Genomic DNA, 57,671 nt, shown 5'->3' with positions numbered 1-57,671 from the left:
GCATGCTATATAAGGTGTAAAGTAAAGCCGCAGCAATGTCATAGGAGCCTCGGCCTACAGACTTTAATTGCTCTATAAACTTAATCAGCGTATTAATACCAACAAAGACCAGTAATGCAAAACTGGTTGTTTGTAAGATACTACGGCCTAAATACCAATCTAACGTTTTCATCATGCTGTTTGTGCTCGCTTAGCAAATAATGAACGCAACCAGACGCCAAATGGACGACCTTTCGCTATTAAATAAGCACCGATAAACAGTGCACTAATATGAATCCACCAAAGCCCTACCGCAGTAGGTACTTTTCCTTCTGCAACTAAAAACTTACCCGCATTGAGAAGAATAAAATAACCTAGGTATAAACCAATAGCAGGTACCAACTTTGCAAACTTACCTTGCCTTGGGTTTACGACACTCAAAGGAACAGCCATAAGCGTGAGTAAAATAATAGAGATAGGTGTCGAAAGACGAAGTTGAAATTGTGCAATGGCTTCAGGTGTGCCCAGTTCAAGTAACTGCATTGACGGAATAGCTTCTAGCTTGCGACGCTGATGCTCTATTTCTTGCTCTTGGATCTGTACTTGATAAGTGCCAAACTCGGTTTTACTCAAAGCTTGGCTCTGACCGTCAGTTTCAAAACGAAAGCCATTATCAAGTTGTAATTGCTGCTCGCCAGTTTCTTGTTCAATAACACGCCCTGTTTGAGCATATACTAAGCGCGCGGCTTGTGAAGATTCTTTATCAGGTAACTGAGCAACAAATACTTTGTTTAATTCTCTACCTTGCTGGTTAATATCATGGATAAACACCACGGCTTTTTCATTGCCAGTTTGTTGAAAGCGCCCGGCCCTTAAACTAGATAATCCCGCATCTGCTTCAGCTTGTTCTTTTAGCTGGTATTCTTTTTCATTCGCCCAAGGTGCCACATACATACTTAAGGCACCCGCTAATAAAGCAAAAACCACACTTGATACCAGCGTTACACGCACTACATACCATTCACTCACACCGCACGCTTTAAGCACGGTCATCTCGCTGTCGGCATAAATACGGCTGTAGGCCAATATAATCCCTAAAAACAAACTTAAAGGGAGTATATAAACCGCCAATTGAGGTAATTTGAGTGCCAGATATGAAAGAATTAAATCGCTGGGAGTGCCACCATCACTTGCATCACTTAATATTCTGACAAACTTTTGTGAGACAAAAATAGTCATTAAAGTGAGAAAGACAGCAATTTGCGACTTCAAGACTTCAGCTGTTAGGTAGCGAAAAATTAGCAAAATATGCCCCTATAAAACATCGTGTTTCACTGGAATAGTAGGAAAAATTGAGTAAACTGATTATTTTAGTCAGTTTATTATATGTCATCAAAACCAAATATCATACTAAGCATATTAGATAATCATGCATTTATGATATGGATAAGCGAAGACAGATAAAGTTCAAAAAGACATAATTTAGACTCAGGAGTCACAATGGAATTCAGCGTAAAAAGTGGTAGCCCCGAAAAACAGCGCAGTGCCTGTATTGTAGTTGGCGTTTATGAACCGCGCCGTTTGTCTCCAATCGGTGAGCAGCTGGATAAGATCAGTGAAGGTTACATTTCTAATTTACTACGTCGTGGTGACTTAGAAGGTAAGCCAGGTCAAGTATTACTACTTCATCATGTTCCAAACATCTTAAGTGAGCGCGTACTACTTGTTGGTTGCGGTAAAGAACGTGAACTAGATGACAAACAATATAAACAAATCATCTCTAAAACGATCAACACATTAAATGAAACAGGTTCGATGGAAGCGGTGTGCTTCTTAACTGAGCAACATGTTAAAGGCCGTGATACATACTGGAAAGTACGTCAAGCAGTAGAAACAACACAAGACTGCTTGTATACATTCAATCAGTTAAAAAGCAAAAAAACAGATCCACGCCGCCCGCTTCGTAAAATCGTATTCAACGTACCAACACGTCGCGAGTTAACCATTGGCGAAAACGCCATTGAACATGGTCTTGCCGTTGCTGCAGGTGCAAAACTGTGTAAAGACGTCGCCAATATGCCACCAAACATCTGTAACCCTCGTTATTTAGGTGAGCAAGCTCAAGAATTAGAATCTTTTGACAACATTTCTGTAAATCTAGTCGGTGAAAAAGAAATGGAAGAATTAGGTATGCACTCATACCTAGCAGTTGGCCGTGGCAGTGATAACGAATCGGTTATGTCAGTGATCCACTACAATGGTGCGCCTGAAGAGCAAGCACCAGTTGTTTTTGTTGGTAAAGGTCTGACGTTCGATTCAGGTGGTATTTCAATCAAACCTGGCGAAGCCATGGACGAAATGAAATATGACATGGGTGGTGCTGCAGGCGTACTAGGTTTAATGCGCACAGTTGCAGAGCTTCAATTACCAATAAATGTTATTGGTGTGCTAGCTGGCTGTGAAAACATGCCAAGCTCAAACGCCTACCGCCCGGGCGACATCCTAACTACTATGTCAGGTCAAACAGTCGAAGTATTAAACACAGATGCGGAAGGTCGCCTAGTATTATGTGACGCACTGACTTATGTTGAAGCATTCGAGCCTGAAATTGTGGTAGATGTAGCAACTCTGACGGGTGCCTGTATTGTAGCTCTCGGTGCACACGCAACGGGTTTACTGTCAAATCACAACCCACTTGCTCATGACTTATTAAAAGCATCTGAGCAAAGTGGCGACCGTGCGTGGCAACTACCACTGTGGGATGACTATCACGAGCAACTAGATAGCCCATTCGCTGACTTCACAAATCTAGGCGGTCGTGCAGCAGGGACTATCACTGCAGCATGCTTCTTATCTAAGTTCACCAAAAAGTACAATTGGGCACACTTAGACATTGCGGGTACGGCTTGGAAAAGCGGTAAAAACAAAGGTGCGACAGGTCGACCTGTACCTATGTTGACACAATACCTATTAAATCGTGTTGGACCAACTGAAACCCAAGCAGATTAACCGCTGTGAGTGATTGATGGTCAGTTCGTTCTGTGTCAAAATGCGGGTTTATTTTGAACGCTTATTTTAACTCTGCAAAACCGTTAAAATATGTAATTTGAAGCGAATTTATGACCATCAACGCACGATTTTATGTGTTAAAACAAAATAATGAGCCGGAAGTATCTATCCCGGCTCATTTTGATCTTGCCGCTCGCGCTGCTGCTAAGCAGTTTAGAGCTGGCCATCGTGTGTTTATCTACGTCGATTCGATTGATGACGCCCATCTGATTGATGAGCAATTATGGTGTTTCGAACCCGACAGTTTTGTGCCCCACAACCTGCAAGGCGAAGGCCCAAAAGGCGGAGCCCCTGTTGAGATTGGCCAAACACCTCCCGTTGGTAGACGCAATGTGCTAATTAATTTAGCCACCACCCTACCCGACTTTATAAGACGCTTCAGTCAGGTATATGATTTTGTACCGACGGAGCAAAACGCCAAGCAAGCCGCGCGTCAGCGCTTTGTGCACTTACGTCAGCTCGGCGCCAATATTTCAACTCAAGAAATTGAAAATTAAGCACTAATTAAGGTTCTGTGAAATGGATAAAACCTATAATCCACAAGATATAGAACAGTCTTTATATAAAGACTGGGAAGACAATGGTTACTTTAAGCCATCAGGTAAAGGCGAAGCATACTCAATTATGATCCCGCCACCCAATGTCACAGGTAGCCTACATATGGGCCACGCTTTCCAAGACACCATCATGGACACGCTGACTCGCTATAAGCGCATGCAAGGTAACAACACGCTTTGGCAAGTAGGTACAGACCACGCAGGTATCGCAACACAAATGCTTGTTGAGCGTAAGTTAGCTGCTGAAGAAGGTAAAACACGTCACGACCTAGGCCGCGATGCATTTATCGATAAAATTTGGGAGTGGAAAAACCACTCTGGCGGCACTATCACTAAACAATTACGTCGTTTAGGCGCTTCTGTAGATTGGGACCGTGAGCGTTTCACTATGGACGAAGGCCTTTCTGAAGCGGTTAAAGAAGTATTCGTACGCCTTCACAAAGAAGATTTAATCTACCGTGGTAAGCGTCTAGTTAACTGGGACCCTAAGCTACACACTGCGATTTCTGATCTTGAAGTTGAAAACAAAGACAAACAAGGTCATATGTGGAACTTACGTTACCCACTTGCTGACGGCGTAAAAACTAAAGACGGTAAAGACTACATCATTGTTGCGACAACACGTCCTGAAACTATGCTAGGTGATACAGGTGTTGCTGTTAACCCTGATGATGAGCGCTACCAAGACCTAATCGGTAAAGAAATTTTACTGCCTATCGTAAACCGTCGTATTGCAATTGTTGCCGATGAACATGCCGACATGGAAAAAGGCACAGGTTGTGTGAAAATCACGCCTGCCCACGACTTTAACGATAACGAAGTAGGTAAACGTCACCAACTACCAATGATCAACATCTTCAACAAAGATGCAGCGGTATTAAGCGAAGGCGAAAGCTACACATTCGACGGTAAAGAGCTTGAATTAGACGCGCCAATTCCTGAACGCTTACACGGCCTTGACCGCTTTGATGCACGTAAAGCGATTGTGAGCGAATTTGAAGAACTTGGTCTATTAGAAAAAATTGAAGATCACAGCCTAACTGTTCCTTACGGTGACCGTTCTGGCGTAGTGATTGAGCCACTTCTTACTGATCAGTGGTACGTGCGCGTAGCACCACTTGCAGAGCCAGCAAAAGAAGCCGTTAAAAATGGCGACATTCAATTTGTACCTCAACAATACGAGAACATGTACTTCTCGTGGATGAACGACGTACAAGACTGGTGTATTTCACGTCAGCTTTGGTGGGGTCACCGCATCCCAGCTTGGTACGACAACGAAGGCAACGTATACGTTGGTCGTGACGAAGCTGAAGTACGTCGCGATAACAACCTTGCTGATGATGTTGCACTTAAGCAAGACGAAGACGTTTTAGATACCTGGTTCTCATCTGCGCTTTGGACTTTCTCAACGCAAGGCTGGCCTGCAAACACTGATGATTTAAAAACTTTCCACCCGTCTGACGTATTGGTAACAGGTTTCGACATCATTTTCTTCTGGGTTGCGCGTATGATCATGATGACCATGCACTTCATCAAAGATGAAGACGGCAAGCCACAAGTACCATTTAAAACCGTTTACGTAACTGGTCTTATCCGCGATGAAAACAGCGATAAGATGTCTAAATCGAAAGGTAACGTACTTGATCCTATCGACATGATTGACGGTATCGATCTTGAAAGCCTAGTTGAAAAGCGCACTGGTAACATGATGCAGCCACAACTAGCGAAGAAGATTGAGAAGAACACCCGTAAAACATTCGAAAACGGTATCGAAGCACACGGTACAGACGCACTGCGTTTCACCCTTGCAGCAATGGCTTCAACAGGTCGTGATATCAACTGGGATATGAACCGTCTTGAAGGTTACCGTAACTTCTGTAACAAACTATGGAACGCAAGTCGTTACGTATTGATGAACACAGAAGAGCAAGACTGTGGTTTCGCTACAGATGCTGAAAAACAATACTCACTCGCTGATCGTTGGGTTTTAGGCCAGTTTGAAGCAACTGTTAAAACTTACACTGAGCATCTAGACAACTACCGTTTCGACCTAGCTGCAAACACCATTTATGAGTTCACTTGGAACCAATTCTGTGACTGGTACCTAGAACTTACTAAACCAGTATTGTTTAAAGGTAACGAAGCACAGCAACGTGGCACTCGTCATACCTTAATCACGGTATTAGAAAGCCTACTTCGCTTAATGCACCCGTTAATGCCTTACATCACAGAAACGATTTGGCAACGCGTGGCACCACTTGCAGGTATCGAAACTGCAGGCACTAGCATCATGGTTCAAGGTTTCCCTGTATACAATGAAGCTAATGTTGATAGCCAAGCGATGGACGACCTAGAATGGGTTAAACAATTCATTCTTGCTATTCGTAACATCCGTGGTGAAATGGATATCAGCCCAAGCAAACCATTATCGGTATTGCTTGCTAATGCCTCTGACGAAGACAAGCGTCGCTTAACGGAAAACGAAGCTTTCTTAGCGTCTCTTGCTAAGCTTGAAGCGTTCACGTTACTTGATAACAAAGACGATGCACCAGCATGTGCAACATCGTATGTTGGTAACCTTGAGATCATGATCCCAATGGCTGGCCTAATCGATGTTGAAGCTGAACTAGCTCGTATCGCGAAGCAGCTTGAAAAAGCAGAGAAAGGCTTAGCTCAAGTTAATAACAAATTAGCTAACGAGAAGTTCGTAAATAACGCGCCAGAAGCAGTACTGGCTAAAGAAAAAGATAAGCTAGCCGAATACTCTGATGCTAAAGCGAAATTACTTGAACAAAAAGCGAAGATTGAAAGTTTGTAATACCGCTTTTCATCATTGCTAAACCTTATAAAAACGCGAGCTTAAGCTCGCGTTTTTGTTTCCAAAATAAAAACATATTGATACACTCATCGACAATAAAAATAATAAACGGATTTACCATGCTTAAACAACTTTTACTCGCATCAACATTGTCTATCGTCAGCCTTTCAATTCATGCAAATGATAATTCATCTTGGTCTTTTGGTGCAGGCCACTTTGAACATGGTGGGGTTCTTGGCGCAAAATACATATATGAAATAAATGAGAAGCATAGCGCATTTGCCTCAATAGGTATTATTGGCTATGCATTTGGCTATGAATATCAATTAAATGATCATGTCGATTTAGGACTTACCTTTGGACAACAAGCTGCCTATGCAAGTGACGGATTCCTAGTCGCAAAAGCGAGTTATTACTTCAGTAACCAAGGTAAAGAAGGCTTCTATATAGGCGCGAGTTTTGGCGTAAAAGAAGAAGATGGTGAGTGTTTCATTTTCTGCGAACAAGCTGACACTGAAAAGGTGAAATCTATTGGTGGCATTCATATTGGCTACCGTTTCTAGAATTAAATAATATTAATTCTCATTTAGATTGACAATCTTTCGGCTCCTTTTTAAACTAAGCCTTATCTTTTAAAGGAACATAAAACGGAGCCTTCATCATGTTCGTCATGCTTATTCTAGTCTCTTTGATGTTTGCAGGGTTAAGTGTTTATTGCTTTTGTAAAGCCAACTACTGTGCCTGTAATAAGGCAGGACAATGTGATAATCCTATCAACCTTTTCTGGTTAGGCACAATTTTAGCGGCACTCATTTCTTTGGCCTTTAGCTGCTTTGCACTCCATACTGAGCAAGGCACTATTTTATGGCTGATTATGATGACAAGCTGTCAACTCGGTGCGGTATTGTCTGCAAAATGGCAAGCTCTAACACGCTCCGAATCACCTAAACTAAAAGATGAGACCTTAACAGGCGGGATAAATTGAGCTCGTAATCACTAGGTCTAACACTGGCAACGACTTTAATTTCATCTTCAACTGCATGTAAATCAAGATCTTTTCCTGTGATATGATGCTTGTGCTTAGTGTTATAGAATACTTTCACCTTAGGTTTCATAGGCGATTGTTTATTCCCTTCAAGCACAAGTGCCAACCTATCATTAGTTAAACGTACAATGGTCCCAACAGGATGGACCCCTAAGCACTTTATAAACTTTTGCACTAACTGTGCATCAAATTGATGCTTGTTAGCCAGTAAGTAGCGCAGAGCATGAATGGGCTCTTCACCATTTTGATGAGGGCGCTCTGACGTCATTGCATCATAAACATCTACAATGGCCATCATTCTGGCTGGTTTGCTGATCTTAGGGCCCGATAAGCCTCTTGGGTAGCCTGAGCCGTCCACTCTTTCATGATGGTTTAAAATCATATCCATCACCAGCGGGCTGATCCCTGACTCCCCTTTTACCAACCCCAACGATTGCACCACGTGCTTCTTTAGCGCTTTAAACTCTAACTCGTTGAGGTTTTCAGTTTTATTGATGATCCCCTGAGGTAATTTTGTATGGCCTACATCATGTAACATCGCGCCAAGTGCTAACTGCTGAATTTGCTCATTTTTAATACCTAAGTACTTAGCAAACACACTCATTAAAATGGTGCAATTGATCATGTGACGCCAGTTGTAGCCATCTTTGTCTTTTAAGCGGCTCAAAATAGCCATCGCATTACTGTTACGTAAAACTGAGTCGACTATTTCATTGCTAACCTGGTTAAGCAGGGAAACATCGAGCTTTGCACCTATGGTTAGGTCGTTATATAAATTTTTTAATTGTTGAGAATGTTGATCAAATTGCTGACTTGCCTTGGCAAATTCTTGGTCTAAAGATTTTTCTGCGACAGAAGATTTGACCGCTTTTTTTATTTCAGAATGAGAGACTTTTTCAGATGTTTTGCTTTCTTCTTTTTTTGGGGCTGGTCGATACTTTTCTGGAACTTCAATATCACTTTGAGCAAAGTCTATTTTTAATTCCGTCACGCCTTTGGAAAGCAACTGGGCAATAATCGCCTGATCCCGCACCATACCACGGGACTTTATTTTTATTTTGGCATCGCTGCGCTGTTTGCATACACTATCTACAAACATCCCAGGTTGTAATTCAGAGATTGGCAAAGAAACCAGCATAAGCACATAAATTTAACAAATTAAATACAAGAATGGTTTGTATCATTTTTCAACGCAACCCGTCTATCTTTTAAACGAAATTTAATACATTCGCCCTAGAAAAATATTATAAAAAGTGCATTAAAAAAGGAGCTTTAGCTCCTTTTCATAACTTCTGGTGAGTTCATCCTACTCTTGGAAGTAAGTGCCCCAACCGTCATATTCGACTCTGCATTCAACTGCAAGCGCAGCTAACTTATCAACGTCTTCCATAATAACGTCAACATCTAATTCAGCTTCAACAACAACATCAAAACCCCAGATCTTACTGCCATCTTCAAGCTCTAGTTCTGCAGGGTCTTCTACGTCATAGCCAAGTTTAAATGCAGCTAGTGCCGCTTCTTCTAATTGCTTAAAATCTTCACTTACAAAGTGGTGTTCAACTTCGTAAAGTTTTTCAGCTGAAGAGCCGTCTTCAATTAAAGACTCGACGATTTCTTCACTAATTTCGCGCCAGTTTTCCATTATCTTCTTTTACCTTGTCATCAAGTTGTGCAATACGTTCAGCCATTAGCTTATGAGTTGCACTAGCATGGTCTCTGGCACTGATTTCTTTATCAAGGGTGATCGGTGCCAATACATCAATATAGATTGTACCATTGTCCCAACGATTTAGCTTAATAGTATCATGGGTTGAATTCATACAAACTGGTACGACAGGCACCTCTGCATTCATTGCGGTATGAAATGCACCGGTTTTAAACGGTAACAAGCCTCGTCCATAGCTTCGAGTCCCTTCTGGAAACATCCAAACAGATAAACCATTTTCTTTAATTTTTGCTACCGATTTGCCCAAAGTGCCCATTGCTTTAGAACGGTTGCCTCGGTTAATAAGAATATTACCTGAAAGCCAATATAGCTGACCAAAAAATGGGATCCACTTTAAGCTGTGTTTACCCATACTCACGGTATTTTCAGGAACTGCCGCAGGTAGGGTGAATAGGTCATAGTTGTTTTGGTGGTTTGCTACATAAATGGCAGGGCCAACTTTTTTAGCACTTGGTTCGACATTAATTTCTAACTTAACCCCTACCACTGTCGACATTTTGCCAAACCAGCTAGCAATAATATGCACATTGTTTCTATGAAAAGGTCTAATGATTGAGAGCAATAAACCAAAAACACAACTCAACACAATAAATAGCGCCATAGCTATTACACGTAAAACAGCTAACAAAACCCATACTCCTATTTAAATCAGCACGGCATTATAATCAATTAGCGAACACTTGTAAGCTCAATTGTAATTTTATTGCGGGCATAAAAAATGCCGCTAAATTTAGCGGCATTTTGTGAAATTTTTTGTAGTTTAGTGCATTGCTGACTGCAGCTTCTTCATTGCTGATTTTTCAAGCTGTCTTACTCGTTCAGCTGACACATTATATTTAGCAGCTAAATCCTGTAAGGTAGCCTTTTCATCAGCTAACCAACGTGAGCTAATGATATCTTGAGAGCGCTCATCCAAGGTTTTTAATGCTGCAAATAAGCGATTTTGAGATTGCTCTTGCCATTGCTCTTCTTCAACAACATCAGCCAAATCACCACTTTGATCTGTTAAATACTGTACAGGAGAGAAGCTACTTGCTGGCGCATCATCATTATCATCAGATGTTAAGTCGAAGCCCATATCTTGGCCACTCATACGAGATTCCATCTCACGTACTTCTTTTTCACTAACACCTAACTCGTTAGCAACAGTCGCCACTTCGTCTTGGTTAAACCAACCTAGACGCTTCTTATTCTTACGTAGGTTGAAGAATAATTTACGTTGCGCTTTAGTCGTCGCAACTTTTACGATACGCCAGTTTTTCAATACATATTCATGGATCTCAGCCTTAATCCAATGAACAGCAAATGAAACTAAGCGAACACCTACTTCAGGGTTAAAGCGCTTTACTGCTTTCATTAAACCGATGTTTCCTTCCTGGATTAAATCTGCTTGCGGCAGACCATAACCCGCATAGCTTTTAGCGATGTGCGCTACAAAGCGAAGGTGAGAAACAATAAGTTGCTTAGCAGCTTCTAAATCACCATCTTGATGTAAGCGAGTCGCTAGTGCTTTCTCTTGCTCAGCATCAAGCATAGGAATTTGGCCTACAGTTTGTAAGTAGCCATCTAAACTTGCGCTTTGTTGTCCTGTTGTCAGGGCCATTGCGTAAATATCGTTACTCATTTTTCACCTCAGTGATAAACATTTTAGCTGATTTTAGCACTCTCACCTCAAGAGTGCTAACACCTATATAATACTTTTCTGTTCTTAATTGCAAGGAGTTTTATTCAATTTTGGAATTAAAAAAATAAACCAATGATAAATATAGAAAAAGTGATTATTGAAATAAATTTAAAAGTGTTTCAAGTTATGAATCTAACGCAATGATATGACAGATAAATGACAATTAAGCTCATAAAAGTTGCTGAGAGCGCTAATTTTAGCACTCTCTATTTATCTTAAATTAAACTTTGTCTGGCTCTATGTCTTTAATATATTTTCTAACAGAAATATAAGAACCACTAAAGCCAAGACCAACTGCTAGTGAGAGTAAAATTAATAACTCGTTGCCATTTAAGCCGGTCAATACAAAATTACTTTGATAAACACCTGCTACCATAGCCACTGCTGACTCTAGCCACCATAGCATCATGACCACACTCATGAATGCGACAAATCCACCTATTACGCCATACCATATACCAGTCCAGATAAATGGCGTATGAATAAAAGCATTTGTTGCACCAACCAGTTTTAAAACTTGGATCTCTTCTTTCTTATCCATGATAGATAAGCGAATGGTATTACCTATAATAAGTATCACTGCACTGAGTAGTAATAAGCCCACTGTAAATACACTTTCTTTTAAAAGACTTAAAAGTGCGTTCAAGCGCTCTAACCAGGCAATATCTAGTTTACCGAATTCGACCTCTCTTTCAGCTTCAAGTTTAGCCAGGAGTTGCTGAGCAGCTTGCGGCTTTCTATAGCGCACGGTCGGCGTCACTAGCACCACATTCGGCAATGGGTTTTCATCTAGGTAATCTAACGCCTGCCCAAAGCCTGATACTTGTTTAAATTCTTTTAGAGCTTGAGACTTCGAAATATAACTGACGCTCTCAATCTCTGGATAGAGTGCTAAACGTTTTACCAATGTCTGCGTTTGCGCATCATTGAGCTCTTCTTTTACGAATAATGATATCTCAGCAGCATCACTAAACCCACTACTCACTTGTTGTACGTTTTTCACTACCACATATAAAGTCGCTGGTAAGGTTAAGCTCAACCCTAATACCAAAATCGTCATTAAAGAGGCGATTGGCGTTCGCCACATCTCACCTAAACTATTTACACCTTGGCGAATAAAGTTCAGTAGCGAAAAATACAGTGCGCTAATGCCATTACGGTTATTGCTACCACCTTGGGAGTTACGACTTTTAAAAAGTAAACTCATAACACCCCCTGCGCTAATGGATCTGTGATTAAGCGACCATGATCCAAAGTGAGACTTTTATACTTCATTCTAGCGATTAGCCCCAAATCATGGGTGGCGATTAACACAGCGGTGCCATGCCGATTGAAATCTTCGAACAGCTTGAGAATTTCCATTGATAATTCTGGGTCTAAGTTACCCGTTGGTTCATCTGCAAGTAATAAAGGTGGAGAATTTACGATAGCACGCGCAATCCCGACACGTTGTTGCTCACCGCCAGATAAAGTACTGGGCTGACATTTTACTTTATTTAAAAGTCCCACTTTATCTAACGCAGCATGAACACGTTTGGTGATATTTTTGTGGTGCATCCCTTCAATCACTAATGGCAGCGCCACATTATCAAACACGTTATACCTATCTAACAGTCGGTGGTTTTGGAAAATAATCCCAATATCACGGCGTACGTAGGGGATTTGTCGATTTTTGACAACGTTTAAGTTAACGCCATTAATGTATACATGACCCGCTGACGGCCTTTCCATGACGCTAATAAGCTTTAACAGCGTACTTTTACCAGCTCCACTGTGGCCAGTTAAAAACGCTAGCTCACCATCAGCTAATTCAAAACTGACTTTTTCTAACGCTCTATGGCCGCCAGGGTAAGTCTTACTTACATTTTCAAATCGGATCATGTCAGGCCTTCACTATCTTTTATTATTTTGAGACCAAAAAGGGAGCAAACACTCCCTTTTATTTCTTTGGTTAATCGTCTTGGCTAAATAGCGCTTCGATAAAATCATCACTCTTGAAAGTTCTCAAGTCATCAATGCCTTCACCGACACCAATATAACGAATAGGGATCTGAAACTTATCGGCAACAGCAAAGATAACACCACCTTTCGCGGTGCCATCTAGCTTAGTTAAAGTAATACCTGTTAAACCCACCGCTTTATTAAATAGATTAACTTGGCTGATGGCATTTTGACCAGTACCCGCATCTATGGTTAGCATGACTTCATGCGGCGCATCAGGGTCTAACTTCTTCATAACGCGCGCAATTTTTTCAAGCTCTTGCATTAAGTTGTCTTTATTCTGAAGACGACCCGCAGTATCGGCAATTAGCACATCAACATTACGTGCTTTCGCAGCTTGGAAAGCATCAAATACCACTGATGCACTATCAGCACCTGTATGCTGAGCAACGACTGGAATATCGTTACGCTCACCCCAAACCTGTAGCTGCTCTACTGCTGCCGCACGGAAAGTATCACCTGCAGCCAACATCACTGACTTACCTTCTTGTTGGAACTGCTTGGCAAGCTTACCAATTGTCGTTGTTTTACCAACACCGTTTACGCCCACCATTAAAATCACAAATGGTTTTTTATCCGCATTAATTTCTAATGGCTTTTCTGCAACTTTTAGCATTTCTGCCATTTCTTGCTTCATTAAGTCGTAAAGCGCTTCACCATCTTTGAGTTGCTTCCTGTCAGCAGCATCTGTCAGGTTGTCGATGAGTTTCATGGTTGTATCGACACCTAAATCAGCGGTAAGCAGTTGCGTTTCTAGATCCTCAAAAAGCTCATCATCAATTTTCTTTCCTTTAAAGATAGAGGCGAAACCAGAGCCAATATTTGCTTTTGTCTTTAAAAGACCTTTTTTAAGGCGAGAAAAGAAACCTTCTTTTTTAGGCTTTTCCGCTTTGGCTTTTTCTTGAGCTAGTTTTTCTGATTCTAAACGTGCTTGTTCAGCCGCTTCTGCTTCACGTGCTAAACGTTCTGCTTCTTCACGTTCGGCTTGTGCTTTAGCAATACGTTCTTGTTCTAGCCTTTCAGCTTCTAAACGCGCTTGCTCAGCCGCTTCTGCTTCACGAGCTAAACGCTCTGCTTCTTCACGTTCAGCTTGTTCTTTAGCAATACGTTCTTGCTCTAGCCTTTCAGCTTCTAAACGTGCTTGTTCTGCCGCCTCTGCTTCACGCGCTAAACGCTCTGCTTCTTCACGTTCAGCTTGTTCTTTAGTAATACGTTCTTGCTCTAGCCTTTCAACTTCTAAACGCGCTTGCTCAGCCGCGTCTGCTTCACGTGCTAAACGCTCTGCCTCTTCACGTTCGGCTTGTTCTTTAGTAATACGTTCTTGTTCTAGTCTTTCAGCTTCTAAACGTGCTTGCTCAGCCGCGTCTGCTTCACGTGCTAAACGCTCTGCCTCTTCACGTTCGGCTTGTTCTTTAGCAATGCGTTCTTGTTCTAGCTTTTCAGCTTCCAAACGCGCTTGCTCAGCCGCGTCTGCTTCACGTGCTAAACGCTCTGCCTCTTCACGTTCGGCTTGTTCTTTAGCAATGCGTTCTTGTTCTAGTCTTTCAGCTTCTAATCGAGCCTGCTCGGCCGCCTCAGCCTCACGAGCTAACCGTTCAGCTTCTTCACGCTCCGCTTGCTCCTTTGCAATGCGCTCTTTCTCGGCTTTTTCTTGTGTTAACTTCTCAGCTTCTAATCGAGCCTGCTCAGCCGCTTCAGCCTCACGAGCTAAACGTTCCGCTTCTTCACGCTCCGCTTGCTCTTTTGCAATGCGCTCTTTCTCGGCTTTTTCTTGTGCTAACTTCTCAGCTTCTAATCGAGCCTGCTCAGCAGCTTCGGCCTCACGAGCTAAACGTTCCGCTTCTTCGCGCTCGGCTTGCTCTTTTACAATGCGCTCTTGTTCAGCTTTTTCTTGTGCTAATTTCTCAGCTTCTAATCGAGCCTGCTCAGCTACCTCAGCCTCATGAGCTAAACGTTCTGCTTCTTCACGCTCCGCTTGCTCTTTTGCAATACGTTCTTGCTCGGCTTTTTCTTGCGCCAACTTCTCAGCTTCTAATCGCGCCTGCTCTTCTGCTTGTTGAGTCTTTTGTTGCTCTTCGTCTTTTTTGCCAAAACCTAACCAAGACAGAAATTTATTCTTTTTTCCCATACCCGCTAAATACCATATAGATAAAGTCTGATAAACTAACTCACTCTGGTAGAACAAAGCTTTTCGTTAGCTAATAAGAGTTGTACTGAAAACTTTGCCCAGTGTATCACGTAACACTAGGTAGTAAAAATGCTGCCTAGGTTAATTTAAGCACCAAATAACAATCAGTTTGATGTCAAAAGCATGAGAAAAAAATCAGCACCTCAACGAACCAACAATAATGGCTTTATTAGGATCATTAGTGGCCAATTCCGCGGCAGAAAGTTACCTGTTAGTGATTTAGAAGGACTGCGCCCAACGACTGATAGAATCAAAGAAACGGTGTTTAACTGGTTAATGCAAGATACCAGAGGTGCCAATGTACTTGATTGCTTTGCAGGGTCTGGCGGCTTAGGGTTTGAATGTTTATCACGATTTGCAGCACATGCAACCTTTATCGAACTAAATAAAAAGGCAGCTGAACAATTAAAAAACAATGCCAATACCTTAAAACTAGATAATACAAACATAATAAACACGAGTGCCATTGAGCACTTAACTATTGAAAATCAAGGTGCTAAGTTTAATTTGGTTTTTGTTGACCCACCTTTTAGAAAAGGGCTTGCCGAACCAAGTTGCCACTTACTCGAGCAGAATAAATGGCTTGCTGATGAGGCATTAATCTATGTTGAAGTCGAAAAAGAATGTACTTTTGATGCCCCTGAGAATTGGCAAGTATTAAAAGAAAAACAAGCAGGACAAGTACTTTGCAGGCTTTATCAGCGAAATTAAGAAAATGCTAAGTAATTTGCTAAAATTTAGTCTTTACACGCGGTAATGCTTCGGCTTACAATACCGCACCATTTTTGAACCACGTGGTCATTATTTGATCAGATGAGCTTAGCTCATAAATTAGGTAGGTGAATTTTTAATGCCAGTAATTAAAGTAAGAGAGAACGAACCGTTTGACGTAGCACTTCGTCGTTTCAAGCGTTCATGTGAAAAAGCAGGTATCCTTTCAGAAGTTCGTCGTCGCGAGCACTATGAAAAGCCAACAGCAGAGCGTAAGCGTAAAAAAGCTGCTGCAGTAAAGCGTCACATGAAGAAGCTTTCTCGCGAAAACGCACGTCGCGTTAAATTATACTAATCTGTTTTTGGTCTTGTATAAATGAGCCTTTTAATACAGCTAAAAGAAGCACAAAAAGAATCTATGAAAGCAAAAGACAAGGTTCGCCTTGGTGCTATTCGTATGGTTCTTGCTGAAATCAAGCAGCGTGAAATTGACAATAAAACGACACTAGATGATGCAGGTATTACCTCTGTTTTAGTTAAGTTAGTTAAACAGCGCCGTGATTCATACACCCAGTATAAAGATGCGGGTCGTGATGATTTAGCCGAAATTGAAGCCAATGAAATTGAAGCGCTTGAAGCTTTCTTACCTCAGCCTTTGACTGAAGAAGAAATTTTAGCTTTGATTGATGCTGCAATCGCCGAATCAGGCGCAGCAGGTATGCAAGACATGGGTAAAGTTATGGGTCTAATCAAAGCAAAAGCAGAAGGTAAAGCCGATTTAGGTAAAGTTTCTGGTTTAATTAAGCAAAGATTAAGCGCATAATCCCTCATACTGATAGTATGTTTAAGTAAACCGAGCCATGCGCTCGGTTTCTTCGTATAAGCTCTAGAGTATTTATGGCAGGAAAAATTCCCAGACAATTTATCGACGAACTGCTCGATAGAACCGATATTGTTGACCTGATTGATAATCGGATTGGCCTAAAAAAAGCAGGCAAAGATTACCAAGCATGCTGCCCTTTTCATAACGAGAAAACGCCCTCATTTACTGTCTCTAGAGATAAACAGTTTTACCACTGCTTTGGTTGTGGCGCTAACGGTAACGCCATTTCATTTATGATGGACTACGACAAACTTGAGTTTGTTGATGCCATTGAAGAACTCGCTGCACTTTTAAACCTCGAAGTACCACGTGAGCAAGGTTCAGGTAAACCTGAACGCAGCATGCAAGAGAAAAAGTCTGATTATGACTTAATGTTGCAAACTGCAAAATTCTTTCAACACCAGTTGAAACATCATAAAAATGCCACGCAAGTCATCGACTATGTCAAAGGTCGGGGTTTATCTGGTGAGACGGTTCAAAAATATCTCATTGGTTATGCCCCGGACGAATGGAATGCATTAGGTGATCAACTTGCTCGCAATCCTGCACAAAAGCAACAACTACTCGAGTTAAAACTCGCATCAGAAAAAACACCTGGCAAACAATTCGATTTTTTCCGCAATAGGTTGATGTTCCCTATTCGTGATAAGCGTGGCCGTGTCGTTGCTTTTGGTGGACGAGTTATGGGCGATGATCAAGGCCCTAAGTATTTGAACTCGCCTGAAACACGTATTTTCCACAAAAGTCTTGAGTTGTATGGCTTATACGAAGCAAAGCAAGCAAATAGTAAGCTTGAAAAAATGCTCATTGTTGAAGGCTATATGGACGTTGTGGCATTAGCCGAACAAGGCATAAGTTACGCAGTAGCAGCACTAGGCACAGCCACAACACCTGAGCATATGCAGACCCTATTCAGAACAACCGATTTAGTCATTTGTTGTTATGACGGTGATAGAGCCGGTCGCGATGCTGCTTGGCGGGCACTAGAGAACGCTTTGAGCAATTTGAAAGACGGCAAGTCTTTGCGCTTTGTATTTTTGCCCGATGGTGAAGATCCAGATTCACTGGTGCAAAAAGAAGGCAAAGACGCATTTGAATCTCGCCTTGATCAAGCTGAAGATTTTTCCAAAGTACTGTTTCGCAAATTACTAGAAAATTGCGATGTCACGTCCGATTCAGGTAAAGCCAAGTTAATGAGCGATGCATTACCGCTTATTTCTAAAGTGCCCAGCGAGTTCTATCAAGAAAACCTGCTAGAAACATTGGCAAAGCTGATCGGCCGAACCAAAGAGCAGCTCGCTAAAAAAGTCGATAACCCAAATGAGCAACTTTCAATAGAAAGAAAGTTCAAAGTGACCCCTATGCGTGGTGCTATTGGTTTATTGCTACAGCACCCTAAGCTTGCTAGTAGTGTTGAGTATATGCCTGAGCTTGCCGAAATGGCCATTCCCGGCATTCAACTGCTGCTCAACATACAACACTTGTGTTTGCAAAATAATGACATAACGACGGCACAGCTGCTCGAGCAATACCGAGATACACCTGAGTTTGACGCCTTAAAAAAACTGGCTGTTTGGCAACATGGTGTAGCCGATGAAAAGTTGGAAGATTATTTTAAAGATTCTTTTCAGTTTATTGAAAACCAGTGTTTAAATTACCGACACGAGACCTTATTAATAAAAGACAAAACCGACGGTTTAAGTAGAGATGAAAAACTCGAGCTTGCGTTATTAACTCAGGCACTTAAACGTTAGAATGACTAGCGAACATTAATCATTGCTGTTATAATGTTCTATTCACGTGCGTCTAGCTTAAATGCTGTAGTGCTAGCGCCTGTTGTATCAACTTATCAGAGTGGAAGCATAATTCTCTATGGATCAATCTCCTCAGTCACAACTCAAACTTCTGATTCAGAAAGGTAAAGAACAAGGTTACTTAACGTTTGCAGAAGTTAACGATCACCTTCCACAGGACATCATAGATTCAGATCAAGTAGAAGACATCATTAGTATGATCAATGACATGGGTATCAAGGTTGCTGAAAATGCACCAGATGCCGATGAACTAATGATGCAAGAAACTACGACAGACGAAGATGCTGCTGAAGCAGCCGCTGCCGCACTTGCAACTGTGGAAAAAGAAATCGGTCGTACTACCGACCCGGTACGCATGTACATGCGTGAAATGGGTACTGTTGAACTACTTACACGTGAAGGCGAAATCGAAATCGCTAAGCGTATTGAAGAAGGCATCAACCAAGTACAAATCTCAGTTGCTGAGTACCCTGAAGCAATCACTTACCTGCTTGAGCAATGGGATAAATTTGAAGCTGAAGAAATTCGTCTGAGCGATATTATTTCTGGTTTCTTTGACCCAGATGCTGAAGAGACTCAAATCTCGGCTACACACATCGGTTCAGAATTAAGCGAAGAAGAGCTTGATGATGAAGACGATGACTCAGACGATGAAGACGAAGAAGAAGCAGATACAGGTCCAGATCCTGAAGAAGCACGCGAAAACTTCGAAAAGCTTCGCGAACTTTATAGTGCTGCACGCGTTATCTTTGAAACAAAAGGTCGTGCTCACCCTGATGCACAAGTTGCAATCACTGAAATTGGTGACCACTTCCGTACTTTTAAACTAGTACCTAAGCAATTCGACCGCATGGTTAATAACATGCGTGAAATGATGGACAAAGTACGTGTTCAAGAACGTATTGTCATGAAGCAAGTGGTACAAATCGCTAAGGTACCGAAGAAGACTTTTGTTAAGCACTTTGCTAACAACGAAACTGACATGGCTTGGGTTGACGCAGAAATTGCTGCTAACGAAAAGTACTCAGTAAAATTACAAAACGTTAAACCTGAAGTAGAGCGCTGTATCAACAAGCTTAAAGCTATTGAAGAGAGTACAGGTTTAACAATTGAGCGTATCAAAGACATCAACCGCCGTATGAGTATTGGTGAAGCTAAAGCTCGCCGTGCGAAAAAAGAAATGGTTGAAGCGAACTTACGTCTTGTAATTTCAATTGCGAAAAAATACACCAACCGTGGCCTACAATTCTTGGACCTTATCCAAGAAGGTAACATTGGTCTAATGAAAGCAGTTGATAAGTTCGAATACCGCCGTGGTTATAAGTTCTCAACTTATGCGACTTGGTGGATCCGTCAGGCAATTACACGTTCTATCGCTGACCAAGCACGAACAATCCGTATCCCTGTACATATGATTGAAACGATTAATAAACTAAATCGTATTTCACGTCAGATGCTACAAGAAATGGGTCGTGAGCCAAGCCCTGAAGAGTTGGCAGAACGCATGATGATGCCTGAAGACAAGATCCGTAAAGTATTAAAGATTGCAAAAGAACCAATCTCAATGGAAACACCAATTGGTGATGATGAAGATTCACACTTAGGTGATTTCATCGAAGACACGACAATTGAGTCTCCGATTGATTCAGCAACGATGGAAAGTCTTCGTGGCGCAACAAACGAAGTGTTAGCAGGCTTAACAGCTCGTGAAGCAAAAGTACTTCGTATGCGTTTCGGTATCGATATGAATACTGACCACACATTAGAAGAGGTAGGTAAACAGTTTGACGTAACACGTGAGCGTATTCGTCAGATTGAAGCTAAAGCGCTTCGCAAGCTTCGCCACCCTTCACGCTCTGACTTATTAAAGAGCTTCTTAGACGTTAAAGGCTAAGAATAAAAAACTTATTTTGAAGGCCGCTATAAGCGGCCTTTTTATTAACTCATTATTTAGGAATACCCATGGCTTGGATCCAAATTCGCATTCACGCTAACAAAGAAAGCGCTGACCAAATCAGTGATTTACTTTTAGACGTAGGCTGTCCATCAGTCACTTTTATGGACGGCAGTAACACTCCGGTATATGAACCAAAGCCGGGCGAAGTCATCTTATGGCCAGAAACCATGGTGATTGGTCTGTTCGATGCTGCACACGATATGGACGTGGTTGTCGCTTATCTAAAGGCCAATGTTGCTGATACGCTCACTTACAAAATAGAACAGCTCGAAGACAAAGACTGGGAACGCGAATGGATGGATAACTTCCACCCAATCAAGTTTGGTGAGCGACTTTGGATCTGTCCTAGCTGGCGTGATATTCCAGAACCAGATGCCGTAAACGTATTGCTAGATCCTGGCCTTGCATTTGGTACTGGTACACATGCAACAACCGCCCTTTGTTTAAAATGGCTAGAAAGCCAAAATTTGACGGGTAAAACAGTTGTCGATTTTGGTTGTGGCTCGGGTATTCTTGGCATTGCTGCAATCAAACTTGGTGCTGAGCGAGTTATTGGTATTGATATTGACCCGCAAGCATTAATTGCGTCTAAAGATAATGCAGAGCGTAACGGCGTGGCCGACCAACTTGAAGTATATCTGCCTGAAAACCAACCTGAGTTTCATGCTGATATTGTAGTAGCAAATATTCTTGCTCAGCCACTTCGTGAATTACATGAAATCATTCTTGGCTTCTTAAAGCCAACAGGTGCGATTGCCATGTCAGGTATTTTAGAAGAGCAAGCACAATCTGTTGCTGATGTTTATGCACCATTTATTGACCTTGAAGCCATTGCGCAAGAAGGGGAATGGACGCGCGTAAGTGGTCAAATGAAAGCAAGTTAAACAAAATGCTCTGTCTGTAGAGTTAGTAACTTGTAACAGCTAAAGCCTGTGTTTAACAGGCTTTACGAATTTTTCACTTTCATGACCTAAATTAATTTTCTTCACACACGCTGTTTTTGCTCAAAAATCCCCCAATAAGAAAGCCCCTTCAAACTGTTATCAAAAGTCAAGATATAAAGTTCAAAAAAAAAGCAATAATGTTCAATTATTAGCCTTTGATTTTTTCAAAAAAAACCGTAAACTTAGCGCCCCTTGAAACGAGGCAAATTTGGATAGCAGTGCGTATAGGTCCATACCAACTTGAAAACAACTTGATTGTAGCCCCGATGGCTGGGATCACTGATAGACCATTCAGACAATTATGTCGTCGAATGGGTGCCGGTCTTGCGGTGTCAGAAATGATGTCTTCAAATCCAAAAGTATGGAAAACAGATAAATCGATGAACCGTATGGATCATTCTGGTGAGTCTGGTATTCGCTCTGTACAAATTGCAGGTGCCGATCCTGAGTTGATGGCACAGGCAGCCCAGTTCAATGTAGATAACGGTGCGCAGATCATAGATATCAATATGGGCTGCCCCGCGAAGAAAGTGAATAAGAAATTAGCAGGCTCTGCATTATTGCAGTATCCACAACTGGTTGAAGAAATTGTTCAAGCAGTTGTCGCAGCTGTTGATGTACCGGTGACATTAAAGATCCGTACTGGCTGGGATACCGATAACCGCAATGGTGTTGAGATTGCAAAGATAGCTGAACGTAATGGAATTGCTTCTTTGGCTGTGCATGGTCGCACGCGTGCTTGCATGTACAAAGGAGAAGCTGAATATGCCACGATTCGGGATATTAAACGTTCAATATCAATTCCTGTGGTTGCCAATGGAGACATTACCTCTCCAGAGAAAGCGAAACAGGTACTGGAATATACGGGCGCAGATGCCATTATGATTGGTCGAGCCGCCCAAGGTCGTCCTTGGATTTTCCGAGAGATAGATCATTATTTGCGAACCGGAGAGCATATGCTTGCACCAGAATTATCTGAAGTGCAAAGTATATTGATGGAGCACTTAGTAAACCTTCATCAATTCTATGGGGAGCCGATGGGGGCGCGCATCGCACGCAAACATGTATCTTGGTATTTGCAGGCCCATGACCAAGAAGGTCAATTTAGGCGAGTATTTAATGCCCTTGAAACGCCAAATGAGCAAATCGAGGCATTAGAGCAATACTTTAAAACACTAGCAGCTAACTAAGAAAGAGACATAAAGATGTTCGAACAAAATGTGACTTCTCCATTTATTACTAACGCTCACGTTCAGTCACAAGAGAAACCGCAACCTTTGCGCGATGCAGTAAAAAAAGCTGTACACCACTATTTAAAACAGCTTAACGGTCAAGACGTACAAGACGTTTACGATCTTGTTCTTTCTGAGCTTGAAGCACCACTTTTAGAAGAAGTAATGACTTATACTCGTGGTAATCAAACTCGTGCTGCGATCTTACTAGGTATCAACCGCGGTACTCTTCGTAAGAAGCTTAAAAAGTACGGCATGAACTAATTTCAGTTTCTGCTTAATGCTTAATATAAAAAAGCGCCATAGGGTGCTTTTTTATTGCCTAAATTTTAACAATTTAGCGTTTCAATGTACTAACTCTTAAATTTCAAACATACACTCTTTGTGCAAAATACCAACAGTATAAATTCAGTTTTTCTCACCCTCTTCTCTGCCTTTTTAATCGTTTTCTCATTCATTTTAGGCTAAAATAGCGCACTTCTAAGCTAGCCCTTAAGTAATCATTGAGGAAACCCAAACCATCATGGATATACATCGTCCAATTCGTCGCGCGCTACTAAGCGTGTCAGATAAAACCGGTATTGTTGAATTTGCCCGCGCACTAAGTGCACAAGGCGTAGAAGTACTTTCAACTGGCGGTACGTTTAAACTACTAACAGAGAACGGCATTGCTGCCACGGAAGTATCTGACTACACAGGTCATCCAGAAATTATGGATGGTCGAGTAAAAACCCTTCACCCGAAAGTACATGGCGGGATCTTAGGTCGTCGCGGCCAAGACGAAGGCGTGATGGAAGAAAACAACATTTCAGCTATCGATATGGTTGTTGTTAACCTTTACCCATTTGCACAAACTGTTGCAAAAGAAGATTGTACTTTAGAAGATGCGATTGAAAACATCGACATCGGTGGTCCAACTATGGTTCGTGCTGCAGCGAAAAACCACAAAGACGTGACTATCGTTGTAAACGCATCAGATTACGATCGCGTTATTGCAGACATGCAAGCAAACGAAGGTTCTACGACGTACCAAACACGTTTTGACCTTGCAATTGCAGCATACGAGCACACAGCACAATACGACGGTATGATTGCCAACTACTTCGGTAAAATGGTCCCTGATTACACTGAAGAAGCCGCTGTTGAGACTAAATTCCCTCGTACTATCAACATGCAGTTCACTAAGAAGCAAGATATGCGTTACGGTGAAAACTCTCACCAAGATGCTGCTTTCTATGTTGAAAATAACCTTGAAGAAGCATCTGTTGCAACTGCAAAGCAACTACAAGGTAAAGCACTTTCTTACAACAACATCGCTGATACTGACGCAGCGCTTGAGTGTGTAAAAGAGTTCGACAAGCCAGCTTGTGTTATCGTTAAACACGCAAACCCATGTGGCGTAGCGGTAGACGAAGACATTCTTGCGGCATATGACCGTGCTTTCAAAACAGACCCTACGTCTGCATTCGGTGGCATCATCGCATTCAACCGTGAACTAGATGCAAACACGGCAGAAGCGATTGTGTCACGTCAATTCGTTGAAGTGATCATCGCACCAAGCATCTCTGCTGAAGCGACGCAAATCGTTGCTGCTAAGAAGAACGTTCGTCTTCTTGAGTGTGGCGAATGGTCAAGCAAAACGACGCAAGCTGACATCAAACGTGTTAACGGCGGTATCTTAGTACAAGACCGTGACCAAGGCATGGTTGAAATGGGCGACCTTAAAGTAGTTTCTAAGCGTCAACCTACAGAGCAAGAACTAAAAGATCTAATGTTCTGCTGGAAAGTCGCGAAATTCGTAAAATCTAACGCAATTGTATACGCAAAAGACGGTATGACAATTGGTGTAGGCGCGGGTCAAATGAGCCGCGTTTACTCTGCGAAGATTGCTGGTATTAAAGCGGCTGATGAGAACTTAGAAGTTAAAGGTTCTGTTATGGCTTCTGACGCATTCTTCCCATTCCGTGATGGTATTGATGCCGCTGCTGAAGCGGGCATCACTGCGGTTATTCAACCAGGTGGTTCAATGCGTGACGAAGAAGTTATCGCGGCAGCTGATGAAGCTGGCATGGCGATGGTATTTACTGGCATGCGCCACTTCCGTCACTAATCGAGAGGCGCGAAACATTCATCGTTTCGCGCTTTTTCTTTCTCCCAATTTCAAGTAGTCTGCTTAAAACACACTCAAAGTGAAGGACATAAAAAATGAAATTCGGTTTAAAAACACTTCTCGCTGCTAGCATTGTTACTGCCATTGCTGGTTGTTCTGCAACAGGTTCATCAGCATCATCTAGCTCTGCTGAGTTAACCTCTGCTGTGGCTGATAATGCTCGCTCTGATAAGAATCGTGCCCGTGACCAATACCGTCGCCCAGCACAAACCCTTGAATTTTTTGGCCTTAAGCCAAATATGACAGTGGTTGAAATTGCGCCAGGTGGTGGTTGGTACTCGGAGATCTTAGCACCTGCTGTTAAGGGCCAGGGTACTTTCTATGCAGCGCACTTCCCTGCTGATTCAAAAGTAGGTTATTACCAGCGCTCACTGGCTGGTTTTAAACAAAAAGTTGCTGAAGATGCACGCTTTAGCGAAGTAAAAATTACCGAGTTTGCCCCTGTCACTCACTCAGACATTGCTCCTGCGGGCTCTGCTGACATGGTTTTAACCTTCCGTAATGTACACAACTGGTACATGCGCGGTGGCGAAGACAGCACTTTAAGTGCATTTAAAGCATTTAATAAAGCGCTTAAAACGGGTGGTATCTTAGGTGTTGTTGAACACCGTTTACCTGAACACCGTGCCGACGAAGACCAAAAGTCATCAGGGTATATGAAGCAAAGCTATGTTATAGAAGTTGCTAAAAAAGCAGGTTTTGAATTGGTAGAAGCAAGCGAAATTAACGCTAACCCACTTGATAGCGCTAATCACCCGAAAGGTGTTTGGACATTGCCACCACGTTTAGCTTTAGGTGAAGAAAAAGCTGAGCAATATAAGGCAATTGGGGAAAGCGATCGCATGACCCTAAAATTCAAAAAGTTATAATAGGATAAATACGCCATGAATGTACTAGTCATTGGCAGTGGCGGCCGTGAACACGCACTTGCGTTTAAAGCCGCTCAAAACCCTTCTGTAAGAACCGTTTTTGTTGCACCTGGTAATGCAGGTACGGCACTAGAGCCTAAATTAGAAAACGTGGCGATTGGTGTTGAAGACCTAGATGCACTCGTTGCATTTGCAAAAGACAACAATGTCGAGCTAACTATTGTTGGTCCTGAAGCACCGTTAGTTATTGGTGTGGTTGACCGCTTCCGTGAAGAAGGTCTAGCTATCTTCGGCCCAACAGCGGCAGCAGCACAACTAGAAGGCTCTAAGTCATTCACAAAAGACTTCTTAGCGCGCCATGACATTCCAACTGCGGAATATCAAACGTTTGAACAAATCGAACCTGCACTTGCTTATCTAAAAGAAAAAGGTGCACCGATTGTAGTTAAGGCTGATGGCCTTGCAGCAGGTAAAGGTGTAATCGTTGCAATGACAGAAGCAGAAGCGGAAGAAGCCATTCGCGATATGCTTGCTGGAAATGCATTCGGTGAAGCGGGTAGCCGTGTAGTTATCGAAGAGTTCCTTGAAGGTGAAGAAGCCTCTTTCATCGTCATGGTTGATGGTAAAAACGTGCTACCATTCGCTACAAGCCAAGACCACAAACGTGCATACAACGGCGACCAAGGTCCTAATACAGGTGGTATGGGTGCCTACTCTCCTGCGCCAGTTGTAACCTCTGACATTCATGATCGCATCATGAACGAAGTGATCAATCCAACAGTTGAAGGTATGGCAAGTGAAGGCGCTCCTTACACTGGTTTCCTTTACGCAGGCCTGATGATCACAGCTGACGGTACTCCTAAGGTAATCGAGTATAACTGTCGTTTTGGTGACCCTGAAACTCAACCTATCATGCTACGTTTACAGTCTGACTTAGTAGAGTTAATTCAAGCGGCAAACCGTGAAGAGCTAGATCAAACTGAAATTAAGTTCGATTCACGTGCAGCGGTGGGCGTAGTGCTTGCAGCGAAAGGCTACCCGGGTAGCTATCCAAAAGGTGATGCTATCTCTGGTCTTCGTGTTGATTATGCTGAAGGCGAGAAAGTATTCCATGCAGGTACTAAACAAGACGGCGAAAACGTTGTAACAGCAGGTGGTCGTGTACTTTGTGCAACTGCACTTGGTCACACTGTAACTGAAGCGCAAAAACGCGCGTATGCACTGGTAAACGAAATCAACTGGGACGGCGTTGAGTTCCGTACTGATATCGCTTATCGCGCCATCGCTCGCGAACAGTAATCTCACATCTATTTAGATGATTAAAGGCCCTTTCGAGGGCCTTTCTTTTAACTAGCCACCAGCTTTGCTAGACTGCGCACTTAAATTTTCACATCTTTAGGGGCGTAAAGATGCAAGGTACACTGCGTAAACTAAAAGCAGATCACACTCAACCTATTCAATATCATCTTCCACTAGGCGATGAATTGGTTAATCTAAACCAATATTTTGGTAAAGCAATTAAGCTAACTTTCACGGGTAATATTTTCTGTTGTAGCTGTGGTAAAAAAACCAAAAAAAGTTACTCACAAGGTCATTGCTTTGTGTGTATGAAAAAGCTGGCAAGCTGTGACATGTGTATTATGAAGCCTGAAACCTGTCATTTTGATCAAGGTACCTGTCGCGAGCCTGAATGGGGTGAAGCGAATTGCATGATCCCGCACTATGTTTACCTTGCAAATACATCTGGGTTAAAAGTCGGTATTACTCGCCACACACAAATTCCTACGCGCTGGATTGACCAAGGTGCGACGCAAGCCCTGCCAATTTTTAAAGTGCAAACACGCTTACAGTCAGGTCTCGTAGAAGTCGCTTTAGCCGAGTTCATTGCCGATAAAACCAATTGGCGCAATATGCTCAAAGGCGTCAGTGTAGATGTTGATTTAAAAGCCGCTGCTGCTGAACTTATTCCACAAATTCAAGCTAAATTAGATGAATTGGCAGAGTTGTTTGGTGCCACCGCCATTGAACAGTTAGACGAAGAAGTCGTTGATTTAGATTTCCCTGTCACAGAATACCCGACCAAGATCAGCTCGTTTAACTTCGACAAAGATCCTGAAGTGTCTGGCGTACTTGAAGGCATTAAAGGTCAGTATTTAATCTTTGACAAAGGCGTTATAAACATTCGTAAATTCACTTCTTACGAAGTGGCTTTCGAAGCGTTATAAGGTAGTAAATCTCTTAATCAAAGTCCTGGTAAAGTTACCCAAATACAAAACGCCGATGCATTTAATGCATCGGTGCTTCTAAATTTAAACATATATGCTCTTGGTAAAACCTCAACAAATGTGATTCGCTTAAAGGTCGACAGAACAAATAACCTTGTAAATAATGGCAATCAAGCTGCTTTAGAAACTCTTTTTGAACTTGCTTCTCTACCCCTTCAGCCACTACTTTCAACTTTAAGGCCTTTGCCATCGCCACAATGGCAGTCACAATCTCACTATTGCCATATTCATCAGGGACTTTCGCGGTAAAGCTGGCATCGATTTTTAATACATCAATAGGTAACTTAGTTAAGTAGCTTAGGGCTGAGTAACCTGTGCCAAAGTCATCTAGCGCAATCGATACCCCTAACGCTTTTAACTTTTTCAGCTCACTCTTTGCTTCATGTAAATTACTGATAAAGCTGCTTTCGGTTAATTCTATTTCTAAGCAGCTTCCTGGAAGTTGGTGTCGCTCTAAGGCATTTGCCACGGTTAAAGCCAGTTCACCTTGGTGTAAATGCTGTGCCGACACATTGATTGCAATGCGCTGAAGTTGAATACCCTGATGGCGCCAAAGTGCCATTTTCTCACAGGCCCGGTTGATCACCCACTGGTCCAATTTAGTGATTAAGCCAAGCTCTTCAGCAAGCGGAATAAACTGAGCTGGTGAGATCATACCCAAATTTGGATCTTGCCATCTAAGTAAACACTCAACGCTCGAGATCTGCTCTTCGTTTAAGCATTGTACTGGCTGGTAGTGAAGCTCAAACTCATTACATTCTAAAGCGCTTTGAAAACGGCTTAACATAGACAGACGCTCTAACGAGCGCGCATTCATAGAGGCTTTGTAGAGCTGAAAAGAGTTACGCCCTACCTCTTTAGAGCGGTACATAGCAACATCAGCGTGCTTGAGTAAAGATTCACTGTCTAGACCATCTTCGGGATACACAGCCGCGCCTATAGATGCAGTAGCCCCGACACTCATACCGCTAATTTCAAATGGCTGCCCAAGTAAATCAAGAATATTATTGGCAAACGACACCACATCGGCCAAATCTTTTACCTCGGTCAGTAACACCACAAATTCATCACCACCGAGCCTTGCTAATGTGTCGCCTTCTCGGAGCTGCCCTTTAATACGTTCACTCACTTTTACAAGTAATTCATCGCCAGCACTGTGACCAAGGGTATCGTTGACCTCTTTGAAGCGGTCTAAATCAATAAACATGACTGATAGCTTTTGTTTATCTCTGTGCGCTGATGCAAGCGCCATCGAAAGTCGGTCGTTAAACAAACGACGATTTGGTAGTCCTGTTAATTCGTCAAAATAGGCAAGGCGAACAATTTTTTCTTCAGCATTTTTACGTTCTGTAATGTCACTAAAAATAGCGGCGTATAGCACATCATCACTATAAGGCTCGTTGATTTCAATGATAGTCAGCCACTCTACATAAATGTCGCCACTTTTCTTACGATTACAAATCTCGCCCTGCCACACCCCTTTTTCATCTAATTCAGCCCACATTTGCTTGTAGTATTCTGGAGGGTGAATCCCTGAGCTCAATAAGTTTGGGGTTTTACCTAAGACTTCGTAATCTTTGTAGCCTGTCAGGGCACTAAAAGCAGGATTTATCTGAATGATTTCACCTGAACTTCTGGTGATCATAATGCCATCTAGAGACGCATCTATAATACGATTCGCAAGGTAGAGGTTCTTCTCTGACTTTTGCAGCGCAAGGTCGCGTTGAGCGAGCACTTTTTCGAGCTCACTACAGTATGCGGTTTCGATTTCGGTTAAGACATTTTTTAATGCCAGCAAGCCAATTACCTGCTCTGTGTTTGGCTCTTTAACCACTAAATGACGAATTGAGTTAGCTGTCATTAATCGGTAAGCATCAAACAAGCTGTCTTTAGGAACCACTGACTGCATTGGGTAACTGGCTAATTCCCAGCACGGCATACGCCAATCAGGGTTAAGCACCATATAAGCAATGTCTCTTTGCGTAATAATGCCATATTCACCAAGAGACTTATTATTAATGAGCACCGCTGTGACTTGTTTAATTCGCATCACATCAATGACTTTAGAGATGCAATCATTGCTATCTAAAATGGTCACCTTCTTTTCGTAGTGATCTTCTATTGGCCTAAAATGTAGGTAATGATCTAACCCTTGATTACGCACAATATCTGACAGTGACACTACACCAACTGGCTCAAAGTGCTCATCTTTTACCAGTAGATGGCGAATGCCTAATTGATGAAATTTGATGGTGGCTTCACTGAGGCTTTTATCAATTTGCACACTTTGTACTGGCGTAGCCATCAATTCCCCAATAGGGGTTTGCTGAAAGCCTTGCTGTGAAAAGTTGAGCTTAACGCAATCTGATTCGGTCCAGATACCTACGATTTTGTCTTCTTCCGTGACAAAAATAGAGCTAACCTTGTGCGCTCGCATTTTTGTTACCGCACTAAATAATGAGGTGCTGATATCACACGATAGCAGCTGGTTGGTAAAGATATCTTTGACCTTTAGTTGACGACTTTCAGATGTCATTAAGCACTCCTCGCATTGAGTCAATCTTTGCCAGTATAATATTGGCTAAGAAACAAACTTTGATTGAGGACAAATTTTGACTATTCAAGCATTCCCTTTATTGCTCATAACAGAACAAAGCATTGAGTATATAGAAAGTGAGTCATCACTGTCTGATGCACTTTTCTACTTCTCAGAGGAACAGAAAAGGGGATCAATGTATATTCAAAATAGTGGTGAGGCATTTAATCTGGCGTCAAACCAGCGCATTGATATGAACCTTGATAAGTTAACAACAAAGCTGCAGCAGCAATTAGCGCAAGACGGTCATTGCTGTATTGCGAAACTAAGCTTCGCTTCTTTGCAAGATCTGTATAGTTTTGCCTGTGAGATATACAGGCAAGCATAATAGCCTGAGTTCTGAATAATAAGCCTTAAGCTTCAACCAAGGCTTTTATATGTGTTACCGCACTTCTGCCAAGCGCAGAGAGAGCATAGCCACCTTCAAGGTAAGAGACAATCCCTTTACAGTCTGTTTGCTTAACAAGTTCAGCAACCTGCTCCGTTAGCCATTGATAATCCGCCTCAGTGAATTTAAGGCTGCCCATATCATCTTCTAGGTGAGCATCAAAGCCTGCACTAATAAAGATTAGTTCTGGGTTAAACGCCCTTAACGTAGGCTCCCATTGCTGTGAATATAACGCCTTCAAATCAACCCCATCACTGGCTATCGCCAATGGTGAGTTAATAACAGTGTCAGTATTTTCAATGGCGGTATTAGGGTAAAACGGATACTGAAACAATGAGCAAAACAGTACACTTTCATCGTCTCTAAAAATATCTTGGGTACCATTACCATGGTGTACGTCAATATCTAGAATCGCGATACGTTTCACTCCCTGCTGTTTTGCATAAGCGGCAGCAATGGCAACATTGTTAAAGATGCAAAATCCAGAAGACGTTGACTGATTAGCATGGTGGCCTGGCGGTCTGACATTGCAAAATGCTGCATCAATGCTATCGGCTAGAATTTCATCCACCGCTAATATACCGGCTCCAACCGCCCGCTCAACAGCCTTCATCGAATCTGGGCATAACCAAGTATCACCATCGAGCTCTCTCAATCCTTCTTGCGGAATTGAAGTCAGCACTTTATCGATTAACGCCCTGTCATGCACCAATGCTATATGCTCTAACTCTGCTTTAGGGGCACTTTTTTGAGCCACCGCAATATCCAGTCCAGATGCCAATAATCGGTCAGATACCGCATCAAGGCGCTCTGGGCACTCGGGGTGCTCTTCGATCATTTTATGTTTACGACAATGTGGGTGACTGATAACTGCGGTACGCATAACGATTCCTTGCCAAGAAAATTCACATTCAGTTTAACAAAACTATCTTATAACGCCTTTGCGACTTTGGTGCTAGTTAGAAGGTTAAACTTATATCAATGCTAATACAAAAAAGCCCGGCTAAGTTAACTTAGTCGGGCCCAAAACTACTAAAAGCTAAACGCTACTCTGCGCGTTTGGCTTTTAAATCCAAGTTATGGAAATCAAAACTAAAATCAGTAATGTGCGGGTTCACATATTCCATACTCGCTGACTTTACTCGCTGTGCGTTATCCATTTCAAAATGAATGTATGCATCTGCCTCTAATAGTGCGTCATCCCAACGCACAATAAAAGTATTACCAGTGTGGTGCTCTAGTTTACCTTTAAGCATTTTAGTATGGGTAAAATCAATACGCAGTTCATCTGCCACATACTCGACAATCACATCACCATACCAATCGCTGGTTAACGTGCCTGTATAATTTTTTACCGGTAACGCAGGTTGAACTTGCTCAAGCTTCACCGCTCCAGCTTTGGCATAAGCTTCTTTTTTACCTTTGTGGAAGCGCTCAGCCGCTTTTGTAACATAATCTTGATCTTCAAGACCTAACGCATCTTCAAACACTTCATTGATGATAGCCGTTAATGCGGGATAAGCTTGCTGGTTAGATAAAACTACTACACCTAGCTTTTTCTCTGGGATCATCGCAACCTGCGACACCATACCCAAAATACCACCACCGTGACCGACCTTTTTGAAGCCGTTATAATCTTCAATCGACCAACCTAAACCATACCCTCTAAATTGCTGGCGATACGCTTCAAAGGCATTTTTAGACGCCACACGCATAATATGCGGGTGCCACATTTGTACTTGCTGTTCAGCGCTAAACAATTGCTTGCCATTTGGCATTTTGCCGCCATCAAGCTGTGTTAATAACCACTGACTCATTTCATTAACGTTAGACGCAATGGCGCCTGCACCACGAAAATCTTCTAGATAATTCACAAAGAAAGGGGTTAATTTACCTTCCATTGGAATATGACCTGTAGCCCAGTTTTGATTTGCTTTATCAATACGAGAAAAGCCAGCGCGAGATGTGGTCATTTCAAGCGGCTTCATCATTTTTTGCTCGACAAACTCTTGCCAACTTAAACCGCTTACACGGGCAACCACTTCACCGGCCATCACGAACATCAAGTTGTTATAAGCGTATTGACTACGAAAGCTCGAAACCGGTTTTAAATGGCTGATACCCTCAATAAGCTCAGGTACTGATTTATTGGTATCTGGCCAGATCATCAAATCACCGGCGCCTAACCCTAAACCACTGCGATGACTTAATAAATCACGAATGGTCATTTCTCGCGTGGCATATGAATCATGTAATTTAAACTCAGGAATATGCTTGATGACTTTATCATCCCAAGAGATTTTTCCCTCATCAACCAGCATAGCCAACGCTGCAGCGGTAAACGCTTTAGAGTTAGAGGCAATACCAAATAACGTATTCGCATTAACTGGCGCTTTTGACTCGAGGTGACGTACTCCAAAGCCTTTTGCTAACACAACTTTGTCATTCTCTACCACTGCAATAGCAATACCCGGTATGTTAAATTGCGACATAGCGTCGTTGACAGCTTGCTCCACGTCTTGTGGCTCAACTTGTTGTGCAAATGCATTGAAGCCGCTTGTCGCTGCCACTAAACACATGGCTGAAAATAATGCCTTGAGTTTCATAATGTCCCTTATTGTTGTTCTTTTATAATTTGTGGATGGCCCATTCTCTAGCAGCGCGTTCAAGATTACTATCGCTTTGCGATGCTTGTGCTGAGATTTGAGTTATATAATCAGATTTAAATTGATGCTCTTGCGCGCCTTTTAGAACGTGCTCGACATACCAATCAAAAGGTAAATGTGTATCTATAAAAGTATTCGCAATGTAACTCTGAGCGATGAGTATTTCTCCGCAAGGACGGACAATCTCGACCGCTTCACGGTCGTATCGCGCACCTTCAATTTCATCTAGTTTCGCAAGTTCTTTGTCATCTAATGCATAAAGCACACCGTGCACAAACACCTCGCGCTGATTTGCTGGCACAATATTGCACTTTGCTGAACCGTCGGTTGAAAGCATATCAAACGTTAATTGATAAGCATGTAGAGTGCCTACACCGAGTAATTCAGCATTGGGTAAACGCGCAAATAGCCTAGAGGTAGACATATTCGAGCCATAGGCAAAATTAATGTGATTCTTTGTCATTGCTACACCACCACTCGAATTGCTAAGGCAATCAGCACAACACCTATGCCTCTATCAAACCAATGCCCTGCTCGATGAAAAAAGGCACGCACAGATTGCCGACTCAAAACCATACTTAAAAAAGAGAACCATGCCCAAGTAGCCAACGCCATATAAAGACCGTATATCGCTTGTACTGAAGTAGGCGTTGTTGGCGCAATAACAAGCGTGAATAATGACATAAAGAATAAAGTCGCTTTAGGGTTCAGTGCATTGACTAAAAAACCACGTTTGAATGCTATAAACGCTGATTCAGCCTGAACACGCTCGACGTTATCTATATTGTCATCACCAGATGCCGGTTTTGCTCTGAGCGCTTGCACACCCATATAAGCCAAGTATGCGCCCGCAACATATTTTAAAATAGTAAATAACTCAGGAGAATTTGCTAGCACTAAAGCCACTCCTAATAAACAATATGCGACGTGAACGAATATCCCTAACCCAACACCTGCGCTAGTCCATAAAGCGTTATTACGCCCTTGTTGAATACTCTGTTTGAGTACAATGGCAAAATCAGGCCCTGGACTTGCCACCGCAAAAAAATGCGCAATAGCGATTAACAAAAATTCATCAAGATAACTGAGCATGGCGCTTCTCTTCTAACGCTAACAAATACGGGTTGGCTGATTCATTTAATAACGCTTTTATTTGCTTTTGCGCCTGTTTATACATACTACGCAAATGAGATTTTAGATGCTTCTTACCATCAACTTGCGGCTTAAAATGACAGATCAGTGCATGCATAAACACCGTCTGAGGTTCAGTAAGCGCCGCTTGCCTGTTGGCATAAGGGTTATAACAAGAGCCACAACCACCTTTAAACTGATAGACGGTATTGCTCATCATCACGCCAAATCCTAAATAACACGCCAATGCATCACTGGCTGCAGGAATCTGCTCTTTCCCACCCGGCGGCATAACGCCTTTTTGATAAACCATCATCAAAGCTAAACTTCCTGCCAAGCTCGCAACAAGGTCTTGCGGCTGGTTAATCTGGTTTGGGTTATAAGACAAACTCATTGGGATACTGGGCGGGTTAACGATCTGCGCATCCGCTCCACGATTAGAGGCGACAAATTGAAACGGCGCAATCTGCTGAGGCATCATTTGATTCGGGTTTACCAGTTGCACAGGCCATACTTGTAAGCCTGCGTAATCACGTACGCGCTTAAACACGGTTTGTGCCATCTGCTCAACACTTGAAACCTGATCAGGGAAAAACTGCCCTGTTGGCTCAATCACTTGTGTATGCTCTAAGAAGTATTGGCCATCAAAGTTATCACATGCCCAAATAAAGGCATCGATTAACCAACTTTCTTCTTCTTTTGATACAAGGGGTTTTGTTTTAAATAACGACAACATATTTATTTTTCTTTGTTAGTCCAATTCCAAGCCTGAGTGTTATATAAAGGTACGCTCGATAAAGCATGATGGTGGCTTCCACTGGTTTCTTTAGTTGAATAAGACAAATACAGCAAGGTTTGCGTATCGGCATCGTAAATACGACGCACTTTTAATGATTTAAACAAAATACTTTTAGAGGCTTTAAAAACCACTTCACCATCTTTTGATAAATCTATTTGCTGTAACTGCTCGGCAGTAATCGGGCCCGTTTGTCGACAGGCAATTGACATATCAGAAGGATCAGAAAAATCTAAATCCGCTTCTATATGACTTATATGACAAGTCACGCCTGTTACAATAGGGTCTTGCTTCGCTTTAACCACCACATCTTTGGTGGTAAATAAACCTAAACTGACTTTAGCGGCGTCATCACTACAACCCATTAAGCCTGCAGTGATCACAATAGCGCCGAGCGTACGTTTTAAAAACATCTGACAATACATCTATATTCACATAACATTGCGTTATTTACGCATAATTAACGAGCGAAGTCATCTATGCCGCACTTTATCATTGAGCACTCAGACAACTTACATATACAGACCGAAGAACTGGTCGCAACCATTCATCAAGCAGCAATTGGCACAGCACTATTTGATTTAACGACAGTAAAGACCCGAGCGAATAGTTTTCAACATTTTCAGCTTGGTAATGGCAAAGCAGGATTTGTCCATGTTCAAGCCCATATCATGGCGGGACGTGAAGTTGAGAAAAAGCAGTTCCTCAGTGAAACCTTACTGTTTGCTTTAGAAGATTTACTGGGCTGTGACTATCAACTCAGTGTCCATGTTTACGATTTATTGCCTGAAGTATACAGAAAGAACTGATTTAAAATATCGGCTTTCGTATAATGCCATTACAATGCATTACAAAAGTGATTTAACATGAAATTTCCTTGCCGATTAGATAAGTTCGTTAGCCATATAAAAGAGTTACCCCGCACCAAAGTCAAAGCGGGTATAAAAAAACGTAATGCTGTAGTGAATGGAGAGCAGATCACTAAGTTTGATCATCCAATCTCACAAGATGACCATGTTGAATGGCAAGGCGAACATATAGCTTATCTAGGCTTGCGCTACTATATGCTAAACAAACCACAAGATTATATCTGTGCCAATAATGACGAAATGCACGCCACCGTGTTCGATTTACTTGATGAGCCCAACTTAAAAAACTTTCATGTTGCGGGTCGTTTGGACATAGATACCACAGGTTTAGTTCTCATCACCAATGATGGCGATTGGTCGCATAAAGCTACCTCACCTAAGCAACAGAAATTTAAAACTTATTTGGTAGAAACCCTAGAGCCTATCAGTGATGAAATGCTGTCTCAATTAGAGGAAGGTGTAATGCTACATGGTGAAAAAGATGCAACTTTACCTGCAAAAGCAGAGCGCTTAGCGACTTACAGCTTAAGGCTCTCTATTTGCGAAGGTAAATACCACCAAGTAAAACGTATGCTCGCAGCAGTTGGAAATAAAGTTGTTGAATTACATAGAGAAAATATTGGTGGTATCGAGTTAGATGAAACGCTTGCACCAGGTGAATACCGCGCTTTAAATGAACAGGAAGTTCAACTCATTCGCTAATAACCATATAAACATGCAGGGTTTATGAAAAAATATCACATCATTAATCCTGCATTTTTACAATCCTCGCTTAACATCTACCCTATAATCATGATAGACATGAAAGACTAAACTAAGTTAGGAGTCCGTCGTGCTGTCAGGTATCACCTTAAGAATAAAAATAATTTTATTTACTGCGGCAATTTTCATCTCGCTTTTAGTGGTCGCAGTGTTTGGTTTGCAAGCGCTTCGCCACGCAAGTGAAACAGATAACATTGCACGCATAAATCAACTCATGAAAAGCACGGTCAACATTGTTGAACAGTTTGAACATTATGTTGCCACAGGCGAACTAGATGAAGCGCAAGCTAAGAAGTTAGCCACCGAAATGCTTCGGGAAAATAAATATCACGATTCTGAATATGTGTATGTGGTGAACGAGAAACTCGACTTTATTGCAACCCCACATGACCCTGAATTACAGGGTACCAGCTTTAACGATTTTAAAGATGTCAGCGGTCAAAGCATAGGCCAGAAAGTAAAAAGGTTAGTCGGTAACAAAACCAATCGTATTATCACCTACCACTGGGACTCTGTTCGTGAGGGAGAGGTTGTCGACCTTACGTCTGTTGTACAAAAAACATCTCGCTTCGGCTGGTATATTGGTACCGGTATTAGTATGAAAGAAGTCAGTGAACGCTATTGGAATACTGCTCAGTGGCTTTTAGCTATATCTCTTATCATTGCAACTGCTTTAGCTTTTGCTTTGGCTAGGTTTGGCTTAGGTCTATCTAATAAACTGGGCGCAGAACTCGATACTGTGCTTTCAATTGTGAAACGTGTATCTCGCGGTAATCTAAGTACAGACATTAACACCAACAATGCCAATGAAGAGAGTATCATTGCCGCCATGCAATATATGCAGCAAGGCTTAAAAGGCGTTGTCGATGGTATCCAACATGTGAGTACTGAACTGCAATCACAAAGCCATGATGGTGAAGCTCGTTCCGAAGAATTAGAGCAACTTACCCGCAGCTTAAGTGAAGAGACCCAAATGGTTGCTTCGGCCATTACTGAACTGACAGCCTCGGCGCAAACCGTTGTTGAACATGCCGAGCAGGCAGCCTACTCCGTACAAGAAGCCGAGCAGCAAGGTCAAAATGCTGATAAGCAAACGTCTGAAGCGGCACAAGCAATCGCGCTATTAGAACAGCAAATCGACAGTGCAGGTAATAATATTCGCATTCTAGATGACGAAGTTAAGAATATTGCGAATGTACTTAGTGTTATTCAAAGCATTGCAGAGCAAACTAATTTACTTGCGTTAAATGCGGCCATCGAAGCAGCCAGAGCGGGGGAGCAAGGCCGAGGGTTCGCTGTAGTAGCTGATGAAGTTCGCCAATTAGCACAAAGAACCCAATCAAGCACTGAAGAAATTCATACCATGATTGGTAATCTTCAATCTGCGACACAAGAGGCTAAAAACTCAGTGAGCTTAAGCGTAGAAACGTCTGAAAAAACCGTGAAGATGTCTAAAGATGCCAGTGATGCTTTACAGATGGTTGCCAACTCACTAGGCGCTATCTCGCAGATGAGCCACCAAATCGCCCATGCAGCCAAAGAGCAGCTTGCAGCTGGTGAAGATACCGCTCAGCGAGTGGTCACCATTTCTGATACTGCGGCACAAACAGCGAATGTATCTCACCATGCTCATAGCGCAACAGACAGCATTAAAGGATTAACAAAAGACCTTGAGCATGAGATGGCTAAGTTTAGTTAACTCTCTTCAAGGTAATTAGCTAACTCCATAAAAAAGGGTCACTAAAATGTGACCCTTTTTAGTTTAAACTTTTAACGCGTTATTTGATTTCAACACGTGTTGAACGCATAACCACTTCATCATTTAGCTCAATACCGATACCTGGCGCTTCTGAGACTTTGAATACACCATTCTTAGGCTGTGGATCTTGAATACATAACTCACGGTTCCATTTCTTGATCGCATAAGTATGGTGCTCATGAATTAAGAAGTTAGGAATAGCTGTTTCTAAATGAAGTGACGCAGCCGTTGCAACAGGGCCACCACATACGTGTGCTTGAATACGAACATCGAAGATATCTGCATAATCACACACCTTCTTCGTTTCAGTGAAGCCACCGCACAAGCCAATGTCTGGCTGTAATACATCAATGCTTTGATCTTCTAAATATGGGCGCACCCCCCAGCGGTTATATAAACGCTCACCACCTGCAATTGGCACTGCTACTTTATCGGCAACTTTCGCGTGTAACGAGTGGTTTAAGTAATTCACTGGCTCTTCGTAGTACATACAGTCGAACTCTTCTGCAATTTCACCAATTTGAATGGCTGATGTAGCACCTGGCAAACTATGACACTCAAAAATAATGTCCACTTCGTCCCCTACCGCTTCACGAATAGCCGCCATACGCGCACGGTATAACTTCATTTCAGCACGTGAGATCAGTTTAGTACGGTCATAATACGTATTACCGTCTTTATCATACTGAATCGGGTCAACTTTAACCGCGTCGTATCCTTCAGCAATCGCTTTGTGTGCTGCTTCTGCATATTCATGAGGTTGCACAAGGGCTTTGAATTCATCATCCCAGTCAAACTGTAATTGTGACGCATAGGTGCGAAGCTCTGGGTTTACTTTACCACCAAGAAGTTGATAAACAGGCAGATTTAATGCTTTGCCTTTAATGTCCCACAGTGCAGTATCAATAGCACTCATCGCAGCATAAACTACAGGACCACCACCTAATCCCCAGAAACTTTCACGTAACATACGTGACCAAAGCATTTCTGTTTGGAATGGGTCATGACCGATAAGAAAGGCTTCTGCCATTTCTTTGATCATACTCGCTGCCGCACTGTGACCTAAGTCATAAGCAAGACCGGCTTCACCTACCCCGCTGATACCTTCATCAGTATGAATACGAACAAAAACTGGAGTCCAAGCTGGTCTGTCTGGACAATGGATATCAAAAACTTCGACGCGAGTTACTTTCATGTTAGCTCCTATTCAGCAAAACTAGGATCAAGGCGGTACGCTTTTCTCAGCATTGCAGGCCAGGCTAACTGACCACCTGTGCTACCGCTATGAACGACATTTGCTTGATTATAAATATTGTCAATGATTGGTTGAGGCACAGGCACGGCTTTTTGGCCCGTCGCTTGAATCGCGACTTGAATTTCACAAGCGCGCTGTAAATCATAAAAACGCATAAAGGCATCACCCACAGTTGGACCCACTGTCAAACCACCGTGATTAACTAACAACATATGATTGGTAGTACCTAAATCATTCTGCAAGCGCGCTTTTTCGTCTTCATTCACCGCTAAGCCTTCATAATCGTGATAAGACAGAGAGGGTAATGAGAACATAGAATGTTGGCTCAATGGCAATAGGCCACACTCAAGGCTGGCAACAGCAATGGTTTCTTTTGTATGCAAGTGGATCACGCAGTGTGCGTCTTCTCTTACTTCATGAATAGCGCTGTGAATGGTGAACCCAGCAGGATTTATTTCGAATGGCGTGTCATCCAAAATATTACCTTGTAAGTCGACCTTCACTAAATTAGATGCTGTCACTTCATCAAAACTCAAACCAAATGCATTCACCAAGTAATGATCTGTACCCGGTAAACGCGCAGACATATGCGTGTAAATTAAATCACCCCAACGCATATGCTCAACTAGACGGTAACACGCAGCCAAATCAACACGAAGTTGCCATTCTTGTTCGCTGACTTTGTCTTTTAAGTTGAGTTTTGGTAGTTCAAACATAATTTGCCTTAAAATATTAACTTGGCTCAACCAGCCAATTTAGAAGTTTAGAAGTCTAAATGACTCTTGTTCGATGTTCAATAAAATAAAAACCACCGACATGCGGTGGTTTTTTCATAATCCAATGTGGATTACTTAACTTTTGATAGATAATCAGCAATCGCTTCTAGCTCAGCGTCAGATACATTTGCAACCATCGCTTTCATTGCCATAGACATACCGTTAGCGCGCGCGCCAGATTTAATGTCTTTCATTTGGTTAAGTAGATATGTTTTGTTTTGACCATTGATTTTAGGGTATGCGTCCATGATAGGCGCTTTACCTTCAGCACCATGGCATGTTTGGCACATTTTTGCCGTGTATAACGCTTTACCATCTGCAGCTTCTGCATTGTTTGCAAATGCAGTGAACGCAATGCCTGCACCTAAAACCAGATATTTTACTTTACTCATAATTTTCTCTTCTTGTGTGACTATATGAATTCTTTACTTGCCCCAATAACGACTTTACCAAGTTAGATCGTCTGGTATCTCATAACCCGCATATGGGTCGTCTTCATCGCTTTCTGATGTGTCGTCAGCAACATGGAAAACAATGTATTTTTCGTCAACTTCAGCGATCTTACGTGCTGGCTCGTCTTGAAGTACATAAAACTTATCTTCGAGAACACAAATTGCTAAACGGCCTTTTGATAGGGCTTGTTTAGTTTGCTCGTTCACATCCAACTCTTTTACTTTATTGTCGTAAGTAAAGTTGAATGTAACTTCACCACGAATTTCGTCTTGGTTGTGGTGCTCTAAAATTTGCTTAACACGCGCAACTTGCTCGCGCTCTTTTAACTCTGCTTGCTTAGCTTGATTTAGCTCTTCGGCTTTTCGCTGCTGTTCAAGTTTTGTTTGTTCAATATGCTTTTGTAAGTCAGATTGATCACTTGTCGCGCCTTTTTTCTTTTTCTTCTTTTGTGCTTTACGTTTTTCGGTTTTAGCAACTTTGGCTTTATGCTCAGTCGTCAAACCTGCTTTTAGTAATTGGTCTTGTAGAGAACCCATGCTGCAACTCCATGAAAATACAATTCCCAATATATTAACTCAGATGCACGACACGACAAAGAGAGGTGCAACTGCAATCTAACTAAAGTAAAGCAAATAAAGTGTGATTTAGCGCAAAAAATTACCAACTAATTGATAAAGCTTTAAACTTAACGCGTTTCGTGCATTAACATGCTCTGCAATTTAACTTTATTTTTAATTAGCCTATTAAGGTTTAGCACATTAATTTCTTATTTGCGCTGTTTTGGGTATCAGACACCATGTCATTATTTAAATTACTGCTTTGCTCTGTCTGTACATTTTTAGTCTTATACGCCCCTCAGCCTCTGTTACCTATTTTTTCTGAGCTATATGATGTTTCAATTGCAAACAGTGGCGCATTAATGACAGTGACTATGATCCCACTCGCCATCGCACCACTTTGCTACGGTGTTATGCTGAGCCAGTTCAACCCATTGTCAATTTTGCGTATCGCCTTATTAATCCTTGCTGCAAGTAACTTACTTTTTGCCTATTCAGATTACTTCTCAGGACTATTAATTTGCAGACTTATTCAAGGACTCACGTTACCCGCAGCCCTTATAGGCATGACAAGTTATATCGGCACAACTTTTCAAGGTGATGCATTACAGAAAAATATGACCCTGTATATTGGTAGTTCAATTATTGGGGGTTACTTGGGTAGGATGCTTGCTGCAAACTTTGCCGCATTTTGGCAGTGGCAGAACTTTTTCTACTTAGTTAGTGTGAGCTTAGTTGTCCTTGCGATAATCATTCCTAAACAACTCAAAAAAGAAGAAAATACTAAACAAAAAATAAAGCCCTGGCTGCATTTGGTGCATTTAAAAGATACTGCCCTATTACGCCTATTCGTTGCGGTATTTTTTATGTTTTTTTGCTTTGCAGCATTGCTAAACTTTTTACCCTTTATTGTACAAAGCCAATACGGCATTTCTGATAATAAAGAAATTGGTTTTATTTACACGGGCTATTTGGTCGGAGCAATTTTGTCTGTATGCACACCATGGCTTAATAAAAAAGTTAAAAACGCTTGGGCACTACTGAGCCTGATGTTCATTTTATATTGTCTAAGCCACATCATGCTTACAAGTCATATATTGAGCTTATTTATTATCAGCTTTACTCTTTTCTGTGGTTGTATGTTCGTTATACATGCAACCGCAGCGCCGTTAGCAAACAAAATTAGTACCGCACCCGCTTCGGTGACTAACGGTGCATATGTATCTTTTTATTATAGCGGTGGCGCACTCGGGTCATTCCTACCTGGGTTCATCTTTGAAGAATATGGCTATATCGCGTTTTTGACTTGTTTATTAGTTTGCTGCTCACTTGGGCTTATTGCATGCCTTGCTAACTACAAACAAGGCACGTCTATGACTTGAGGCGCATGACCTGTGTACTCAAAAAAACGCTCTAAATCCGCTTTGTTTAACACCCAAGTCTGATCATTGAAAAACGGGTGACACTGAAATTGCTCAGCCTGCCATAGACTTGATTCTACCCATATAGTAACAACTTGTTCAGTATCGTTGAAAACCGCTAATGCCGAAACGCAGCCCGGTTTAACACCTAGATATTTAACTAACCGTTGAGATGATGCAAACCCCAATCGCGATAACTGTTGCTGTTTAGACAACGCTTTTAAATCTACCTGATAATCAGCAGGTACCAACAATAGGAAATGTCGCTTACCGTAATTATCTCGTAAAAATAGGTTTTTTATTCTTTCACCAGCCCGATTGAGATTAAGTTCATCTGCATCTTGGCACGTGTTTAAAGGCGGGTGTTGGTATTTTATTGCATTGAGATTCAATTGTTTAAATAAGCTCTCTAACTCAGTTAACTTATTAACTTCAGTCACGACACTGACCTCTTAGCTGAACCTTGCGCTCTTTCCAATACACCTCTTCAATATCATAACCTTGCTGACAATAATCCTGCTCGTCTAGAGCCGTTTTTAGAAGCTGTACCGCACGCTCTTCCAAGGCTAACTTTAATGCAGGAGAGTCTTCGATATGCTCTTCATTTAAAAACATCTTAAACTCAGTACGTGAGATCTCTTTTCGAGTATCTAACTTCACCCGAGCTTGTTTCTCAACGGTCACAATGAAGGCAAATAATTTTGAGCCGTTATCAGCCAGGCGTGTGTGTAATGTTTGATCTGCAACCTTAAAAGGCTCATCAGGCTTTGTTACACATCCAGACAAAAAAATCGTCATAAGTACGAACAGAAAAGGGAGTTTCAACATAGTAAACTGACTAACATGCTTATTATTTTGACTGTCAGTGTAACAAAGCGTACAAAAACTTTGTGATTTTTTTACCGCCAGTATTGACGGAGAAATAAAAAAAATATAAATTTCTCAGCGTATCCAAACTGGAATGTGGGGCTATAGCTCAGCTGGGAGAGCGCCTGCCTTGCACGCAGGAGGTCAGCAGTTCGATCCTGCTTAGCTCCACCACTTTCCACCTTCATTATTTCTTCATTTTAAGTACATATTCTCCTAATCAGGTCTATGTTTAACTAAATGGCTTTATAGCTTTGTGCTGGTTAGCACAGAGTGTCTTTAGCCAAAAAAATTAACTGACAATTACTTTGTAAATCGTTATATATTTGTTTTATAACGCTCCTTTTAATAAGTTTTTTATTTTTGGAGTGGTATTACAGTAACTAGATAGTCATATTCACGTATGGCTACATGATAGGAGAGTGCATGTCAGCTATTTATATTGCTGGAATTGCCGTTTTTTCAGTCTTTGCACAATGGTTAGCTTGGATCTTTAAAGTTCCTGCTATTCTCTTTCTTTTATTAGTTGGCCTATTACTTGGTCCTGTTACCGGCCAGCTCGACCCTGACCTTTTACTGGGTGATTTACTCTTCCCTGTCGTGTCTTTATCCGTTGCGATTATTCTTTTTGAAGGCGCACTGACCTTACATTTTCGAGAATTAAAAGGCATAGGTAAAATTGTTCGTAACCTCTGCTCAATAGGTATGCTCGCGACCTTTATCATTATTGCTTTAGCTGGTTATTATGTTTTACAACTAGATTGGCGCGTCGCGGCTATTTTAGGTGCTGTACTGGTTGTAACAGGCCCAACCGTCATTGCGCCTATGCTTAATGCCATGCGACCGAATCAAGACATAGACCGTGTATTGAGGTGGGAAGGCATTGTGATCGATCCTATCGGCGCATTATTCGCGGTACTCGTCTTTGAAGCTGTCAGTCTGGTTGGCAGTGGCGAGGTATTAGGCCACACCATGTGGGCCCTATTCTCAACTCTCGGCGTTGGACTTGGCATTGGTATCATAAGTGGCTGGCTCACTACCCTATTGATAAGAAAAGAGTGGTTGCCTTATGAACTACATAAGTTTGGTATTTTAGCACTCGTTTTATTCAGTTTTACGCTTTCAAACCATTTAAGCCATGAGTCAGGTTTATTGGCAGTCACTGTGTTTGGTATTTGGTTGGCTAATCAAGACGACCTAGAAATTGATTCTGTACTAGAGTTTAAAGAAGACTTATCGATGATCTTAATCTCTAGTCTGTTTATCCTCCTCGCTGCAAGGCTAGAAATTAATGACCTTATGCTGCTAGGTTTAAATACCCTAGTCTTTATCGCCATTGTACTTTTCGTTGCACGCCCAATTTGTATCGCAGTTTCAACGTTTAATTCAGACTTATCGTTTAAATCTCGAGTACTGTTATCGTGGATTGCCCCACGGGGGATCGTTGCTGCTGCAGTAGGCTCTGTTTTTGCGTTAAGCATGATTGAAAAAGGCATTCCTGATGCCGAAAAAATCGTGCCGCTGATCTTCACTGTCATCATAGTCACCGTGGTACTGCAAAGCTTAACTGCCACACCTTTCGCTAAATTTTTAGGTGTTCGTCAGCCAAGTCCAAATACATTACTAATTATTGGTGCTAATCATGTTGCACGAGCAATAGGTAAAGGCTTGCAAGAGCAAAATATCAGTGTGCATTTATCAGATCCTGCCTGGGAAAACTGTAAAATGGCACGCATGGATGGTCTGCAATGTTATTACGGCAACCCGCAATCCGAGCATGCAGAACGTTACTTGCCCATGACTCAACTTAATAAGGTGCTAGCCTTATCTCCTAACCGTCATCATAATGCGCTTGGTGTTCAATACTTCTCTCATTTATTAAATGAGCAAAGTGTATTTTCACTGCGCTCCTCAACTAACCATGCAAAAGCAAACAAAGACAGTGCGACTTTTTTATCTCGCCAAATTTTATTTGGTGAACAAGGTAGCTTTGCCAAACTTAGTAGCCTAATCTCGAAAGGTGGCAAGATCAGCGCAACTAAGCTTACAGAAGAGTTCGATTGGCAAAAATATCAAGAAGTAAATAAAGAGGCTCTGCCCCTATTCATTATCGAAGAAAATGCCAAAGATGATGAGAAAATTGAAATCCGGCCATTTGTGAGTGAGCAAAAGTATGTGCCAAAAGAAGGGGATAAAATTGTTGCCTTGCAACCACCCAAGATGAGTGTGCTGAAAGATCCATACCTGCAAAATGAATCTGAGGCTGTGAGTTAACAGCAAATTGAGTCTGGTTACCAATTTTACATTGGTAACCTTGCTCTACGAACCACACTCTCAGGCATCTTTTTAGCTAGGTTCGTCAATGCTTGCTCTATCTGTTTGTGAACTTTTTTGTCAGCTACAACAGAGTGAAATAGCCATCGATAAGCGTCTTCATAATCTCTTGGACTGCCATGGCCTTCATTGAATAAGCGCACTAAACGCATTTGTGCTTTTAAATCGCCTTGCGCTGCAGCTTCACGCAAATAAGTAATGGCCATTGCCTTATCAGCTTGTACAAGCTGCCCCACATCATAATACCTGCCTAACTGCTCCAGCGCTGAGGCTAAGCCCTGCTCTGCAGCTTGTTTCATATAATATAAGCCAAGCTCAACGTTGCGCTCCACACACACTGCATAGGCCAACATATCACCATACAAAAATTGATACGAGGGCAACGCCATGGTTTCTGCACGTGCTTCGATATCTTGTACGAGCTGACACTCATCGTCTTTGACTCGTTTTAAATGCTGGTTCTTTTTAATTAACTCAATTAATTCAGCTTGGGTATAAAGCGGCACGGCTTTTAACTCTTCCGGCTGTGCGAAAGAGAATTGACTGATACTGGCTAATAGTAAGCCGATTAAATGACGCTTTTGAAACATAAACACTCACCCACATAAATGACGCTCAGATCATTCAATAAATATACCAAAGTTAAACAGCACGAAAAGATTCAGGCACAAAAAAAGCTGCCGAAGCAGCTTTTTTTAAACAAGATTGAATTACGCACCAAATGGGTTACGAACAATCATTGTTTCGATACGGTCAGGACCTGTAGAGATGATATCTACTGGTACGCCTGTGATTTCTTCGATACGCTTGATGTAGTTGATAGCCGCTTCAGGAAGCTGCTCTACTGACGTTGCACCGAATGTATTTTCAGACCAACCTGGCATTTCTTCGTAAACAGGTGTTACTTTCTCGTAGCCTTCAGCTGCAAGTGGTGTAACGTTTGTTACTGTGCCATCTTCTAACTGGTAACCAGTACAGATCTTGATTGTTTCAACACCATCAAGTACGTCTAGTTTAGTTAAACAGAAGCCTGAAATTGAGTTGATCTGTACAGCGCGACGCATTGCAACAGCATCAAACCAACCAGTACGACGTAAACGACCTGTAGTCGCGCCGAACTCATGACCTTTGTCACCTAAGTGCTTACCTACTGGATCTTGCTTATCAAGACCATCGTAAAGCTCTGTAGGGAAAGGACCTGAACCTACACGCGTCGTGTAAGCTTTAACGATACCAAGTACATAATCTAGGTTAAGTGGACCGAAACCTGCCCCCGTCGCAACACCACCAGCGGTTGTGTTTGACGACGTTACATATGGGTATGTACCGTGGTCGATATCAAGAAGTGTACCTTGAGCACCTTCAAATAAGATGTTGTCGCCTGCTTCACGTGTTTGGTCAAGTAGCTCAGTTACATCTACAACCATTGCTTTTAGGATATCAGCAACAGCCATTGCATCGTCATAAGTCTTCTGGAAGTCAACTGGGTCTACTTTGTAGTAGTTAACTAATGTGAAGTTATGGTACTCAAGAATTTCTTTAAGTTTTGCAGCAAACTGCTCTGGGTTGAATAGATCACCAACACGAAGACCGCGGCGAGCCACTTTATCTTCATATGCAGGACCGATACCACGACCAGTTGTACCAATCGCTTTTTCACCACGCGCTAGCTCACGCGCTTGGTCTAATGCTACGTGGTAAGGTAAGATTAGAGGACATGCTTCACTGATAAGAAGACGTTCACGAACTGGTACGCCACGCTCTTCAAGCATACCCACTTCTTTCATTAACGCGTCAGGTGCTAATACAACACCATTACCAATTACACACTTAACGTTGTCACGTAAAATACCTGACGGAATTAAGTGTAGAACTGTTTTCTCACCATTGATCACCAAAGTATGACCCGCGTTGTGGCCACCTTGATAACGCACAACAAGAGAAGCTTTATCTGTTAGTAGATCAACTACTTTACCTTTACCTTCGTCACCCCATTGGGTGCCTAGTACAACGACGTTTTTACCCATTGCAATATCACTTAGAAAAAATTAGGCGAGGATTTTACCAGAAAATGACAACGAAGATAACCGTAAAAGTGGTATTTTTTCTGTACTGTGAGCGCGAATAAAACAATGTTTTGAAATGCAACAAAAAAGCCCTGAAAATTTCAGGGCTTTTTAATTAAGAAATACGAGCGCTATTTAATTACTTCGCGCCTTTCGCATCCTTCATATAGTCAAAGAACTCGCTGTCTGGTGATAGCACCATAACATCGCCTTTGTTATTGAAGGTTTTCTTATATGCTTCTAAAGAACGAACGAAACCGAAAAATTCCGCGTCTTTATTGTATGCATCAGCGTAGATCTTAGCCGCTGTTGCATCGCCTTCACCTCGTACGCTTCGCGCATTACGCTCAGCATCAGCAAGCATAACCGTCACGCGACGATCAACTTCTGCACGAATTGTTTCAGCTTTTTCTTGACCTTCAGAACGGTGCTCTTTAGCTACCGCAGTACGCTCAGCACGCATACGACGGAAGATTGACTCACTCACTTCGTTAGGTAGATTGATTTGTTTTACACGAACGTCTAAAACTTCTATACCTAGCTCAGTTGCACTCTCAGATGCTTGTACCAAGGCTTCTGCCATTAACTCACTACGCTCACCAGAAACAATCTCTTTGATTGTACGGTTACCAAAGTTAGTTCTCAGACCGTTATTCACTTTTTGCTTAAGTAGCGTTTCAGCATATTGCTTATCACCACGCGCACGCAGGTAGTAAGCACTGAAATCGTTCACTCGCCATTTAACAAATGAGTCAACAATTAAGTCTTTTTTCTCACTCGTTACGAAACGATCTGGTGCACCGTCAAGCGTTTGAATACGCGCATCAAGCTGCTTTACTTGGCTAAAGAAAGGTACTTTGAAATGAAGACCTGGGCCGTATACAACCGCAGTATCTTCACTGTCTTTTTGCACCTTGCTGAATAGTAAAACAATCGCACGTTGACCTTCTTTAACAACAAACACCGATGAGAATGACATCAACACGGCAACAATTAAGAGGATAGAACTAAAATTTCTCATAACGCTTATCTCCCACTGTTGTTATATCTGTCATTTGAAAAACGATCTCTAGCGCTATTCACAGTACTGTTATTACGTGATTGCTGGCCTAAAGTTTGGCGTAATTGATTTAGGTCGTTCGCGTTTGGTAGTGTCATGGCGCCTTGTTGACCACTGCGCTGCATGATCTTATCAAGCGGTAAATACATCATGTTGTTACCACCTTTCACATCAACCAACACTTTACTACTGCTACCTAATACTTCTTCCATCATATCAATGTAAAGACGCTGACGAGTTACTTCTTTTGCCGCTTGATACTCAGGTAAAAGTTGCTCGAATCGTGCGACTTCACCCTGTGCTTCAAGGATAATACGCTCTTTGTAACCTTCAGCTTCTTGCGTCATACGAGTAACTTGACCACGTGCACGCGGCTCGATTTCTCTCTCGTATGCTTCAGCTTCACGAATGAAACGCTCTTCGTCTTCTTGTGCAGCAATCGCATCATCAAACGCGTCTTTTACTTCTGCTGGCGGACGAGAATCTTTAAAGTTCACGTCAGTGACGATTAAACCAAGGTTGTATGGTTCAATAATCTTATTTAGCTCATCCCATGTACGTTGACGAACGACTTCACGACCCGTTGTTAATACTTGGTCCATGCGTGAATGACCAACAACATAACGAAGTGCACTATCAAGTGCTTGCTGTAAGCTGTGATCAGCATCTGTCACGCTGAAGCGGTATAGCGTTGGGTCTACAACACGATACTGGACTTCGAACTCAACACTTACTACGTTTTCGTCTTCAGTCAGCATGAAACCTGATGCAGATAACGAACGAACTGCTTCGATGTCGATTGGGATCACTTGTTCAATAAATGTTGCCTTCCAACGTAAGCCTGGCTCTGCAATTCGGTCGAATTTACCAAACTGTAATACAATGCCTCGCTCGGCTTCTTTCACGGTATAAATACCACTTAGAGCCCAAACAACGATAGCAATTAGCAATACAAAGGTAATACCTGCACCGCCTAAACCACCGTTACTACCACCAGGTTTGCCGCCAAAAATACCGCCAAACTTATCGCCGAATTTACGGAATACTTCGTCAAGATCGGGTGGGCCTTGATCTTTACCACCGCGGTTTTTCCACGGATCGTTATCATTGCCATTCTTACCCGGCTCATTCCAGGCCATAGCTATACTCCATTGTTATCTAAAATGAATTAAGTTAAATCTAACAAATATCTCGCATGACTTATATCTTTATGCGAAGAAAATCGTAACAGTCTTTGTTTAATCTGAAACGATGAACTGCTCGATATTTGCACCTTGTTCTTTTTTTAATCTTTCCCAATCAACTTGTGGGATACGTACATCAAGTAGCCAGTTACCTTGCTCATCATAGTTTTCTTGCTTTACGCCATTTAAATTAAACAGCGAACCACGTAATTTACCTGACGCAGGTGGTACGCAAAGTGTGTGAGCAAACACTTTCTTTGCCAGTAGCTTAGAGATCGCCTCTAGTAGTAACTCGGTACCTTCCCCAGTTTGTGCTGACAACCACACGCGAATTGGCACACCTTCGTCGTTAAAATCAATTCTTGGCTTAACATCTTCTAAGAGATCAATCTTGTTATAGACTAAAAGCTGAGGAATTTCATCTGCTTCAATCTCCTTAAGAACCGATTGTACCTCTTCTATGTTCTCTTTTCTTCTATTGTCAGCAACATCTATCACATGCAATTGTAGATCTGCCTCACGGGTTTCAGTCAGTGTCGCTTTAAACGCAGCAACTAAATCATGTGGTAAATGTCTTATGAAACCTACAGTATCAGCGAATATTACAGGGCCAATATCGTCAATTTCTAACTTTCTAAGCGTTGGGTCAAGTGTCGCAAAGAGCTGATCTGCCGCATACACCTCGGCATCAGTAACAAAGTTAAATAAGCTAGACTTACCCGCATTGGTATAGCCCACTAAAGACACAGTAGGTACTTCGTTTCGACTACGCGCACGCCTACCTTGCTCTCGAACCGTGGCTACTTTTTCAAGCCTTTTACGTATACTTTTTATACGCTCTCTTAATAAACGGCGATCGGTTTCAAGCTGAGTTTCACCCGGACCTCGTAAGCCAATCCCGCCTTTTTGACGTTCTAAGTGGGTCCAACCACGGATCAGACGCGTTGAGATATGTCTTAGCTGGGCGAGCTCAACTTGTAGCTTACCTTCGTGAGTACGTGCTCGCTGAGCAAAAATATCTAAAATCAGCGTCGTTCTGTCTAATACACGACACTTACAGATACTCTCTAGGTTTCTTTCTTGAGAGGGGCTGAGTTGGTGATTAAAGATGATGACATCTGCATTGTGGATTTTGACAATCTCAGCGATTTCTTCTGCTTTACCAGTTCCGACAAACAGTTTGGCATGTGGTGCTTGGCGACTGCCTTGCACAACCGCCAAACTTCTAACACCAGCAGAAGATACCAACATTTCTAACTCTCTGAGATCTTCTCGATCTCCTTCGTTTTGAAAGTCGATATGAACTAAGATTGCCTGTTCGCCGGCTTCATAACGGTCAAACAAGCATTACGCTCCTAAAAAATTAATAATTACCTTCTTCGCTACCAGAATTATCTGAGTTATCACCGCCTTGTGCAGATTGGAAATTTACTGCTCTAGCTGGCACAACTGTTGAGATAGCGTGTTTGTAAACCATTTGGTTCACTGTATTTTCAAGTAAGATTACGAATTGATCGAATGATTGGATCTTACCTTGTAATTTGATGCCGTTAACTAAAAAAATTGAAACAGGAATGCGTTCACGACGTAGTACATTCAAAAATGGGTCTTGTAAAGATTGGCCTTTTGCCATTGTCTTATCCTTCGTTTTAGGTGTTATTATATTTTCTTTGTTGAGAAAACTCGAACAGCTTGATTTATCAACTACTAATAGCTTAGCGAAGTTAGAACACGTTGCAAGTTTTCTTGCGAATCAGTCTCTAACCAAGTCACGTTTGGCCATCCCCTCAACCAAGTTAATTGTCGCTTTGCGAGTTGTCTCGTTGCCGCGACTCCTTTAAATAACATTTCATCGTGATCGTATTCGCCGGCTAAGTGTTCCCACATTTGTCGATATCCAACACAACGTATCGACGGTAAATCTAAATGTAGGTCTTCTCGCTGATATAGGGCCAAAACTTCATTTTTAAACCCCTGATCTAGCATTATTTTAAATCTTTTTTCGATTCTGTCATGTAAGACTTTACGGTCAGAAGGGGCGATGGCGAATTGATGAAACGTATAAGGTAATTCTGGTTGCTTCTGCTGCTGCAACTCTGTCATGGTTTTACCCGTTAAACGATACACCTCTAACGCACGATTAATTCGCTGAGAATCATTTTCGCTGATCTTCGCAGCAGCTTCTGGGTCAACCTCAGTCAAAAGTGCATGAAGTGCAGGCCAACCAAGTTCATTGGCTTCTTTTTCCAACTGGGCACGGACTTTGTCATCCGCTTCAGGCAAAGGTGATAGGCCTTCTATTAATCCCTTAAAATACATCATGGTGCCACCGACTAAAATGGGCACTTTACCTTTCGCATGCAGCCCATCAATACATTCAATGGCATCACGTCTAAATTCTGCAACCGAGTAACTCTCTTTAGGATCGATCAGATCAATCAATTTATGTGGCGCTTGCGCCAGTTCTTTCGCATTGGGCTTCGCAGTACCAATGTCCATCCCTTTATACACGAGCGCAGAATCGACACTAATTATTTCTGTGTCTAAATGCTGACATAACTCAATTGCCAATGCTGTTTTACCAGCGGCGGTTGGCCCCATTAGGGTAATGACAGGTAACTTACTCACTGTGCGCCTTGTTCTAAAATTGTTTTAAACATATTACTGTCTAGTTTAACTGCTTTTGACTGTATTGCTGAAAGACATTGTGTATTGTTTTGTATTTTTATTTGTAAACTCGCAAAGCTATCACTGGCAAAATAACTACTTGGCGTTTGCTCATATAACCACTCAAGCCAATGGCGAATATCACTAAATTCTTTCTTACAACACTCTAACGTGCGATTGATTAGTTCAGCCACATCTATGCTGTACACATTGATAGGCAGTTTTTTAACCATAATGTATTTTTCAAAAAACTGAATATCAAAGCCGAGTAAAGTCAACCAAGATTGGTTCTTCTCAAGCGCTTGATTATTTACAGAGTCTAAATTTACTCGAACAGGTAACAATAAAGCCTTACCAGTCAATGCCGCATCTTGCTCAATATCAGCTAGCCATAAAGGTAATAAAGCATACTTATAATGACTTAACAGAATATGATTTTGCTTCTTAACAAACAGCATGCCCTCTGACAAAGGCATCATATCGACTTCTGCACACACTGTATTTGGAACATTTCCTTCAAGTGAAAAAGCCTCTGCAGATACTGGTGTTTGAGTTTGCGGTGTCAGTGCTTGGTAGAACTCATTGGCATTATATTGATGCTGAGTTTGCTCAGTCGTATTCTGGTTTGCAGTTGCACGCCCCCCTGAGTATGAAGCTGAACTCGCCCTACTACTTTGCCCGGCACTTGATGAAAATTGGCTTGGTTTAGGCGTAAAATCAAACCCTGAAGGGACTGATACAAGAGGCTCAGATGCGGAGGTCAGCTCTGAACGATAGCTCTGCTGCTGGGCGTCTTCGACATAATCTGGTTGTATACCTGTACTCAGACTACTTTGCTCTGGCATAAATACCGCTTGTTTCACAGCTTGTACAATAAAATCGTGAACTAAACGGGCTTGATGAAAGCGCACTTCATGCTTGGCCGGGTGCACATTCACATCCACTTGCCTTGGGTCTAATTCGAGATAAATCACAAAGCCGGGCAATTCAATTTGCCCCATCTGCTCTTCAAAGGCTTGTCGTATCGCATGCAAAATAAGTTTATCTCGCATCATACGACCATTTACATAGGTATATTGTGAGTTACCATTGTCTCCACACGGTAGTACCCAACCGTATAGTTTTAAGCCTTCTGCACCGGATTCGATATATGCTGCGTCGGTTGCAAATGCTTTACCTGCCACTTGTGCAACTCTGTCGGTCCCCTGTTCAGGCGTTCTAGCACGATATTGACGAACCACTTTTTTATTGTGAGTCAGAGTAATAGCCACATCAAAACGACTTAACGCAATGCGTTTTACCAGCTCATCAATGTGGCTAAACTCGGTTTTTTCAGTACGTAAAAATTTACGTCGAGCTGGGGTGTTAAAAAATAAATCTTTAACTTCAATGGTGGTGCCATTGGGGTGAGCGGTCGGTTGTACTTGTACAGCCATATCTCTCCCCTCAGCAAATGCTTGCCAAGCTGTTTCTTGTTCAGCAGGCTTTGAACTTAAAGTAAGACGCGATACAGAGCTAATTGAAGCCAGCGCTTCTCCACGAAACCCTAAAGATGAGATGCATTCGAGGTCATCTAAGCTTTTTAATTTACTGGTTGCGTGACGAGAGAGCGCCAATGTGAGTTCATCTTTTACAATACCGTGACCATTGTCGCGAATACGGATCAGCTTGTGGCCACCACGTTCAATATCGATAGTGATGCGGTTCGCCCCCGCATCAATGCTATTTTCGACTAACTCTTTTACAACAGAGGCTGGCCTTTCAACTACTTCACCCGCAGCAATTTGGTTTGCTAAACGGGCAGGTAAAATTTCAATGCTCATGCAACTCCTACACTTTAGGAATTTTTAATACTTGGCCAATGTACAAGGTATTTTTACTAAGTTTATTGGCCTTTTTCAGCGCCGATACCGTGGTGCCATAACGCTGCGCTAACAAGCTTAACGACTCACCTCGCTTTACTTTATGTTGCATAGGTTTATTTTTTTTCAAGCGGGCAAATAGCGAGTCATCTGGCGGGTTCTTTTGATAATGAGTGCGAATAGCCTTAAAAATTGCACGCGCCAATCGCTCTTGGTGACGTGCCGTTTTTAACATTTTTTCTTCTTTAGGATTCGAGATAAACCCTGTTTCAACTAATATGGATGGTATGTCTGGCGATTTTAAAACACCAAAGTTAGCTGACTGAGGCGCTTTCTTGTGCAGTTTAGCAACTTTTTTCAGCTCTCTTACCACTTCTTCCGCCACGGTAAACCCCGTCTTCATGGAGTGATCCATCGACATATCTAATAACGCTTTCGCAAGATAGCGTTCGTTTGCTGTATCTTTAATTAGATCAGCAGCACCACCTAGTAGTTGGGAGTGCTTTTCTCTGTCTTCCAACCATTTACCAGTTTCTGACTGCGCGCGTCGAAGCGATAATACCCAAACAGAGGTGCCGTTAGGTTCTGGTCGAGTAAATGCGTCGGCATGAATAGACACAAAAAAGTCAGCGCGTTTTTGTCTGGCTTTTGAAGTACGCGTATTGAGCTTTAGAAAGTAGTCACCAGTACGGGTGAGCCTTGCTTGCATACCTGGTTCTGCATCTATCATTCTCGCCAATCTTTTGGCTATCGGTAGCGTTATATTTTTTTCATAGGTGCCTGAAGGACCAATTGAACCTGGGTCTTCGCCACCGTGACCTGCATCAATCGCAACAATAATGTCTCGATCAGTCACCCGTTCTCGTTTTTTCTTAGTATCGTTCGCTTCTAAGCTTTTCTGCTTACCATATAAATCTATCACTAAACGGTTTTTATAAGGCCCTGTAGGTGCCAAAGCAAAAATAACAGGTCGTGCAGTACGTGTTAAATCAAATACTAGGCGTGTACTTTTAGTATTTTTAGGTTTGCTGTAACGCAATTTAGACAACACCCGATGCTCTTTCGGAATTGTCGGCAGCTTGTTATGCTTTTTTGTGTTTTCTAAGTCAATCACTAAACGAAGCGGGTTCTTCAGCATAAAGTAGCTAAAGTCGGGTTTGTCAGACATATCAAGCACAACGCGGGTACTCTCGGGTGAAGGCCACACCCGAACCCCTTCGATGCTATTTTTTGCCCATGCCGATACACTCAGTAACAGGCAAAAGATGAGACTTACTTGTATTATTTTAATTATTTTTAAACTGTTCATCGTTTTGTAATGTGTTTAGTATCGCAATACCTCGTTCAGACTCAGTTTCAATGCTGATCTGTCTTTGCTCCCCTTGGTACTGCATAGTAATGTTTAAATCGGGAGTCGGAATAAACCCGTGACCCTTTTCAGGCCATTCAATCACGCAAATCGCTGTCGGTGCAAAATAATCTCGGATCCCCATATACTCTAACTCTTCAGGGTCACCCAAACGATACAAGTCAAAATGATATACCGAACAATTCGATAATTCATAAGGCTCAACTAGGGTATAGGTTGGACTCTTAACCTTTCCAATATGACCTAAGCCCTGCACAATGCCGCGTGTTAAAGTAGTTTTTCCTGCCCCTAGATCACCATGTAAAAAAATCACCGCGCCTTGTTGAACAACCTGAGCAAGCCTGCCCCCCATATTCACGGTGGCAGTTTCATCCTCTAACAATAAAGTAAACGTATTACGCATGTTTATCCTAATAAACGTCGAATATAAACGAATAAATCACTGGCTAGTAACCCCTTTTCACCGTCTTTAGCAGCTATCTGCGCTGCGAATCCGTGAATATACACCGCGAGTTGTGCAGCTGTGTTTTGGGCTAACCCTTGTGCAATTAAAGCAGCAATCATACCAGATAAAACGTCTCCCATCCCAGCACTGGCCATAGCTGGCGTTCCTGAGCGGTTAATTGCTGTGCAATTGCCATCATATATCAAACTGCCCGGCCCCTTTAATACTACTGAAGCCATATATTCTTCATGGAGTAATTTCGCCACCTCAAAGCGGGCAGACATATTGCAATGCTCACCTAATAATCGCCTTGCCTCTCCTTCATGGGGTGTAATGACGCACCTTGGTAATTTTTTTGGTCGCTTTGCTAGTAAGTTTAAGCCATCGGCATCTAAGACTACTTCACCATCAAACTCTATAGCAGTATCAAATAGCTCCTTTGCCCAACTAGATTGC

56 protein-coding genes and 1 tRNA gene (2 of these 57 cut by a window edge) are annotated in these 57,671 nt (G+C 42.1%); 24 read left to right on the top strand and 33 right to left on the bottom strand.

The annotated features are described in order from the left end of the window. Together lptG and lptF are read right to left on the bottom strand one after the other, a co-directional pair. Window positions 1-175: the 5' end (the start) of an LPS export ABC transporter permease LptG gene (gene lptG, locus AC1HJP_RS16290; protein WP_480362701.1), read on the bottom strand. It extends 893 nt beyond the left edge of the window; 175 of the gene's 1,068 nt are visible here — the first part of the coding sequence; its start codon is at window positions 173-175; its stop codon lies off the left edge, out of view. Beyond that, a complete protein-coding gene (lptF, locus tag AC1HJP_RS16285) occupies window positions 172-1,284 on the bottom strand; it encodes an LPS export ABC transporter permease LptF (RefSeq protein ID WP_480362700.1) in 1,113 nt (370 codons plus the stop codon). The genes lptG and lptF overlap by 4 nt, the downstream gene beginning before the upstream one ends. A 195-nt stretch (window positions 1,285-1,479) precedes the next feature. Here lptF and pepA point away from each other — a divergent pair, with 195 nt between their 5' ends. The 5 genes from pepA (at window position 1,480) to AC1HJP_RS16260 (ending at window position 7,408) form a co-directional block, all read left to right on the top strand. Continuing rightward, window positions 1,480-2,988 (top strand): leucyl aminopeptidase, encoded by a 1,509-nt coding sequence (gene pepA, locus AC1HJP_RS16280; protein ID WP_480362699.1) that lies wholly within the window; start codon window positions 1,480-1,482, stop codon window positions 2,986-2,988. Window positions 2,989-3,098: 110 nt separating this feature from the next. Next, window positions 3,099-3,545 (top strand): DNA polymerase III subunit chi, encoded by a 447-nt coding sequence (locus AC1HJP_RS16275; RefSeq protein WP_130257318.1) that lies wholly within the window; start codon window positions 3,099-3,101, stop codon window positions 3,543-3,545. Between the two features lie 22 nt (window positions 3,546-3,567). Further along, on the top strand, window positions 3,568-6,423 hold the full coding sequence (locus AC1HJP_RS16270; protein ID WP_480362698.1) for a valine--tRNA ligase: 2,856 nt from the start codon (window positions 3,568-3,570) through the stop codon (window positions 6,421-6,423). 119 nt (window positions 6,424-6,542) lie between these two features. Beyond that, window positions 6,543-6,986, top strand: a complete 444-nt coding sequence (locus tag AC1HJP_RS16265; RefSeq protein WP_480362697.1) for a hypothetical protein — start codon at window positions 6,543-6,545, stop codon at window positions 6,984-6,986. Between the two features lie 98 nt (window positions 6,987-7,084). Further along, window positions 7,085-7,408: a hypothetical protein gene (locus tag AC1HJP_RS16260; protein WP_480362696.1), complete on the top strand. Its 324-nt coding sequence runs from the start codon at window positions 7,085-7,087 to the stop codon at window positions 7,406-7,408. Here AC1HJP_RS16260 and AC1HJP_RS16255 read toward each other — a convergent pair. The 7 genes from AC1HJP_RS16255 to ftsY all read right to left on the bottom strand — a co-directional run bounded on the left by AC1HJP_RS16255 (window position 7,368) and on the right by ftsY (window position 15,007). Beyond that, the gene (locus AC1HJP_RS16255) at window positions 7,368-8,606 is read right to left on the bottom strand and encodes a cyclic di-GMP phosphodiesterase (protein WP_480362695.1); all 1,239 of its coding nucleotides are present in this window, start codon (window positions 8,604-8,606) and stop codon (window positions 7,368-7,370) included. The two genes, AC1HJP_RS16260 and AC1HJP_RS16255, sit on opposite strands and share 41 nt — an antisense overlap. A 168-nt stretch (window positions 8,607-8,774) precedes the next feature. Then, on the bottom strand, window positions 8,775-9,110 hold the full coding sequence (gene rraB, locus AC1HJP_RS16250; protein WP_480362694.1) for a ribonuclease E inhibitor RraB: 336 nt from the start codon (window positions 9,108-9,110) through the stop codon (window positions 8,775-8,777). Continuing rightward, window positions 9,088-9,822 (bottom strand): 1-acylglycerol-3-phosphate O-acyltransferase, encoded by a 735-nt coding sequence (locus tag AC1HJP_RS16245; protein WP_480362693.1) that lies wholly within the window; start codon window positions 9,820-9,822, stop codon window positions 9,088-9,090. Before AC1HJP_RS16245 ends, rraB begins: the two co-directional genes overlap by 23 nt. Before the next feature lie 132 nt (window positions 9,823-9,954). Further along, window positions 9,955-10,818, bottom strand: a complete 864-nt coding sequence (rpoH, locus tag AC1HJP_RS16240; RefSeq protein ID WP_058030946.1) for an RNA polymerase sigma factor RpoH — start codon at window positions 10,816-10,818, stop codon at window positions 9,955-9,957. A gap of 280 nt (window positions 10,819-11,098) precedes the next feature. After that, on the bottom strand, window positions 11,099-12,085 hold the full coding sequence (gene ftsX / locus AC1HJP_RS16235; RefSeq protein ID WP_480362692.1) for a permease-like cell division protein FtsX: 987 nt from the start codon (window positions 12,083-12,085) through the stop codon (window positions 11,099-11,101). Continuing rightward, window positions 12,082-12,759: a cell division ATP-binding protein FtsE gene (gene ftsE, locus AC1HJP_RS16230; RefSeq protein ID WP_349285457.1), complete on the bottom strand. Its 678-nt coding sequence runs from the start codon at window positions 12,757-12,759 to the stop codon at window positions 12,082-12,084. Before ftsE ends, ftsX begins: the two co-directional genes overlap by 4 nt. A gap of 70 nt (window positions 12,760-12,829) precedes the next feature. Next, the gene (gene ftsY, locus AC1HJP_RS16225; protein WP_480362691.1) at window positions 12,830-15,007 is read right to left on the bottom strand and encodes a signal recognition particle-docking protein FtsY; all 2,178 of its coding nucleotides are present in this window, start codon (window positions 15,005-15,007) and stop codon (window positions 12,830-12,832) included. A 183-nt stretch (window positions 15,008-15,190) separates the two neighbouring features. On the opposite strand from ftsY, the gene rsmD reads away from it, so the two are divergent. The 12 genes from rsmD (at window position 15,191) to AC1HJP_RS16165 (ending at window position 27,872) form a co-directional block, all read left to right on the top strand. Continuing rightward, complete coding sequence (gene rsmD / locus AC1HJP_RS16220) at window positions 15,191-15,778, top strand: 16S rRNA (guanine(966)-N(2))-methyltransferase RsmD (RefSeq protein ID WP_480362690.1); 588 nt, start codon at window positions 15,191-15,193, stop codon at window positions 15,776-15,778. 139 nt (window positions 15,779-15,917) lie between these two features. Continuing rightward, complete coding sequence (gene rpsU / locus AC1HJP_RS16215; protein ID WP_010362466.1) at window positions 15,918-16,133, top strand: 30S ribosomal protein S21; 216 nt, start codon at window positions 15,918-15,920, stop codon at window positions 16,131-16,133. A gap of 21 nt (window positions 16,134-16,154) precedes the next feature. After that, on the top strand, window positions 16,155-16,601 hold the full coding sequence (locus tag AC1HJP_RS16210) for a GatB/YqeY domain-containing protein (protein WP_480362689.1): 447 nt from the start codon (window positions 16,155-16,157) through the stop codon (window positions 16,599-16,601). A gap of 74 nt (window positions 16,602-16,675) precedes the next feature. Next, window positions 16,676-18,415 carry a DNA primase gene (gene dnaG / locus AC1HJP_RS16205; RefSeq protein ID WP_480362688.1) on the top strand — a complete coding sequence of 580 codons (1,740 nt, stop codon included), beginning with the start codon at window positions 16,676-16,678 and terminating at the stop codon, window positions 18,413-18,415. Window positions 18,416-18,533: 118 nt separating this feature from the next. Further along, window positions 18,534-20,369 (top strand): RNA polymerase sigma factor RpoD, encoded by a 1,836-nt coding sequence (gene rpoD / locus AC1HJP_RS16200; RefSeq protein ID WP_480362687.1) that lies wholly within the window; start codon window positions 18,534-18,536, stop codon window positions 20,367-20,369. A gap of 68 nt (window positions 20,370-20,437) precedes the next feature. Further along, complete coding sequence (prmA, locus tag AC1HJP_RS16195) at window positions 20,438-21,316, top strand: 50S ribosomal protein L11 methyltransferase (protein ID WP_480362686.1); 879 nt, start codon at window positions 20,438-20,440, stop codon at window positions 21,314-21,316. Window positions 21,317-21,594: 278 nt separating this feature from the next. Further along, window positions 21,595-22,566, top strand: coding sequence for a tRNA dihydrouridine synthase DusB (gene dusB, locus AC1HJP_RS16190; protein WP_480362685.1), 972 nt, complete (start codon window positions 21,595-21,597; stop codon window positions 22,564-22,566). A gap of 15 nt (window positions 22,567-22,581) precedes the next feature. Beyond that, window positions 22,582-22,872 carry a DNA-binding transcriptional regulator Fis gene (gene fis / locus AC1HJP_RS16185; RefSeq protein ID WP_005491017.1) on the top strand — a complete coding sequence of 97 codons (291 nt, stop codon included), beginning with the start codon at window positions 22,582-22,584 and terminating at the stop codon, window positions 22,870-22,872. A 259-nt stretch (window positions 22,873-23,131) separates the two neighbouring features. Further along, window positions 23,132-24,718, top strand: a complete 1,587-nt coding sequence (purH, locus tag AC1HJP_RS16180; protein WP_480362684.1) for a bifunctional phosphoribosylaminoimidazolecarboxamide formyltransferase/IMP cyclohydrolase — start codon at window positions 23,132-23,134, stop codon at window positions 24,716-24,718. A gap of 95 nt (window positions 24,719-24,813) precedes the next feature. Further along, window positions 24,814-25,647: a class I SAM-dependent methyltransferase gene (locus AC1HJP_RS16175; protein WP_480362683.1), complete on the top strand. Its 834-nt coding sequence runs from the start codon at window positions 24,814-24,816 to the stop codon at window positions 25,645-25,647. 15 nt (window positions 25,648-25,662) lie between these two features. Continuing rightward, a complete protein-coding gene (gene purD / locus AC1HJP_RS16170) occupies window positions 25,663-26,946 on the top strand; it encodes a phosphoribosylamine--glycine ligase (protein ID WP_480362682.1) in 1,284 nt (427 codons plus the stop codon). Between the two features lie 110 nt (window positions 26,947-27,056). After that, entirely contained in the window at window positions 27,057-27,872 is an 816-nt protein-coding gene (locus AC1HJP_RS16165; protein WP_058030958.1) for a DUF2797 domain-containing protein, read from the top strand. 61 nt (window positions 27,873-27,933) lie between these two features. Here the strand turns inward: AC1HJP_RS16165 and AC1HJP_RS16160 are convergent, their stop codons facing one another. Beyond that, a complete protein-coding gene (locus AC1HJP_RS16160) occupies window positions 27,934-30,468 on the bottom strand; it encodes an EAL domain-containing protein (protein ID WP_480362681.1) in 2,535 nt (844 codons plus the stop codon). Between the two features lie 76 nt (window positions 30,469-30,544). Between AC1HJP_RS16160 and AC1HJP_RS16155 the strand changes: the two genes are divergently transcribed. Further along, complete coding sequence (locus AC1HJP_RS16155; RefSeq protein ID WP_480362680.1) at window positions 30,545-30,856, top strand: hypothetical protein; 312 nt, start codon at window positions 30,545-30,547, stop codon at window positions 30,854-30,856. A gap of 25 nt (window positions 30,857-30,881) precedes the next feature. Here the strand turns inward: AC1HJP_RS16155 and AC1HJP_RS16150 are convergent, their stop codons facing one another. The 6 genes from AC1HJP_RS16150 to AC1HJP_RS16125 all read right to left on the bottom strand — a co-directional run bounded on the left by AC1HJP_RS16150 (window position 30,882) and on the right by AC1HJP_RS16125 (window position 35,922). Then, window positions 30,882-31,799, bottom strand: a complete 918-nt coding sequence (locus AC1HJP_RS16150; RefSeq protein WP_480362679.1) for a histone deacetylase family protein — start codon at window positions 31,797-31,799, stop codon at window positions 30,882-30,884. Window positions 31,800-31,962: 163 nt separating this feature from the next. Further along, a complete protein-coding gene (locus AC1HJP_RS16145) occupies window positions 31,963-33,522 on the bottom strand; it encodes a serine hydrolase (protein WP_480362678.1) in 1,560 nt (519 codons plus the stop codon). A gap of 22 nt (window positions 33,523-33,544) precedes the next feature. Continuing rightward, the gene (locus tag AC1HJP_RS16140; protein ID WP_480362677.1) at window positions 33,545-34,045 is read right to left on the bottom strand and encodes a gamma-glutamylcyclotransferase family protein; all 501 of its coding nucleotides are present in this window, start codon (window positions 34,043-34,045) and stop codon (window positions 33,545-33,547) included. Between the two features lie 2 nt (window positions 34,046-34,047). Beyond that, window positions 34,048-34,674, bottom strand: a complete 627-nt coding sequence (locus AC1HJP_RS16135) for a LysE family translocator (RefSeq protein WP_480362676.1) — start codon at window positions 34,672-34,674, stop codon at window positions 34,048-34,050. Next, window positions 34,658-35,449 carry a hypothetical protein gene (locus tag AC1HJP_RS16130; RefSeq protein WP_480362675.1) on the bottom strand — a complete coding sequence of 264 codons (792 nt, stop codon included), beginning with the start codon at window positions 35,447-35,449 and terminating at the stop codon, window positions 34,658-34,660. Before AC1HJP_RS16130 ends, AC1HJP_RS16135 begins: the two co-directional genes overlap by 17 nt. Before the next feature lie 2 nt (window positions 35,450-35,451). Further along, window positions 35,452-35,922 carry a CreA family protein gene (locus AC1HJP_RS16125; protein ID WP_480362674.1) on the bottom strand — a complete coding sequence of 157 codons (471 nt, stop codon included), beginning with the start codon at window positions 35,920-35,922 and terminating at the stop codon, window positions 35,452-35,454. 66 nt (window positions 35,923-35,988) lie between these two features. Between AC1HJP_RS16125 and AC1HJP_RS16120 the strand changes: the two genes are divergently transcribed. The 3 genes from AC1HJP_RS16120 to AC1HJP_RS16110 all read left to right on the top strand — a co-directional run bounded on the left by AC1HJP_RS16120 (window position 35,989) and on the right by AC1HJP_RS16110 (window position 38,839). Further along, window positions 35,989-36,318 carry a 5-carboxymethyl-2-hydroxymuconate Delta-isomerase gene (locus tag AC1HJP_RS16120; RefSeq protein WP_475162769.1) on the top strand — a complete coding sequence of 110 codons (330 nt, stop codon included), beginning with the start codon at window positions 35,989-35,991 and terminating at the stop codon, window positions 36,316-36,318. 57 nt (window positions 36,319-36,375) lie between these two features. Continuing rightward, window positions 36,376-37,080 (top strand): pseudouridine synthase, encoded by a 705-nt coding sequence (locus AC1HJP_RS16115; protein WP_480362673.1) that lies wholly within the window; start codon window positions 36,376-36,378, stop codon window positions 37,078-37,080. 130 nt (window positions 37,081-37,210) lie between these two features. Then, window positions 37,211-38,839, top strand: coding sequence for a methyl-accepting chemotaxis protein (locus tag AC1HJP_RS16110; RefSeq protein WP_480362672.1), 1,629 nt, complete (start codon window positions 37,211-37,213; stop codon window positions 38,837-38,839). 79 nt (window positions 38,840-38,918) lie between these two features. Here AC1HJP_RS16110 and AC1HJP_RS16105 read toward each other — a convergent pair whose 3' ends face one another. The 4 genes from AC1HJP_RS16105 to AC1HJP_RS16090 form a co-directional block, all read right to left on the bottom strand. Next, a complete protein-coding gene (locus AC1HJP_RS16105; protein WP_480362671.1) occupies window positions 38,919-40,094 on the bottom strand; it encodes a mandelate racemase/muconate lactonizing enzyme family protein in 1,176 nt (391 codons plus the stop codon). Window positions 40,095-40,102: 8 nt separating this feature from the next. Beyond that, window positions 40,103-40,870, bottom strand: coding sequence for a class II aldolase/adducin family protein (locus AC1HJP_RS16100; RefSeq protein WP_390442217.1), 768 nt, complete (start codon window positions 40,868-40,870; stop codon window positions 40,103-40,105). A 131-nt stretch (window positions 40,871-41,001) separates the two neighbouring features. Further along, the gene (locus AC1HJP_RS16095; protein WP_058030971.1) at window positions 41,002-41,322 is read right to left on the bottom strand and encodes a c-type cytochrome; all 321 of its coding nucleotides are present in this window, start codon (window positions 41,320-41,322) and stop codon (window positions 41,002-41,004) included. Between the two features lie 54 nt (window positions 41,323-41,376). Beyond that, window positions 41,377-41,919, bottom strand: a complete 543-nt coding sequence (locus AC1HJP_RS16090; RefSeq protein WP_480362670.1) for a DUF2058 domain-containing protein — start codon at window positions 41,917-41,919, stop codon at window positions 41,377-41,379. Between the two features lie 260 nt (window positions 41,920-42,179). Here AC1HJP_RS16090 and AC1HJP_RS16085 point away from each other — a divergent pair, with 260 nt between their 5' ends. Then, entirely contained in the window at window positions 42,180-43,322 is a 1,143-nt protein-coding gene (locus AC1HJP_RS16085) for an MFS transporter (protein WP_480362669.1), read from the top strand. Here AC1HJP_RS16085 and AC1HJP_RS16080 read toward each other — a convergent pair. Together AC1HJP_RS16080 and AC1HJP_RS16075 are read right to left on the bottom strand one after the other, a co-directional pair. Then, window positions 43,295-43,801: a prolyl-tRNA synthetase associated domain-containing protein gene (locus AC1HJP_RS16080; protein WP_480362668.1), complete on the bottom strand. Its 507-nt coding sequence runs from the start codon at window positions 43,799-43,801 to the stop codon at window positions 43,295-43,297. The genes AC1HJP_RS16085 and AC1HJP_RS16080 overlap by 28 nt on opposite strands. Further along, window positions 43,794-44,159, bottom strand: a complete 366-nt coding sequence (locus AC1HJP_RS16075; RefSeq protein WP_480362667.1) for a hypothetical protein — start codon at window positions 44,157-44,159, stop codon at window positions 43,794-43,796. Before AC1HJP_RS16075 ends, AC1HJP_RS16080 begins: the two co-directional genes overlap by 8 nt. A 167-nt stretch (window positions 44,160-44,326) precedes the next feature. On the opposite strand from AC1HJP_RS16075, the gene AC1HJP_RS16070 reads away from it, so the two are divergent. Both AC1HJP_RS16070 and AC1HJP_RS16065 read left to right on the top strand, forming a co-directional pair. Continuing rightward, a tRNA-Ala gene (locus tag AC1HJP_RS16070) sits at window positions 44,327-44,402 on the top strand. 252 nt (window positions 44,403-44,654) lie between these two features. Further along, window positions 44,655-46,502, top strand: a complete 1,848-nt coding sequence (locus AC1HJP_RS16065) for a cation:proton antiporter (RefSeq protein WP_480362666.1) — start codon at window positions 44,655-44,657, stop codon at window positions 46,500-46,502. Window positions 46,503-46,528: 26 nt separating this feature from the next. Here AC1HJP_RS16065 and AC1HJP_RS16060 read toward each other — a convergent pair whose 3' ends face one another. The 11 genes from AC1HJP_RS16060 to AC1HJP_RS16010 all read right to left on the bottom strand — a co-directional run. After that, window positions 46,529-47,152, bottom strand: a complete 624-nt coding sequence (locus AC1HJP_RS16060) for a tetratricopeptide repeat protein (protein ID WP_480362665.1) — start codon at window positions 47,150-47,152, stop codon at window positions 46,529-46,531. Window positions 47,153-47,272: 120 nt separating this feature from the next. Then, window positions 47,273-48,589, bottom strand: coding sequence for an adenylosuccinate synthase (locus AC1HJP_RS16055; protein WP_058030976.1), 1,317 nt, complete (start codon window positions 48,587-48,589; stop codon window positions 47,273-47,275). A 178-nt stretch (window positions 48,590-48,767) separates the two neighbouring features. Next, the gene (gene hflC / locus AC1HJP_RS16050; RefSeq protein WP_138478016.1) at window positions 48,768-49,649 is read right to left on the bottom strand and encodes a protease modulator HflC; all 882 of its coding nucleotides are present in this window, start codon (window positions 49,647-49,649) and stop codon (window positions 48,768-48,770) included. Window positions 49,650-49,654: 5 nt separating this feature from the next. Further along, window positions 49,655-50,827: an FtsH protease activity modulator HflK gene (hflK, locus tag AC1HJP_RS16045; RefSeq protein WP_138478014.1), complete on the bottom strand. Its 1,173-nt coding sequence runs from the start codon at window positions 50,825-50,827 to the stop codon at window positions 49,655-49,657. A 99-nt stretch (window positions 50,828-50,926) separates the two neighbouring features. Next, window positions 50,927-52,216, bottom strand: a complete 1,290-nt coding sequence (hflX, locus tag AC1HJP_RS16040) for a ribosome rescue GTPase HflX (protein ID WP_480362664.1) — start codon at window positions 52,214-52,216, stop codon at window positions 50,927-50,929. Window positions 52,217-52,235: 19 nt separating this feature from the next. Further along, the gene (hfq, locus tag AC1HJP_RS16035; RefSeq protein WP_130254041.1) at window positions 52,236-52,505 is read right to left on the bottom strand and encodes an RNA chaperone Hfq; all 270 of its coding nucleotides are present in this window, start codon (window positions 52,503-52,505) and stop codon (window positions 52,236-52,238) included. A 74-nt stretch (window positions 52,506-52,579) separates the two neighbouring features. Further along, window positions 52,580-53,473: a tRNA (adenosine(37)-N6)-dimethylallyltransferase MiaA gene (gene miaA, locus AC1HJP_RS16030; RefSeq protein WP_480362707.1), complete on the bottom strand. Its 894-nt coding sequence runs from the start codon at window positions 53,471-53,473 to the stop codon at window positions 52,580-52,582. Between the two features lie 23 nt (window positions 53,474-53,496). Continuing rightward, entirely contained in the window at window positions 53,497-55,362 is a 1,866-nt protein-coding gene (gene mutL, locus AC1HJP_RS16025; RefSeq protein ID WP_480362663.1) for a DNA mismatch repair endonuclease MutL, read from the bottom strand. A gap of 7 nt (window positions 55,363-55,369) precedes the next feature. Then, window positions 55,370-56,710, bottom strand: coding sequence for an N-acetylmuramoyl-L-alanine amidase (locus tag AC1HJP_RS16020; protein WP_480362662.1), 1,341 nt, complete (start codon window positions 56,708-56,710; stop codon window positions 55,370-55,372). Beyond that, window positions 56,688-57,173 (bottom strand): tRNA (adenosine(37)-N6)-threonylcarbamoyltransferase complex ATPase subunit type 1 TsaE, encoded by a 486-nt coding sequence (tsaE, locus tag AC1HJP_RS16015; protein WP_480362661.1) that lies wholly within the window; start codon window positions 57,171-57,173, stop codon window positions 56,688-56,690. Before tsaE ends, AC1HJP_RS16020 begins: the two co-directional genes overlap by 23 nt. A gap of 2 nt (window positions 57,174-57,175) precedes the next feature. Continuing rightward, on the bottom strand, window positions 57,176-57,671 hold the end of the coding sequence (locus AC1HJP_RS16010) for an NAD(P)H-hydrate dehydratase (RefSeq protein ID WP_480362660.1). Its footprint extends 983 nt past the window's final position; the window shows 496 of its 1,479 coding nt (coding positions 984-1,479); its start codon lies beyond the right edge, outside the window — the gene reads right to left on this strand; it ends in the stop codon at window positions 57,176-57,178.

The sequence above is a fragment of the Pseudoalteromonas sp. NFXS53 genome, from assembly GCF_056629255.1.
This window is presented reverse-complemented; position numbering and strand designations above follow the sequence as displayed.

What these genes read in the sequence shown, in the direction of transcription:
- rraB (WP_480362694.1), bottom strand. Translation starts at nt 9,110, where the DNA reads ATGGAAAACTGGCGCGAAATTAGTGAAGAAATCGTCGAGTCTTTAATT.
- AC1HJP_RS16100 (WP_390442217.1), bottom strand. Translation starts at nt 40,870, where the DNA reads ATGTTTGAACTACCAAAACTCAACTTAAAAGACAAAGTCAGCGAACAA.
- tsaE (WP_480362661.1), bottom strand. Translation starts at nt 57,173, where the DNA reads ATGCGTAATACGTTTACTTTATTGTTAGAGGATGAAACTGCCACCGTG.
- AC1HJP_RS16105 (WP_480362671.1), bottom strand. Translation starts at nt 40,094, where the DNA reads ATGAAAGTAACTCGCGTCGAAGTTTTTGATATCCATTGTCCAGACAGA.
- AC1HJP_RS16085 (WP_480362669.1), top strand. Translation starts at nt 42,180, where the DNA reads ATGTCATTATTTAAATTACTGCTTTGCTCTGTCTGTACATTTTTAGTC.
- ftsY (WP_480362691.1), bottom strand. Translation starts at nt 15,007, where the DNA reads ATGGGAAAAAAGAATAAATTTCTGTCTTGGTTAGGTTTTGGCAAAAAA.
- mutL (WP_480362663.1), bottom strand. Translation starts at nt 55,362, where the DNA reads ATGAGCATTGAAATTTTACCTGCCCGTTTAGCAAACCAAATTGCTGCG.
- AC1HJP_RS16145 (WP_480362678.1), bottom strand. Translation starts at nt 33,522, where the DNA reads ATGAAACTCAAGGCATTATTTTCAGCCATGTGTTTAGTGGCAGCGACA.
- AC1HJP_RS16255 (WP_480362695.1), bottom strand. Translation starts at nt 8,606, where the DNA reads ATGCTGGTTTCTTTGCCAATCTCTGAATTACAACCTGGGATGTTTGTA.
- AC1HJP_RS16210 (WP_480362689.1), top strand. Translation starts at nt 16,155, where the DNA reads ATGAGCCTTTTAATACAGCTAAAAGAAGCACAAAAAGAATCTATGAAA.
- AC1HJP_RS16260 (WP_480362696.1), top strand. Translation starts at nt 7,085, where the DNA reads ATGTTCGTCATGCTTATTCTAGTCTCTTTGATGTTTGCAGGGTTAAGT.
- AC1HJP_RS16165 (WP_058030958.1), top strand. Translation starts at nt 27,057, where the DNA reads ATGCAAGGTACACTGCGTAAACTAAAAGCAGATCACACTCAACCTATT.
- AC1HJP_RS16160 (WP_480362681.1), bottom strand. Translation starts at nt 30,468, where the DNA reads ATGACATCTGAAAGTCGTCAACTAAAGGTCAAAGATATCTTTACCAAC.
- rpoD (WP_480362687.1), top strand. Translation starts at nt 18,534, where the DNA reads ATGGATCAATCTCCTCAGTCACAACTCAAACTTCTGATTCAGAAAGGT.
- AC1HJP_RS16135 (WP_480362676.1), bottom strand. Translation starts at nt 34,674, where the DNA reads ATGCTCAGTTATCTTGATGAATTTTTGTTAATCGCTATTGCGCATTTT.
- AC1HJP_RS16175 (WP_480362683.1), top strand. Translation starts at nt 24,814, where the DNA reads ATGAAATTCGGTTTAAAAACACTTCTCGCTGCTAGCATTGTTACTGCC.
- AC1HJP_RS16095 (WP_058030971.1), bottom strand. Translation starts at nt 41,322, where the DNA reads ATGAGTAAAGTAAAATATCTGGTTTTAGGTGCAGGCATTGCGTTCACT.
- AC1HJP_RS16275 (WP_130257318.1), top strand. Translation starts at nt 3,099, where the DNA reads ATGACCATCAACGCACGATTTTATGTGTTAAAACAAAATAATGAGCCG.
- AC1HJP_RS16270 (WP_480362698.1), top strand. Translation starts at nt 3,568, where the DNA reads ATGGATAAAACCTATAATCCACAAGATATAGAACAGTCTTTATATAAA.
- prmA (WP_480362686.1), top strand. Translation starts at nt 20,438, where the DNA reads ATGGCTTGGATCCAAATTCGCATTCACGCTAACAAAGAAAGCGCTGAC.
- AC1HJP_RS16140 (WP_480362677.1), bottom strand. Translation starts at nt 34,045, where the DNA reads ATGACAAAGAATCACATTAATTTTGCCTATGGCTCGAATATGTCTACC.
- AC1HJP_RS16115 (WP_480362673.1), top strand. Translation starts at nt 36,376, where the DNA reads ATGAAATTTCCTTGCCGATTAGATAAGTTCGTTAGCCATATAAAAGAG.
- AC1HJP_RS16020 (WP_480362662.1), bottom strand. Translation starts at nt 56,710, where the DNA reads ATGAACAGTTTAAAAATAATTAAAATAATACAAGTAAGTCTCATCTTT.
- ftsE (WP_349285457.1), bottom strand. Translation starts at nt 12,759, where the DNA reads ATGATCCGATTTGAAAATGTAAGTAAGACTTACCCTGGCGGCCATAGA.
- AC1HJP_RS16120 (WP_475162769.1), top strand. Translation starts at nt 35,989, where the DNA reads ATGCCGCACTTTATCATTGAGCACTCAGACAACTTACATATACAGACC.
- hfq (WP_130254041.1), bottom strand. Translation starts at nt 52,505, where the DNA reads ATGGCAAAAGGCCAATCTTTACAAGACCCATTTTTGAATGTACTACGT.
- AC1HJP_RS16150 (WP_480362679.1), bottom strand. Translation starts at nt 31,799, where the DNA reads ATGCGTACCGCAGTTATCAGTCACCCACATTGTCGTAAACATAAAATG.
- hflK (WP_138478014.1), bottom strand. Translation starts at nt 50,827, where the DNA reads ATGGCCTGGAATGAGCCGGGTAAGAATGGCAATGATAACGATCCGTGG.
- AC1HJP_RS16090 (WP_480362670.1), bottom strand. Translation starts at nt 41,919, where the DNA reads ATGGGTTCTCTACAAGACCAATTACTAAAAGCAGGTTTGACGACTGAG.
- AC1HJP_RS16130 (WP_480362675.1), bottom strand. Translation starts at nt 35,449, where the DNA reads ATGTTGTCGTTATTTAAAACAAAACCCCTTGTATCAAAAGAAGAAGAA.
- AC1HJP_RS16265 (WP_480362697.1), top strand. Translation starts at nt 6,543, where the DNA reads ATGCTTAAACAACTTTTACTCGCATCAACATTGTCTATCGTCAGCCTT.
- purD (WP_480362682.1), top strand. Translation starts at nt 25,663, where the DNA reads ATGAATGTACTAGTCATTGGCAGTGGCGGCCGTGAACACGCACTTGCG.
- miaA (WP_480362707.1), bottom strand. Translation starts at nt 53,473, where the DNA reads ATGGGGCCAACCGCCGCTGGTAAAACAGCATTGGCAATTGAGTTATGT.
- rpsU (WP_010362466.1), top strand. Translation starts at nt 15,918, where the DNA reads ATGCCAGTAATTAAAGTAAGAGAGAACGAACCGTTTGACGTAGCACTT.
- pepA (WP_480362699.1), top strand. Translation starts at nt 1,480, where the DNA reads ATGGAATTCAGCGTAAAAAGTGGTAGCCCCGAAAAACAGCGCAGTGCC.
- AC1HJP_RS16060 (WP_480362665.1), bottom strand. Translation starts at nt 47,152, where the DNA reads ATGTTTCAAAAGCGTCATTTAATCGGCTTACTATTAGCCAGTATCAGT.
- rsmD (WP_480362690.1), top strand. Translation starts at nt 15,191, where the DNA reads ATGAGAAAAAAATCAGCACCTCAACGAACCAACAATAATGGCTTTATT.
- rpoH (WP_058030946.1), bottom strand. Translation starts at nt 10,818, where the DNA reads ATGAGTAACGATATTTACGCAATGGCCCTGACAACAGGACAACAAAGC.
- AC1HJP_RS16125 (WP_480362674.1), bottom strand. Translation starts at nt 35,922, where the DNA reads ATGTTTTTAAAACGTACGCTCGGCGCTATTGTGATCACTGCAGGCTTA.
- purH (WP_480362684.1), top strand. Translation starts at nt 23,132, where the DNA reads ATGGATATACATCGTCCAATTCGTCGCGCGCTACTAAGCGTGTCAGAT.
- dnaG (WP_480362688.1), top strand. Translation starts at nt 16,676, where the DNA reads ATGGCAGGAAAAATTCCCAGACAATTTATCGACGAACTGCTCGATAGA.
- ftsX (WP_480362692.1), bottom strand. Translation starts at nt 12,085, where the DNA reads ATGAGTTTACTTTTTAAAAGTCGTAACTCCCAAGGTGGTAGCAATAAC.
- AC1HJP_RS16055 (WP_058030976.1), bottom strand. Translation starts at nt 48,589, where the DNA reads ATGGGTAAAAACGTCGTTGTACTAGGCACCCAATGGGGTGACGAAGGT.
- AC1HJP_RS16065 (WP_480362666.1), top strand. Translation starts at nt 44,655, where the DNA reads ATGTCAGCTATTTATATTGCTGGAATTGCCGTTTTTTCAGTCTTTGCA.
- hflC (WP_138478016.1), bottom strand. Translation starts at nt 49,649, where the DNA reads ATGAGAAATTTTAGTTCTATCCTCTTAATTGTTGCCGTGTTGATGTCA.
- AC1HJP_RS16075 (WP_480362667.1), bottom strand. Translation starts at nt 44,159, where the DNA reads ATGACGATTTTTTTGTCTGGATGTGTAACAAAGCCTGATGAGCCTTTT.
- fis (WP_005491017.1), top strand. Translation starts at nt 22,582, where the DNA reads ATGTTCGAACAAAATGTGACTTCTCCATTTATTACTAACGCTCACGTT.